The 56,256-nt window shown below is 59.2% G+C and carries 51 protein-coding genes, 1 tRNA gene and 4 pseudogenes (2 of these 56 running past the window's edge); 23 read left to right on the plus strand and 33 right to left on the minus strand.

Annotated elements, in window-relative coordinates:
* A protein-coding gene (gene can / locus RGV59_RS09195; RefSeq protein WP_017844507.1) for a carbonate dehydratase crosses the window boundary here: on the plus strand, window positions 1-495 show its 3' portion. It extends 150 nt beyond the left edge of the window; the window shows 495 of its 645 coding nt (coding positions 151-645); its start codon lies beyond the left edge, outside the window; the stop codon is at window positions 493-495.
* Here the strand turns inward: can and RGV59_RS09200 are convergent.
* The 4 genes from RGV59_RS09200 to RGV59_RS09215 all read right to left on the minus strand — a co-directional run bounded on the left by RGV59_RS09200 (window position 492) and on the right by RGV59_RS09215 (window position 5,715).
* Entirely contained in the window at window positions 492-1,016 is a 525-nt protein-coding gene (locus RGV59_RS09200; RefSeq protein WP_046384823.1) for an SET domain containing protein, read from the minus strand. The genes can and RGV59_RS09200 overlap by 4 nt on opposite strands.
* A 146-nt stretch (window positions 1,017-1,162) precedes the next feature.
* On the minus strand, window positions 1,163-2,332 hold the full coding sequence (locus RGV59_RS09205; protein WP_104904012.1) for a hypothetical protein: 1,170 nt from the start codon (window positions 2,330-2,332) through the stop codon (window positions 1,163-1,165).
* A gap of 122 nt (window positions 2,333-2,454) precedes the next feature.
* The gene (gene acpA, locus RGV59_RS09210) at window positions 2,455-4,155 is read right to left on the minus strand and encodes an acid phosphatase (protein WP_017844504.1); all 1,701 of its coding nucleotides are present in this window, start codon (window positions 4,153-4,155) and stop codon (window positions 2,455-2,457) included.
* Window positions 4,156-4,296: 141 nt separating this feature from the next.
* Entirely contained in the window at window positions 4,297-5,715 is a 1,419-nt protein-coding gene (locus RGV59_RS09215) for a short-chain fatty acid transporter (protein WP_017844502.1), read from the minus strand.
* A gap of 185 nt (window positions 5,716-5,900) precedes the next feature.
* Between RGV59_RS09215 and RGV59_RS09220 the strand changes: the two genes are divergently transcribed.
* The 5 genes from RGV59_RS09220 to RGV59_RS09240 all read left to right on the plus strand — a co-directional run bounded on the left by RGV59_RS09220 (window position 5,901) and on the right by RGV59_RS09240 (window position 13,793).
* Complete coding sequence (locus RGV59_RS09220) at window positions 5,901-7,190, plus strand: MFS transporter (RefSeq protein WP_046487479.1); 1,290 nt, start codon at window positions 5,901-5,903, stop codon at window positions 7,188-7,190.
* Window positions 7,191-7,264: 74 nt separating this feature from the next.
* Complete coding sequence (locus RGV59_RS09225) at window positions 7,265-8,170, plus strand: cation diffusion facilitator family transporter (protein WP_126587078.1); 906 nt, start codon at window positions 7,265-7,267, stop codon at window positions 8,168-8,170.
* Between the two features lie 109 nt (window positions 8,171-8,279).
* Entirely contained in the window at window positions 8,280-9,503 is a 1,224-nt protein-coding gene (locus RGV59_RS09230; RefSeq protein ID WP_148106875.1) for a TolC family protein, read from the plus strand.
* 18 nt (window positions 9,504-9,521) lie between these two features.
* Window positions 9,522-10,628: an efflux RND transporter periplasmic adaptor subunit gene (locus RGV59_RS09235; RefSeq protein WP_046384817.1), complete on the plus strand. Its 1,107-nt coding sequence runs from the start codon at window positions 9,522-9,524 to the stop codon at window positions 10,626-10,628.
* Window positions 10,629-10,646: 18 nt separating this feature from the next.
* Window positions 10,647-13,793, plus strand: coding sequence for a CusA/CzcA family heavy metal efflux RND transporter (locus tag RGV59_RS09240; protein ID WP_126587080.1), 3,147 nt, complete (start codon window positions 10,647-10,649; stop codon window positions 13,791-13,793).
* Here RGV59_RS09240 and RGV59_RS09245 read toward each other — a convergent pair.
* The 3 genes from RGV59_RS09245 to RGV59_RS09255 form a co-directional block, all read right to left on the minus strand.
* Complete coding sequence (locus RGV59_RS09245) at window positions 13,717-15,153, minus strand: heavy metal sensor histidine kinase (RefSeq protein ID WP_046487473.1); 1,437 nt, start codon at window positions 15,151-15,153, stop codon at window positions 13,717-13,719. The genes RGV59_RS09240 and RGV59_RS09245 overlap by 77 nt on opposite strands.
* The gene (locus RGV59_RS09250; protein ID WP_126587082.1) at window positions 15,150-15,824 is read right to left on the minus strand and encodes a heavy metal response regulator transcription factor; all 675 of its coding nucleotides are present in this window, start codon (window positions 15,822-15,824) and stop codon (window positions 15,150-15,152) included. Before RGV59_RS09250 ends, RGV59_RS09245 begins: the two co-directional genes overlap by 4 nt.
* Before the next feature lie 344 nt (window positions 15,825-16,168).
* A complete protein-coding gene (locus tag RGV59_RS09255; RefSeq protein WP_126587084.1) occupies window positions 16,169-17,488 on the minus strand; it encodes an OprD family porin in 1,320 nt (439 codons plus the stop codon).
* Window positions 17,489-17,713: 225 nt separating this feature from the next.
* On the opposite strand from RGV59_RS09255, the gene RGV59_RS09260 reads away from it, so the two are divergent.
* The 3 genes and pseudogenes from RGV59_RS09260 (at window position 17,714) to RGV59_RS09270 (ending at window position 18,988) form a co-directional block, all read left to right on the plus strand.
* Window positions 17,714-18,046, plus strand: a complete 333-nt coding sequence (locus RGV59_RS09260; RefSeq protein WP_126587086.1) for a DUF2790 domain-containing protein — start codon at window positions 17,714-17,716, stop codon at window positions 18,044-18,046.
* 156 nt (window positions 18,047-18,202) lie between these two features.
* Window positions 18,203-18,340 (plus strand): annotated as a pseudogene (locus RGV59_RS09265) (chemotaxis protein); the annotation flags it as partial.
* 60 nt (window positions 18,341-18,400) lie between these two features.
* The gene (locus tag RGV59_RS09270) at window positions 18,401-18,988 is read left to right on the plus strand and encodes a flavin reductase family protein (RefSeq protein WP_126587088.1); all 588 of its coding nucleotides are present in this window, start codon (window positions 18,401-18,403) and stop codon (window positions 18,986-18,988) included.
* A gap of 6 nt (window positions 18,989-18,994) precedes the next feature.
* On the opposite strand, the gene RGV59_RS09275 is transcribed toward RGV59_RS09270, so the two are convergent.
* Window positions 18,995-19,804 (minus strand): AraC family transcriptional regulator, encoded by an 810-nt coding sequence (locus tag RGV59_RS09275; protein WP_017844488.1) that lies wholly within the window; start codon window positions 19,802-19,804, stop codon window positions 18,995-18,997.
* Between the two features lie 140 nt (window positions 19,805-19,944).
* Here RGV59_RS09275 and RGV59_RS09280 point away from each other — a divergent pair, with 140 nt between their 5' ends.
* Complete coding sequence (locus RGV59_RS09280; RefSeq protein ID WP_017844487.1) at window positions 19,945-20,583, plus strand: LysE family transporter; 639 nt, start codon at window positions 19,945-19,947, stop codon at window positions 20,581-20,583.
* A gap of 44 nt (window positions 20,584-20,627) precedes the next feature.
* The gene (gene ddlA / locus RGV59_RS09285) at window positions 20,628-21,722 is read left to right on the plus strand and encodes a D-alanine--D-alanine ligase (protein WP_017844486.1); all 1,095 of its coding nucleotides are present in this window, start codon (window positions 20,628-20,630) and stop codon (window positions 21,720-21,722) included.
* A 27-nt stretch (window positions 21,723-21,749) separates the two neighbouring features.
* Here the strand turns inward: ddlA and RGV59_RS09290 are convergent, their stop codons facing one another.
* The 9 genes and pseudogenes from RGV59_RS09290 to RGV59_RS09325 all read right to left on the minus strand — a co-directional run bounded on the left by RGV59_RS09290 (window position 21,750) and on the right by RGV59_RS09325 (window position 30,186).
* Window positions 21,750-22,064 (minus strand): helix-turn-helix domain-containing protein, encoded by a 315-nt coding sequence (locus tag RGV59_RS09290; protein ID WP_017844485.1) that lies wholly within the window; start codon window positions 22,062-22,064, stop codon window positions 21,750-21,752.
* A gap of 124 nt (window positions 22,065-22,188) precedes the next feature.
* Window positions 22,189-22,911: a peptidoglycan editing factor PgeF gene (gene pgeF / locus RGV59_RS09295; protein WP_057005643.1), complete on the minus strand. Its 723-nt coding sequence runs from the start codon at window positions 22,909-22,911 to the stop codon at window positions 22,189-22,191.
* 25 nt (window positions 22,912-22,936) lie between these two features.
* Window positions 22,937-24,766 (minus strand): gamma-glutamyltransferase, encoded by a 1,830-nt coding sequence (gene ggt / locus RGV59_RS09300; protein WP_082118826.1) that lies wholly within the window; start codon window positions 24,764-24,766, stop codon window positions 22,937-22,939.
* A gap of 35 nt (window positions 24,767-24,801) precedes the next feature.
* On the minus strand, window positions 24,802-25,581 hold the full coding sequence (locus RGV59_RS09305; RefSeq protein ID WP_322246936.1) for a PhzF family phenazine biosynthesis protein: 780 nt from the start codon (window positions 25,579-25,581) through the stop codon (window positions 24,802-24,804).
* Between the two features lie 272 nt (window positions 25,582-25,853).
* Window positions 25,854-26,099: pseudogene (locus RGV59_RS09310) on the minus strand (monooxygenase); the annotation flags it as partial.
* A 3-nt stretch (window positions 26,100-26,102) separates the two neighbouring features.
* Window positions 26,103-26,897 (minus strand): methyl-accepting chemotaxis protein, encoded by a 795-nt coding sequence (locus tag RGV59_RS31670; protein WP_376741861.1) that lies wholly within the window; start codon window positions 26,895-26,897, stop codon window positions 26,103-26,105.
* A gap of 63 nt (window positions 26,898-26,960) precedes the next feature.
* Window positions 26,961-27,977, minus strand: a pseudogene (locus tag RGV59_RS31675) (cache domain-containing protein); the annotation flags it as partial.
* Window positions 27,978-28,206: 229 nt separating this feature from the next.
* Window positions 28,207-29,361: a Fic family protein gene (locus RGV59_RS09320; RefSeq protein ID WP_104904005.1), complete on the minus strand. Its 1,155-nt coding sequence runs from the start codon at window positions 29,359-29,361 to the stop codon at window positions 28,207-28,209.
* Between the two features lie 306 nt (window positions 29,362-29,667).
* Window positions 29,668-30,186 (minus strand): carboxymuconolactone decarboxylase family protein, encoded by a 519-nt coding sequence (locus RGV59_RS09325; protein WP_017844477.1) that lies wholly within the window; start codon window positions 30,184-30,186, stop codon window positions 29,668-29,670.
* Between the two features lie 129 nt (window positions 30,187-30,315).
* On the opposite strand from RGV59_RS09325, the gene RGV59_RS09330 reads away from it, so the two are divergent.
* Window positions 30,316-31,140 (plus strand): AraC family transcriptional regulator, encoded by an 825-nt coding sequence (locus RGV59_RS09330; protein WP_102618047.1) that lies wholly within the window; start codon window positions 30,316-30,318, stop codon window positions 31,138-31,140.
* A 64-nt stretch (window positions 31,141-31,204) separates the two neighbouring features.
* Here RGV59_RS09330 and RGV59_RS09335 read toward each other — a convergent pair whose 3' ends face one another.
* Window positions 31,205-32,083 (minus strand): LysR family transcriptional regulator, encoded by an 879-nt coding sequence (locus RGV59_RS09335; RefSeq protein ID WP_104904003.1) that lies wholly within the window; start codon window positions 32,081-32,083, stop codon window positions 31,205-31,207.
* 109 nt (window positions 32,084-32,192) lie between these two features.
* On the opposite strand from RGV59_RS09335, the gene RGV59_RS09340 reads away from it, so the two are divergent.
* Both RGV59_RS09340 and RGV59_RS09345 read left to right on the plus strand, forming a co-directional pair.
* On the plus strand, window positions 32,193-33,194 hold the full coding sequence (locus RGV59_RS09340; RefSeq protein ID WP_046384790.1) for a zinc-dependent alcohol dehydrogenase family protein: 1,002 nt from the start codon (window positions 32,193-32,195) through the stop codon (window positions 33,192-33,194).
* A gap of 431 nt (window positions 33,195-33,625) precedes the next feature.
* On the plus strand, window positions 33,626-34,567 hold the full coding sequence (locus tag RGV59_RS09345) for a DHH family phosphoesterase (RefSeq protein ID WP_126587092.1): 942 nt from the start codon (window positions 33,626-33,628) through the stop codon (window positions 34,565-34,567).
* 150 nt (window positions 34,568-34,717) lie between these two features.
* Here RGV59_RS09345 and RGV59_RS09350 read toward each other — a convergent pair whose 3' ends face one another.
* From RGV59_RS09350 to RGV59_RS09385, 8 genes are all read right to left on the minus strand, one after another.
* Entirely contained in the window at window positions 34,718-35,206 is a 489-nt protein-coding gene (locus RGV59_RS09350; RefSeq protein ID WP_017844471.1) for a hypothetical protein, read from the minus strand.
* Between the two features lie 15 nt (window positions 35,207-35,221).
* On the minus strand, window positions 35,222-35,638 hold the full coding sequence (locus tag RGV59_RS09355; protein ID WP_017844470.1) for a hypothetical protein: 417 nt from the start codon (window positions 35,636-35,638) through the stop codon (window positions 35,222-35,224).
* Window positions 35,639-36,615: 977 nt separating this feature from the next.
* Window positions 36,616-36,963 (minus strand): hypothetical protein, encoded by a 348-nt coding sequence (locus RGV59_RS09360; RefSeq protein WP_017844468.1) that lies wholly within the window; start codon window positions 36,961-36,963, stop codon window positions 36,616-36,618.
* A gap of 132 nt (window positions 36,964-37,095) precedes the next feature.
* Complete coding sequence (locus RGV59_RS09365) at window positions 37,096-37,728, minus strand: outer membrane beta-barrel protein (protein WP_185833610.1); 633 nt, start codon at window positions 37,726-37,728, stop codon at window positions 37,096-37,098.
* A gap of 324 nt (window positions 37,729-38,052) precedes the next feature.
* Window positions 38,053-38,673, minus strand: coding sequence for a tyrosine-type recombinase/integrase (locus RGV59_RS09370; protein ID WP_126587096.1), 621 nt, complete (start codon window positions 38,671-38,673; stop codon window positions 38,053-38,055).
* A gap of 100 nt (window positions 38,674-38,773) precedes the next feature.
* Window positions 38,774-39,235, minus strand: coding sequence for an NUDIX hydrolase (locus tag RGV59_RS09375; RefSeq protein ID WP_126587098.1), 462 nt, complete (start codon window positions 39,233-39,235; stop codon window positions 38,774-38,776).
* A gap of 228 nt (window positions 39,236-39,463) precedes the next feature.
* Window positions 39,464-39,931, minus strand: a complete 468-nt coding sequence (locus RGV59_RS09380) for a DUF1203 domain-containing protein (protein ID WP_057005668.1) — start codon at window positions 39,929-39,931, stop codon at window positions 39,464-39,466.
* 252 nt (window positions 39,932-40,183) lie between these two features.
* Window positions 40,184-40,813 carry a LysE family translocator gene (locus RGV59_RS09385; protein WP_079442797.1) on the minus strand — a complete coding sequence of 210 codons (630 nt, stop codon included), beginning with the start codon at window positions 40,811-40,813 and terminating at the stop codon, window positions 40,184-40,186.
* Window positions 40,814-41,025: 212 nt separating this feature from the next.
* Here RGV59_RS09385 and RGV59_RS09390 point away from each other — a divergent pair, with 212 nt between their 5' ends.
* Entirely contained in the window at window positions 41,026-41,544 is a 519-nt protein-coding gene (locus RGV59_RS09390) for a hypothetical protein (protein WP_102618056.1), read from the plus strand.
* 169 nt (window positions 41,545-41,713) lie between these two features.
* Here RGV59_RS09390 and RGV59_RS09395 read toward each other — a convergent pair whose 3' ends face one another.
* The gene (locus RGV59_RS09395; protein WP_256580889.1) at window positions 41,714-42,187 is read right to left on the minus strand and encodes a hypothetical protein; all 474 of its coding nucleotides are present in this window, start codon (window positions 42,185-42,187) and stop codon (window positions 41,714-41,716) included.
* A gap of 553 nt (window positions 42,188-42,740) precedes the next feature.
* On the opposite strand from RGV59_RS09395, the gene sseB reads away from it, so the two are divergent.
* The 3 genes from sseB (at window position 42,741) to RGV59_RS09410 (ending at window position 44,510) form a co-directional block, all read left to right on the plus strand.
* Window positions 42,741-43,562: an enhanced serine sensitivity protein SseB gene (gene sseB, locus RGV59_RS09400; protein WP_102618057.1), complete on the plus strand. Its 822-nt coding sequence runs from the start codon at window positions 42,741-42,743 to the stop codon at window positions 43,560-43,562.
* On the plus strand, window positions 43,556-44,146 hold the full coding sequence (locus RGV59_RS09405) for a hypothetical protein (protein WP_256580890.1): 591 nt from the start codon (window positions 43,556-43,558) through the stop codon (window positions 44,144-44,146). Before sseB ends, RGV59_RS09405 begins: the two co-directional genes overlap by 7 nt.
* Before the next feature lie 64 nt (window positions 44,147-44,210).
* Window positions 44,211-44,510, plus strand: a complete 300-nt coding sequence (locus tag RGV59_RS09410; protein ID WP_079442801.1) for a hypothetical protein — start codon at window positions 44,211-44,213, stop codon at window positions 44,508-44,510.
* A gap of 449 nt (window positions 44,511-44,959) precedes the next feature.
* Here RGV59_RS09410 and RGV59_RS09415 read toward each other — a convergent pair whose 3' ends face one another.
* Both RGV59_RS09415 and RGV59_RS09420 read right to left on the minus strand, forming a co-directional pair.
* Window positions 44,960-45,250, minus strand: a complete 291-nt coding sequence (locus tag RGV59_RS09415) for a hypothetical protein (protein WP_079442802.1) — start codon at window positions 45,248-45,250, stop codon at window positions 44,960-44,962.
* Window positions 45,231-47,255, minus strand: a complete 2,025-nt coding sequence (locus RGV59_RS09420) for a phosphotransferase (protein ID WP_322246937.1) — start codon at window positions 47,253-47,255, stop codon at window positions 45,231-45,233. Before RGV59_RS09420 ends, RGV59_RS09415 begins: the two co-directional genes overlap by 20 nt.
* 613 nt (window positions 47,256-47,868) lie before the next feature.
* On the opposite strand from RGV59_RS09420, the gene RGV59_RS09425 reads away from it, so the two are divergent.
* The gene (locus RGV59_RS09425; RefSeq protein ID WP_102617297.1) at window positions 47,869-49,242 is read left to right on the plus strand and encodes a transposase; all 1,374 of its coding nucleotides are present in this window, start codon (window positions 47,869-47,871) and stop codon (window positions 49,240-49,242) included.
* 406 nt (window positions 49,243-49,648) lie between these two features.
* Here the strand turns inward: RGV59_RS09425 and RGV59_RS09430 are convergent.
* Both RGV59_RS09430 and RGV59_RS09435 read right to left on the minus strand, forming a co-directional pair.
* A tRNA-Met gene (locus RGV59_RS09430) sits at window positions 49,649-49,725 on the minus strand.
* A 172-nt stretch (window positions 49,726-49,897) separates the two neighbouring features.
* A pseudogene (locus RGV59_RS09435) lies at window positions 49,898-50,136 on the minus strand (hypothetical protein).
* Between the two features lie 417 nt (window positions 50,137-50,553).
* On the opposite strand from RGV59_RS09435, the gene RGV59_RS09440 reads away from it, so the two are divergent.
* On the plus strand, window positions 50,554-51,750 hold the full coding sequence (locus tag RGV59_RS09440) for an MFS transporter (protein ID WP_046384781.1): 1,197 nt from the start codon (window positions 50,554-50,556) through the stop codon (window positions 51,748-51,750).
* Between the two features lie 51 nt (window positions 51,751-51,801).
* Here the strand turns inward: RGV59_RS09440 and RGV59_RS09445 are convergent, their stop codons facing one another.
* Window positions 51,802-52,353 (minus strand): RNA polymerase sigma factor, encoded by a 552-nt coding sequence (locus tag RGV59_RS09445; RefSeq protein ID WP_026139726.1) that lies wholly within the window; start codon window positions 52,351-52,353, stop codon window positions 51,802-51,804.
* Window positions 52,329-52,838 (minus strand): hypothetical protein, encoded by a 510-nt coding sequence (locus RGV59_RS09450; protein ID WP_260473911.1) that lies wholly within the window; start codon window positions 52,836-52,838, stop codon window positions 52,329-52,331. The genes RGV59_RS09445 and RGV59_RS09450 overlap by 25 nt, the downstream gene beginning before the upstream one ends.
* On the opposite strand from RGV59_RS09450, the gene RGV59_RS09455 reads away from it, so the two are divergent.
* The 3 genes in view from RGV59_RS09455 to RGV59_RS09465 are tightly spaced (at most 37 nt apart) and all read left to right on the plus strand, a layout consistent with a single transcriptional unit that may run on beyond the window.
* Window positions 52,812-53,675, plus strand: a complete 864-nt coding sequence (locus RGV59_RS09455; protein ID WP_232591228.1) for a TyeA family type III secretion system gatekeeper subunit — start codon at window positions 52,812-52,814, stop codon at window positions 53,673-53,675. The genes RGV59_RS09450 and RGV59_RS09455 overlap by 27 nt on opposite strands.
* Window positions 53,672-55,765, plus strand: coding sequence for a type III secretion system export apparatus subunit SctV (gene sctV / locus RGV59_RS09460; protein ID WP_017844429.1), 2,094 nt, complete (start codon window positions 53,672-53,674; stop codon window positions 55,763-55,765). Before RGV59_RS09455 ends, sctV begins: the two co-directional genes overlap by 4 nt.
* 37 nt (window positions 55,766-55,802) lie before the next feature.
* Window positions 55,803-56,256 carry the 5' portion of an FHA domain-containing protein gene (locus tag RGV59_RS09465; RefSeq protein ID WP_126587237.1) on the plus strand. Its footprint extends 449 nt past the window's final position, so only the first 454 of its 903 coding nucleotides appear in the window; the start codon lies at window positions 55,803-55,805; its stop codon lies off the right edge, out of view.

Below are 56,256 nucleotides of genomic sequence, written 5' to 3' on the forward strand. Positions count from 1 at the left end.
GAAATCGTCGGCATGCTGCCGGGTGATCTGTTCGTACACCGTAATGTGGCCAACGTGGTGCTGCACACCGACCTCAACTGCCTGTCGGTGATTCAGTACGCCGTCGATGTGCTCAAGGTCAAACATATCCTGGTCACCGGCCACTATGGCTGCGGCGGTGTGCGGGCGTCGATGCAGGACCGTCAGTTCGGCCTGATCGACGGCTGGCTGCGCACTATTCGCGACCTCTACTACGAAAACCGCGATCTGCTGGCCAAGCTGCCGACTGAGGAAGAGCGCGTCGACCGCCTCTGCGAATTGAACGTGGTTCAGCAGGTGGCCAACGTCGGTCATACCAGCATTGTGCAAAACGCCTGGCACCGGGGGCAGAGCCTGTCGATCCACGGTTGCATCTACGGCATCAAGGATGGCCGCTGGAAGAGCTTGAACACCACCATCACTGGTTTTGAGCAGTTGCCGCCGCAGTATCGCTTGCGCCCGCTGGGTGAAGCCTAAGGGCGCTTGCGCTCGCGCCACAGGGTCATGAACGTCTGCCCTTCGGCGTTCAGCGGCTCCTGGCTGCCGGTGATCCAGCCCCGGCAGTTCAGCTCGCCGCATTGGCACGCGAACTGCCGGAACAGCGCGTCCTCGGTGCAGGCGTAATCCAGGGTCAACAGGGCGCCGGCCGCGATGGGCTGCACGGTCCAGAGCTCCAGGTAGGTGGTGTCCAAAAATACATTCGGGTTGCAGGAGTGGCGCAGCAGGCCGCAGAACCAACAGTCGTACAAGTGGATGCGCGGCGACAGTTGCAAGGTGTGCGGGCGTCGCTCGTTCACCGCGTAGCCGGAGACCTTGGCAATGCGTATGCGACTCTCAAAGGCGATGCGTGCCTTGACCCTGGCCCCGGCGCCGTCCCTGGCGTGGCTGACCTGGAAGTGTTTGGACGAAGGGTAGCCCTGCCCGACGAACAGTGTCTTGAACGGGTAAAGGCAGTCATTCACAGGGTTTACAGCCTTATCCATGGCGCGAGTTTTCATAACTCTCCTGGGTTGGGCTGCATCGACTTGCGGGTGATGTCTGACTGCCAGTCTTGCAGCGGAAGGGCCCGGATCAAGACTCGCTGAACATAACGCCGATTTCTACTGTCAACTTTGACAGTAGAAATCGGCGTTTTTTTGCGCTTTTACAGCGCCGGGGCGCTGATCGTCGGGGTGGGCGCGGCGTCTTTCAGCTGTTTGAGCTGGGCTTTGATCGCGGACGTGGCGCATTTGGCGTTGGCCTGTTCCGGGGTCAGGTTGCGCACCGAGGTGTAGAACAATTCGCAGGTCTGTTCTTTACGCGTGACCTGCCAAGTGTTCATGCACGCCTTGAGCAGCACATTCGCATCGCTCGCCGGTTTCTGGCCCATTCCGGCTTGCCAGCAGGCGGCGCTCAAATCCTGGCCCATCACTTTCAAACCGGCCTCGTCGGCCTTCTGCTCGTTACCGTCATACGTGTCGGGGCTTGCCGCATACCAGATGTAACTGGGGTGGTTGGCGCCCAGGACCGAGACGGTTTTGCCGGGGATCGGGCTGATTTGCGCCAGGCCCAGCACACCCACGGTTTGCCCGTATTGTTGCTTGATCCAACTGCGCACCGGTGCGCCGAACGCGACCATCGGCAACGCACCTTTGGGCGGCAGGCTCAGTTCCTTGACCATGCGTGTCTGGTAGTCGGTGAAGTAGCTGTAGACGTTTTCCAGGTCTTTACCGGCGTTGGACGGCGCGGCGATCGGGGCGATGTCGATGATGGTCTGGTAGGCCGGGGTTTCGCTGGCCGGAATGCCATTGTCGACGAGCAGGGCGGCCCAGCGGTCGGTGGTGGCCGATTCCAGGTAATCCTGGGCCTGGGTCAGTGAGTAATCCGGCGGAAAGTGCAGCAGCTCGATGCTTTTGCGGTTTTCCAGGGCCATGCCCAGCGGCAGGAACAAGTACCAGTTGTAAGCCCACTTGCCATCGCTATTGAGCCGGCTCGCGCCCTGGTAGGCCAGGTCGGCGGTAGCGAGCAAGCTCGTCAGCGGCTGGCCATAGTTGTCGGGCACGCCGCTGAAGGTCGCCGCGACCTGGCCGTCATGCTTTCTGACGCTGACCTTGGCGCGGCTGTAACCGTCGCGCTGCAGGCTCTGGTTGAGGTAGTGCTCGACGGTCTGCTCCAGCGTCCACGGCCGGAAGCAGATCACGTTGCAGTTATTGGGGTAAGCGAACAACTGGGTAACCCGTTGCGTGCTGCCCAGCGGTACTTCGATGTCGGCCTGTACGACCGCACTCGCGATCAGTGCGGCCAAGGTGAAGGACAACCTGGTCGGTTTAAACATAGATGATTCCTTGTCAGCGAGAGCCCGTCTGCGCGGGGTGAAAGCCCACCTCCACACAGTAGCGGCTGACCAGGAAAACCGCGTGCAAAATCGCCGGGCGTGTCGCTATTGGATAAGCCGTCCTACACCTCGAACTGCAACGCATTGCTCAAGTCGCCCATCGGTTTCTGGCCGCGGGCGATCATGGCGTCGTCGCGCCGCTTGAGCCCGTCCAGTGTCTCCAACTGGAAGACGCGGGTGATCAGGCGCAGGATCGACGCGGTGTCGTACACCGTATGGTCCACCGTGCCTTTGCGCGCGAACGGCGACACCACCAGGGTCGGAACCCGTGTGCCAGGGCCCCAGCGGTCGCCCTTGGGCGGTGCCACGTGGTCCCACCAGCCGCCGTTTTCATCGACGGTCACCACCACCACCATGTTTTTCCACTGCGGGCTTTCCTGCAGCACCTTCAGGGCGCGGGTGATATGGCGGTCACCCGAGGCCACGTCGGCATAACCGGCGTGCATGTTGAGGTTGCCCTGGGGTTTGTAGAAGGTCACGGCGGGCAGCTTGCCCGCCTGCGCGTCGGCAAAGAACTTGTTGGTGCTCGACTCATCGCCCAGGCCCGCGTCGCGCAGGCGCTTGTCACGCTCCGCGCGGTTTTCCGGGCCCTGTTGCTTGAAGTAGTTGAACGGCTGGTGGTGATACTGGAAGTTGGGGATCTTCGGAATGCCGCCCGAGTCCTTGAACTGTTCCAGCGTCGCTTGCCAGGCCCCGGCGTACCAGGCCCAGTCGATGTTCTTTTTCGACAGCTTGTCACCGATGTGTTCGTGGGTCTGCGGCACCAGCACGTTGGGCAGGTCGGGCTTGGCGTAGTCCGGGTTTTGCGGGTCGCGAATCCAGGTCGGCCAGTAGGGCGGGGCCAGGGTGTTCACGGCGTAACCGTCCGGGGTCAGCGCGCTCGGGCCGAACTGCGGCGGGCCGCTCATGGCGCTGGCCGGGGATTTGTCCAGGGGCTTGAGGCGTGGGTCGGTGGGATCGTCGCTTTGCAGCGTGGCGATCTGCGCCTTGGCCACCGACTGCGCGGCGTTCGGATAAACCGGCGCGGTCGCGCTGATCAGGTATTGGTGGTTGAGGAACGAGCCGCCAAATGCGCCCTGGAAGAAGTTATCGCAGAGCACAAACTCCTTGGCCACGTCCCACAGGCGCAGGGAATAACGGCTCTGGGCGTAATGCCCCATCACCAGGCCGCCGGAATCGGCCCAGGCGACGAAATTGTCGTTCTTGCCGCCGTTGATCTGCATCTGGTTCTGGTAGAACACGTGCCACAAATCCCGGGTGACCAGGCTCAAGGGCAGGTCTTCGGCGTTCGGGCCCTTGAGGGCGAACGGGGCGTTGGGCAGGTTTTCCTGGAATTGCACTTCGCTGGGGTAGGTCACCCCGTCGACGCTTTGCGAGCCGACTTGCAACACACCACCCCACACCGGGGGCAGGGTGGTCAATACGCTGGCGTCGCGGTCGCGCTGCTGATAGTCGGCAGGAGACAACGCCGACAGCGGTTTCTCCAGCCCGGGGAAATCGGCAAACAGGTTGTTGAAGCTGCGGTTTTCGGCGTAGATCACCACGACGGTTTTCACTTGGTCGTGTAATGCCTTATCCAACTCTTGCGGCGTGAGCGGCCGAGGCAGCGGTTTGCCCGGCGCGTCGCCGGGATTGCCGCAGGCACTCAAGGTCGCGCCCACCCCCAGCACCGCTGCGCCGCCGAGGAAGCGCCGCCGGCTGGTGTCTACCGGCGGTTGATCGATGGAATCGGGGGCCGGGCGGTCTTCGTGCTCGTCACTCATTGCGGGAGTCCTTGCTGGCGGTTTGTTGCAAGATATTTCGCCAGGACGGTAGCAGTGGAATGTGACGCAGGGAAGACAGCTTGAAGTTACACGCGTTAAGCGGAAAGCCTGGAGCTACAAACCTCAAGCTTGCCGCTGCGTTTAAGGCATCACCGGCGGCAAATACTTCAACGTCGTCCCCAACGCCCACAACAAAAACAACACCAACGGCGCGTGTACCAGCAACTGCACGAACGAAAACCCGATCAGATCCCGCGCCTTCAGCCCCAACACGCCCAGCAACGGCAGCATATAAAACGGGTTGATCAAATTCGGCAGCGCCTCGGCCGCGTTGTAGATCTGCACGGCCCAGCCCAGGTGGTATTGCAGGTCAGTGGCCACTTGCATCACGTAGGGCGCTTCGATGATCCACTTGCCGCCGCCCGACGGGATGAAGAAACCCAGCACCGCCGAGTACACGCCCATCAACAGGGCATAGGTGTCGTGGGAGGCGATGGAGGTGAAGAAGGTCGAGATATGGTGAGCCAGGGTCTGGCCGTCGCCGCCCTTGACCACCGTCATCAGCGCGGCAATCGAGCCGTACAGCGGGAACTGGATCAGCACGCCGGTGGTGGTCGGCACCGCGCGGGCGACCGCGTCCAGAAAACTGCGCGGGCGCCAGTGCAGCAGCGCACCGACCATGATGAACAGGAAGTTATAGGTGTTCAGCCCGGAAATCGCGCTGATCGCCGGTTTGGTCGAGAACTCGTGGAACAACCAACCTGCCGCCAGCACCGCCAGCAGGATCGTCAGCACCGGGCTGTGTTCCAGCCATTCGCCCGGGCGTGTCGGGGCCTGCGGCGTGGGCAGGTTGAAGGCCGGGTCGACCCCGCAGGCCTTGGCGTCACGGGCGCTGTTCGGGCCGGGCGCGGTGGCGTAGGCGATGATCAGCGAGACCACGATCAGCGCCAGCAGCAGTACGCCGGATTGCCACAGGAAGATGGTGTCGGTGAACGGGATCACCCCGGTGATCGACAGGATCGACGGCGGCAGACTGGCCGGGTTGGCCTGCAACTGCGCGGCGGACGACGACAGCCCCAACGCCCATACCGCGCCGAGCCCCAGGTAGGCCGCGGCACCGGCAGCGCGGTAGTCCATGCGCAAGTCCGTGCGCCGCGCCAATGCGCGCACCAGCAAACCGCCGAACACCAGGGACAGGCCCCAGTTGAGCAACGAGGCAACCATGGAAATCAACGCCACCCAGGCCACGGCCGAGCGGCCGTTCTTCGGGATGCGCGCCAGGCGGTCGATCAGTTTCACCGCTGGTGGCGAACTGGCGACCACGTAACCGCCGATCACCACGAAGGCCATCTGCATGGTGAACGGGATCAGGCTCCAGAACCCATCGCCAAACGCCTTGGCGGCTTCGGTCGGCGCGGCGCCCATGCCCAGGGTCGCCACGGCGACAATGATCACGGCGAGGGCGGCAAACACCCAGGAGTCGGGAAACCAGCGTTCGGCGAAATTGGAGCAGCGCAGGGCAAATCGGGCATAGCGGCTTTCTTCGATAGCATCGGCCACGAGTCATTCCTCTTGTAATTGTTATGGTTTTGGCAGTTTTACGGCATGTTCCGCTACGGCCATTGATATGGGAATGCAGTTATCTTCATCGATCATTGAGGAAAACAAATATATCCGCCGCGATTGCCATCATCCGGCGCAGCTCATAACCTGCACGCCATTTTGTTTGTCTGCCGAGCCTCAACATGACTGCCACCTCGCTTGCCCAGGCGCAGCGTTTTTCCCGCTCCGACTACAAAACCCTGGGCCTGGCCGCCCTCGGCGGCGCCCTGGAAATCTACGACTTCATCATTTTCGTGTTTTTCGCGCTGACCCTCAGCCAACTGTTCTTCCCGCCGGAAATGCCCGAGTGGCTGCGCCTGCTGCAAAGTTTCGGGATCTTCGTCACCGGTTACCTCGCGCGCCCGCTGGGCGGCATCCTGATGGCGCACTTCGCCGATCACCTGGGGCGCAAGCGCGTGTTCAGCCTGAGCATCCTGATGATGGCCTTGCCCTGCCTGCTGATCGGGATCATGCCGACCTACGCGCAAATCGGCTATTTCGCACCGCTGATCCTGCTGGTGCTGCGCGTGCTGCAAGGTGCGGCGGTGGGCGGTGAAGTGCCCAGCGCCTGGACCTTTGTCGCTGAGCACGCGCCGCCCCATCACCGCGGTTACGCCTTGGGCTTTTTGCAAGCCGGCCTGACCTTCGGCTACCTGCTCGGCGCACTGACCGCCACGCTGCTGGCGCAAATCTTCACCCCGGCGGAGATCCTCGACTACGCCTGGCGCTTCCCCTTCCTGCTCGGCGGCGTTTTCGGCGTGATCGGCGTGTGGCTGCGCCGCTGGCTCAACGAAACCCCGGTATTCCTCGACATGCAGGCGCGCCGCCAAGCCGCCGCCGAACTGCCGCTGCGCACCGTATTGCGCGACCATCGCCGCGTGTTGCTGCCGGCGATGATCCTCACCTGCGTGCTCACCTCCGCCGTGGTGGTGCTGGTGGTCATCACCCCGACCATGATGCAGAAAACCTTCGGCATGACGCCCAGCCACACCTTCGCCCTGAGCGCGCTGGGCATTGTGTTCCTGAACATCGGTTGCGTACTCGCCGGCCTGCTGGTGGACCGCATCGGCGCCTGGCGCGCGGTGCTGGTCTACAGCCTGTTGCTACCACTGGGGATCGCCGTGTTATACGCCAGCCTGATCGCCGGTGGCGTCTGGCTCGGCGCGGCATATGCCGTGGCAGGCTTGAGCTGCGGCGTGGTCGGCGCAGTGCCGTCGGTGATGGTCGGACTGTTCCCGGCGCCGGTGCGGGTGTCAGGCATTTCCTTCACCTACAACATTGCCTACGCGCTGTGGGCGAGCACCACGCCCTTGATGCTGATCGCACTGATGCCGACCAGCCCGTGGATTTGCGTGGGTTATTGCGTGGTGATGGGCGCGGTGGGGGTGGTGAGCGTGGTGCTGTTCAGCAAGCGCCATACGTTGGCGGCCTGAGGAAGTGCCGACCCCATCCGAATCTTCTGCTAGGGCGCTATGATTCATCCAACCACACCCCACGAGGATGTTTCATGAGCGCAGGACACAACCACGCCCAGGTACGCGCCGGCCACGAACGGCAGTTGTGGATGGCCCTCGGGCTGACCAGCAGTTTCATGATTGCCGAGGTGATCGGTGCCTTTATCACCGGCAGCCTGGCGCTGTTGTCCGACGCCGCGCACATGATGACCGACGCCCTGGCCATGGCGATTTCCCTGGTGGCGATCCAGATCGCCAAGCGCCCCGCCGACCGCAAGCGCACGTTCGGCTATGCCCGCTTTGAAATCCTGGCGGCGGCGTTCAATGCCTTGCTGCTGTTTGCGGTGGCGTTCTACATCCTTTATGAGGCCTATCAACGCCTGCAGGCACCCGCCGAAATCCAGTCGACCGGCATGCTGGTGATCGCCGTGCTGGGGCTGCTCGTCAACCTGATCTCCATGCGCCTGCTCAGCGCCGGCAGCGGCGAAAGCCTGAATGTCAAAGGCGCGTACCTGGAGGTCTGGAGCGACATGCTCGGCTCTATCGGCGTGATCATCGCGGCCGTCGTGATCATGTTGACCGGCTGGGGCTGGGTCGACTCCGTGGTGGCGGCGGCGATTGGTTTCTGGGTGTTGCCGCGCACCTGGGTGCTGCTCAAGGACAGCATGAATGTGCTGCTGCAAGGCGTGCCCGACGGCGTCGATATCGACAGCGTGGAGCAGGCCATGCGTGGCGTGCCCGGCGTGAAGGACGTACACGACCTGCATATCTGGGCGCTCACCAGTGGCAAGAACGTGCTGAGCAGCCATCTGGTGGCGGATGCGATGCCGGGCACCGAGCAGCAGGTCCTCGCTCAAGTGACGCAATTGCTGCATGAACAATTCGATATTTCCCACGTCACGCTGCAGGTCGAGGGCGAGGGTTTTCATCGTGACGGGCCCGAAGACGCCCATGCTTGAGCCTTGCTAACGGATTTGTAATGTTCGCCCCACCGCCCTGATAAGTACCGAAAGTTACAGTGCCCCGGCTTGGATTTATCCGCCATTTCATGGGCCTGGAACTCTCGTTATGCCAACTCGTGCAAGAACTCTACTGTGCTCGATCATCGTGCTGCTGGCGACGGCGCAAGGGGTCGGCGCCCAAACCCTGACCCTCGACGCCGCCCTGCAAACCGCCTTCGCCAACAACCCCGACCTGGCCGCCGCGCAATGGGAGATCGACATCGCCAGCGGCGGCCGCCAGCAGGCGGGGCTGATCCCCAACCCGGTGGCCTCGTGGGATGCCGAAGACACCCGCCGCGACACCCGCACCACCACGCTCAAGTTAAGCCAGACCCTGGAACTGGGCGACAAGCGCGGCGCGCGCATCGAGCTGGCCACGCGCGGCCAGGACGTCGCGGCGCTGACCCTCGAACAGCGCCGCAACGGCTTGCGCGCCGAGGTGATCGACAGTTATTACGGCGCCCTTCGCGCCCAGGAGCGCCTCGACCTGGCGCAACGCTCCCTGGCGTTGGCCGAGCGCGGCCTGGTGATCGCCAACGGCCGCGTCAACGCCGGTAAATCGTCGCCAGTGGAAGCCACCCGCGCCCAGGTGCAGTTGTCGGAAATCCGCCTGGAACTCAACCGCGCCCAGATGGGTGTCAGCGATGCCTATCGCGGCCTGGCTGCCAGCACCGGCAGCGCCGCGCCCGACTTCGCCGCCGTCGCCACGCCAAGCAGCGTCCCGGCGACGTTGCCGCCCGCCGCGCAACTGCTGGCGCGTCTTGAGCAGACCGCCGAGCTGCGCCTGGCCGAACTGCAAATCCTGCAGAACGAAGCCAGCGTGGGCCTGGAAAAAGCCCAGCGCATCCCCGACCTCGATGTGTCGATTGGCAGCCAGTACGACGCCAGCGTGCGCGAGCGCGTGAACCTGGTGGGCGTGTCGATGCCGATCCCGTTGTTCAACCGCAACCAGGGCAACGTGCTCGCCGCCACCCGCCGCGCCGACCAGGCCCGTGACCTGCGCAACGCCGCCGAACTGCGCCTGCGCACCGAAACCCGCCAGGCCCTGGACCTGTGGCAAACCGCGAACACCGAAGTGCGCGCGTTCAACCAGCAGATCCTGCCCGCCGCCCAGAGCGCGGTGGACAGCGCCACCCGAGGCTTCGAAATGGGCAAGTTCAACTTCCTCGACGTCCTCGACGCCCAGCGCACCTTGATCGCGGCCCGCACCCAATACCTCACGGCGACCGCCCAGGCCACCGACGCCTGGGTACGCATCGAACGGATCTACGGCGACCTCGCCCGTTTCTGATTTTTTTTGGAGTCCTCTATGCAGACTAAACATGGCGTGGCGCTAGCCCTTGTCCTGGGCCTGATGCTGTCCGGCCTGGCAAACGCCGAGGAAGAAGAAGGCACACTCGAACTCACCGAGCAGCAGATCGAGGCCGCCGGTATTCAACTGGCCCAGGCCCAGCCGCGGCCGATCAGCACGGTGCTGTCGTTGCCGGGTGAAGTGCGCTTCGATGAAGACCGCACGTCGCACATCGTGCCGCGTGCGGCGGGGGTGGTGGAGGCAGTGAAGGTCAACCTCGGCCAGGCGGTCAAGCAAGGCGAGTTGCTGGCGGTGATCGCCAGCCAGCAGATTTCCGATCAGCGCAGCGAGCTGGCCGCCAGCCAGCGCCGCCTCGAACTGGCGCGCACCACCTTCCAGCGCGAGCGCCAACTGTGGCAGGACAAGATCTCCGCCGAGCAGGATTACCTGCTGGCGCGCCAGGCCTTGCAGGAAGCCGAAATCGCCCTGAACAACGCCCGCCAGAAGATGACCGCCCTCAGCGGCAGCGCCGTGCCGGCCGGCGGCAATCGCTATGAATTGCGCGCACCGTTCGCTGGCGTGGTGGTGGAGAAACACCTGGGCGTCGGCGAGGTGGTCAGCGAGACCAGCAACGCCTTCACCTTGTCGGACCTGTCGCAGGTGTGGGTCACGTTCGGCGTCTTTCCCAAGGACTTGAACAAGGTCCGCGTCGGCAAGCCGGTGAAAGTCAGCTCCACCGAAATGGGCACCGAAGTACTCGGTACCGTGGCCTATGTGGGCAACTTGCTGGGCGAGCAGACGCGCACCGCCACCGTGCGCGTGACCGTGCCCAACCCCGATGACGCCTGGCGCCCGGGGTTGTTCGTCGCCGTACAGATCGCCACCGACACCTACCAGGCCAAGGTCACCGTGCCCGAGGCCGCGATCCAGACCGTCGAGGACAAGCCCTCGGTGTTCGTTCGCACGGCGGACGGGTTCGTCACCCGCCATCTGGAACTGGGCGTCAGCGAAAACGGCTACGTCGAAGTGCGCCGGGGCCTCGACGCCGGGGCACAGGTGGCCACGGTTGGCAGCTTCATCCTCAAGTCCGAACTGGGCAAAGGCTCGGCCGAACACGCCCATTGATCCTGCGAGTGATTTCCCATGTTTGAGCGCCTTATCCAATTCGCCATCGAGCAGCGCATCATCGTGCTGTTGGCGGTGCTGTTGATGGCCGGTGTCGGCGTCGCCAGCTATCAGAAACTGCCCATCGACGCGGTGCCCGACATCACCAATGTGCAGGTGCAGATCAACTCGGCGGCGCCCGGTTTTTCGCCGCTGGAAACCGAACAGCGCATCACCTTTCCCATTGAAACCGCGATGGCCGGGTTGCCGGGGTTGCAGCAGACCCGTTCGCTGTCGCGCTCCGGTTTGTCCCAGGTCACGGTGATCTTCAAGGACGGCACCGACCTGTTCTTTGCCCGCCAATTGGTCAACGAACGCCTGCAAGTCGCCCGTGAACAATTGCCCGTCGGCATCGAAACGGCGATGGGGCCGATTTCCACCGGTCTTGGGGAAATTTTCCTATGGACCGTGGAAGCCGAAGAGGGCGCGCGCAAGGACGACGGCACGCCCTACACGCCGACCGACCTGCGCGTGATCCAGGACTGGATCATCAAGCCGCAACTGCGCAACGTGCCCGGCGTGGCCGAGATCAACACCATCGGTGGTTATGCCAAGGAATACCAGATCGCCCCCGACCCCAAGCGCCTGGCGGCCTACAACCTGACCTTGAGCGATCTGGTCACCGCCCTGGAACGCAACAACGCCAACGTCGGTGCTGGCTACATCGAGCGCAGCGGCGAGCAGTTGCTGATCCGCGCACCAGGGCAAGTGGCGTCGATCGACGATATCGCCAACATCGTCATCACCACCTCGGACGGCACGCCGATCCGCGTGCGCAATGTGGCCCAGGTCGAGATCGGCCGTGAGCTGCGTACCGGCGCCGCCACCGAAAACGGCCGTGAAGTGGTGCTGGGCACAGTGTTCATGTTGATCGGCGAAAACAGCCGCACCGTGTCCCAGGCCGTGGCTGCGCGACTCGAACAGATCAACCGCTCGCTGCCCGAGGGCGTGGTCGCCGTGACCGTCTACGACCGCACCAACCTTGTCGAAAAAGCCATCGCCACCGTGAAGAAAAACCTCTTCGAAGGCGCGTTGCTGGTGGTCGCGGTGTTGTTCCTGTTCCTCGGCAACATCCGCGCGGCGCTGATCACCGCGATGGTGATCCCGCTGGCGATGCTGTTCACCTTTACCGGCATGTTCACCAACAAAGTCAGCGCCAACCTGATGAGCCTCGGCGCGCTGGACTTCGGCATCATCGTCGACGGCGCGGTGGTGATCGTCGAGAACGCGATCCGTCGCCTGGCCCATGCGCAACAGCGACACGGTCGCCTGTTGACCCGCAGCGAGCGCCTGCACGAAGTGTTCGCGGCGGCCAAGGAGGCGCGGCGCGCGCTGATCTTCGGGCAACTGATCATCATGGTGGTGTACCTGCCGATCTTCGCCCTCACCGGCGTGGCCGGGAAAATGTTCCACCCCATGGCCTTCACCGTGGTGATCGCCCTGTTCGGCGCGATGATCCTCTCGGTGACCTTTGTGCCGGCGGCGATTGCGCTGTTTGTCACCGGCAAGGTCAAGGAAGAAGAAAACCTGGTGATGCGCAGTGCGCGCCGGGTCTATGCGCCGGTGCTCGATGGGGTGATGGCGCGGCGCCCGCTGGTGTTCGGTTTGGCGCTGTTGACCATCGTCGCCTCGGGGCTGGTGGCCAGCCGCATGGGCAGCGAATTCATCCCCAGCCTCAGCGAAGGTGACTTCGCCCAGCAAGCCCTGCGCGTGCCCGGCACCAGCCTGACGCAGTCGGTGCAGATGCAACAGCAGTTGGAAAAAACCTTGATGGCCCAGGTGCCGGAAATCGAACGGGTCTTCGCCCGCACCGGCACCGCGGAGATTGCCTCCGACCCGATGCCACCGAACATTTCCGACAGCTACGTGATGCTCAAGCCCAAGGATCAGTGGCCTGATCCGCAGAAGTCCCGCGAAACGCTGATCGCCGATATCCAGCGCGCCAGTGCGATTGTGCCGGGCAGTGCGTATGAACTGTCGCAACCGATCCAACTGCGCTTCAACGAGCTGATTTCCGGGGTGCGCAGCGACGTGGCGGTGAAGGTATTCGGCGACGACATGGCGGTGCTCAACGCCACCGCCGGGGAAATCGCCGAGACCTTGCAAGGCCTGAACGGCGCCTCGGAAGTGAAGGTCGAACAGACCTCCGGCCTGCCGGTACTGACCATCAATATCGACCGCGACAAGGCCGCGCGGTTTGGCCTGAACGTCGGCGATGTGCAGGACACGATTGCCGTCGCAGTCGGTGGGCGCCAGGCCGGAACGTTGTACGAAGGTGACCGACGTTTCGACATGGTTGTGCGTTTGTCCGACGCATTGCGCACCGATATCGACGGCTTGTCGCGGCTGCTGATCCCGGTGCCGGCGCTGACCGGTAACGCCTCCGGGCAACTGGGTTTTATCGCCTTGTCCCAGGTCGCCAGCCTCGACCTGGTGCTGGGCCCGAACCAGATCAGCCGCGAGAACGGCAAGCGCCTGGTGATTGTCAGCGCCAACGTGCGGGGGCGCGATATCGGCTCGTTTGTCCAAGAGGCCGAAGCCGCCATCGGCGCCCAGGTCAAAGTGCCGGTTGGCTACTGGACCACCTGGGGCGGGCAGTTCGAACAGTTGAAGGAGGCCTCCGACCGCCTGCGCATCGTGGTGCCGGTGGCGCTGCTGCTGGTGTTCGGGCTGTTGTTCATGATGTTCAACAACCTCAAGGACGGGCTGTTGGTGTTCACCGGGATTCCGTTCGCCTTGACCGGTGGGATCATGGCGCTGTGGCTGCGCGATATTCCGCTGTCGATCTCGGCCGGGGTGGGCTTTATCGCCTTGTCCGGCGTGGCGGTGCTCAACGGCCTGGTGATGATCGCGTTTATCCGCAACCTGCGCGAGGAAGGGCGCTCGCTGTCGATGGCCATCAACGAGGGCGCGCTGACCCGGCTGCGCCCGGTGTTGATGACGGCGCTGGTGGCCTCCCTCGGGTTTATCCCCATGGCCCTGGCCACCGGCACCGGCGCCGAGGTGCAGCGGCCGCTGGCGACGGTGGTGATCGGCGGGATCATTTCCTCTACGTTGCTGACCTTGCTGGTGCTGCCGGCGTTGTATCACTGGGCGCATCGCAAGGACGAGGAAACACCAGGCTGAAGCGCGTAAAACGCCCCGGCTGGCTGCTGACATCGGCGTGACCCTGATGCAGGTGCATGATCGACTGCACGATGGCCAGCCCCAGGCCGGTGCCGCCCTCGGCGCGGGTACGGCTGCTGTCGGCGCGGTAGAAGCGTTCGAACAAGTGCGGCAGGTGGTGCGCTTCGATGCCGCGCCCGGGGTTGCCGACCGACAGCGATACACGCTGGCCGTAGGTTTCCACCAGTAACAACACGGTAGACGCGGCTGGCGTGTGGCGGATGGCATTGGACAGCAAGTTGGAGATGGCCCGCTGGATCATCAGGCGATCGCCCATCACCCAGGCGTCGCCGCGCAGGTTCAGGGTCACCTGCTTGTCCTCGGCGCTCAAGGCAAACAGCTCCATCACCCGCTGCGCTTCGTCACCCAACGACACCTGGGCAAACCCGGCCCGCGCCGCTGGATGGCTGACCTGGGCCAGAAACAGCATGTCGGAGACGATGCGCGACAGGCGTTCCATTTCCTCGACGCAGGATTCCAGGCCCGCTTGGTATTCCTGCGAAGGCCGCTCGCGGGACAACGTCACCTGCGCCTTGCCCATCAGGTTGGTCAACGGCGCGCGCAGTTCGTGGGCCAGGTCATCGGAGAACTGCGACAGTTGCCGCACACCGTCGTCCAGGCGGTGCAGCATGAAGTTGATGCCCTGGGCCAACTCGCCCAGCTCCTTGGGCAGGTTGTCCAGCGCCAGGCGATGGGTCAGGTCCTGGGTGCTGACCTGCGCCGCCACACGGCTGAACTGCTGCAACGGCGCCAGCCCGCGCTGCACCAGCCACCAGGCGCCCATGCCGATCAGGATCAGCAGCAGCGGCAGGGCGATCACCGTGGAGCGCAGGTAGGCACTGAGCAACGCTTCATCGTCGGAGCGGTCCAGCGACAGCAGCACGCGCACGTTCTCGCCATTGCGCAGCGCCACCATGCGCGAGGCGCTGAGGATGCGGTTGCCGTGCCCGTCCACCCAGTTCAGGTAGGCCAGGGTCTTGCCGGCCGGTACGTCGAGCAACAACGGCTGCTGGGGTTTTGCGCCCACGCTGAGGAGCACCGGCGTATCGGCCTGGGTGCTCATGATGGTCAGGTAGATATTGTCGTGGCCCATCACCAGGTCCAGCAGCGAGTGGGGGCGGCTGCTGATGTCGCGGGGGGCGAGGCTCTGGCTCAGGCTGTGTTCCAACTGCTCCAGCTTGTTTTCCAGGCCCTTGCGCGCGAGTTTGTCCAGCTCGTGGGTCAAGGCCAGGTAAGCCAGGGTCGCCAGCAGCACGACCAGTCCGGCGCCCATCAGGCTGACCGTCAGGCCCAGGCGCATCGACAGGCTGCTGGTCCTCATTGACGCGCCTCCAGCACGTAACCGACGCCGCGAATGGTGTGGATCAGCTTGACCTCGCTCTGGTCGTCGACCTTGCCGCGCAGGCGGCTGATGGAGACTTCGACGACGTTGGTGTCGCAGTCGAAGTTCATGTCCCACACCAGCGAGATGATTTGCGTGCGGGTCATCACCTCGCCGGCCTGGCGCATTAATACGTGCAGCAGGGCGAACTCCTTGGTGGTCAGGTCGATGCGTCGTGTGCCGCGGTAGGCGCGGTGGCGGCGCGGGTCCAGCTCCAGGTCGGCGACGCGCAACACGTCCGGCAACGGAATGTGCTCGCTGCGCCGCAACAGCGTGCGCACGCGAGCCAGCAGTTCGGGGAATTCGAAGGGTTTGACCAGGTAATCATCGGCGCCCATGTCCAGGCCCTTGATCTTGTCGGTCAGCCGGCCGCGGGCGGTCAGCATCATCACCCGCTGGTTGCCGTCGCGGCGCAGGTGTTCCAGCACTTCCCAACCGTCGGTGTTGGACAGGTTCACATCGAGGATCACCAGTTCATAGGTGTGTTGCCGGGCCAGGTGCAGGCCGTCGACGCCACTGGCGGCGCAATCGACGACATAGCCGCTTTCGGTCAGGCCCTGCTGCAAGTAGTCGGCGGTTTTCTGCTCGTCCTCAACCACAAGGATACGCATGGGGATTTACCTTCAAAGGAAACGGAGAGGGGGCATGGCCTCATAGAGGCGCTGAATTTGGCTGTAGGAAAACTCTGAGCCGTGAAGTCGCTATAGGGTCAAGCCACGTCAGGTAGCTGCGACGATTCGCCGCTGTGCGAGTGAACAAAAAAAACGCCCCAAACGGGGCGTAAAAAGTTCATCTCCGTTCCAAAGGAGCCACACAAAAGCTGCAGAGATGAATAGTGCTCGATGCGCAGTATAAAAACTGCAACTTAACGCGAAGGTGAGGCCGATATTACAGTTCTGACAGATTTGAACCTGTGAAGAGATGTACTTCATCGGCAAGTTAATGTAAGCGTTGCTTAGAGCACCGCCAGTGGATATTCGATAATGACCCTTACTTCTTCCAGGTCCGACTCAAATGCACTTGAGCGCACGCTCGCCTGGCGCAGGCGCAGGGATAAGTCCTTCAGCGTGCCGGCCTGCACCACGTACTTGGCTTCGATATCGCGTTCCCAGCGGCGCTGATCGGTGAGCGGATTACCGGCGGCATCGCGGCGCATATACACCGCGTTGGCGTTGCTGTAGTCGGCACCGCTGCCTTTGGCGTAGCGGGTCATGAACGTCAGGCCGGGAATGCCGAAGGCCTGCATGTCCAGGTCGTAGCGCACCATCCATGAGCGTTCCTTGGGCGAGTTGAAGTCGCTGTACTGGATCGAATTGTTGAGGAAGATCGAGTCCGACTGGCGCAGGTAATCGAAGTCGTCGTCGCCATTGTTGCGCTGGTGCGACACGGCAACGCTGTGGGCGCCGACTTTCACCCCGAGCCGGGCGCTCCAGATGTTGTTGTCGAATGTGCCCAGGCGCTTTTTGCCCTCGTCCACGGCCTTGTAGTAATTGACGTCGCCGAACAGCGAAACGTCGTCGGTGAGCGGGTAACTGGCGGTGCTGCCAACGTAGTATTGGTCCCAGGCGTCTTTCAGGCGGCTGCTGTACAGGCTGAAACCGAGGTGCTTGTTGAGTTGATAGTCTCCGCCGAAATAGCCGATCCAGGGCGAGTCGACCGGGCCCGCATAAAACGTCGCGAAACCTTTGTTCATGCCGCTTTCATTGGGCTGGCTCATGCCGCTCAGGCGTCCGCCCTGCAGGCTCAGGCCGGCGAGGCTGGTGTTTTGCACGGTGACGCCACGGAAACTTTCCGGCAATACACGGGAGTCGCCGTAGGCCACCACCGGCGTCAGCGGGAACACGTCGCCGGCCTTGATCACTGTGTCCAGCACGCGCAATTTTGCGGCGCCGCCGACCTTGCTGTAGCTGTCTTCGGGGCGGTTGTCGCGGTCCACCGGCAACATGCCGAACGAGCCCTTGCCGCCGCTGCGGCCGGTGCCCGAATCGAGTTTCACGCCGACCATGGCAAACGCATCCAGGCCAAAACCCACGGTGCCTTGGGTGAAGCCGGACTCGAACTTGCCGATCAGCCCCTGCGCCCAGGCTTCTGAATAGCCGTTGCCGGTCGGGCTGGATTGGCCTTTGCGATCATCGCGGTTGAAGTAAAAATTACGTGCCAGCACGTTCAGGCGGCTGCCTTCGATAAAACCGTCGGGCTGGTCTTCCACGGCCAGCGCTGCCAGCGGCAGGGCGGCGACAAGTGAGAGGGGAAGGGTGTAATAACGGATATGCATGTTTCGCTCCTCGGTATTGGCAGTGATCAGCTTCTTATGGAAGCGGGCGTTCTTATTGATTTGGCCCGGGCTGATAGTTGCAAACCGTGGATAACGGCTGTGTTGCGCGAACATTACAATTCTGGAACCTTAGTGCCACCTAACAAATACGTAATCTTCTGGTGAACATCGCGTCAGGGTTGTTTGGTTAGTCTCGACACTGAACTTTCAGTCGAGGAGTGAACAATGAACTTTTATAAAACCAGCATAGGTATATTGACGGCCATCCTGTCCTTCGGCGCATTGGCCGAAGGCGGCGGCGATCGCACGTTTGCGCTGATGATGGAGCGCAATGAACAAGCCATGACCGAGTACGCGGCCAGAGAGGGCAAAGCGGCCCCGGTGGTGCAGACCTATCGCTATGGCATGACCCTGGACATCGCCAAGGTGGTCAACGTGACACCACCGATCCGCTCATGCAGCCCCGTGCCCTCGCGCATGACCTACGAAGACACCAGCGGCAAGCTCAATACCCTGGAATATCAAGTGATGGGTATCTGCCGGAACAATGGCAGCTGACCGCTGCAAAAAGAGTGACGCCGGGCATTGAAGCGCTCTTCAGAAAACGCCGGCCACACCGATGAAGGCCGGGTGGAATGGGCGAATGCCTACTTCCTGCAGGAACTGGTTTACTCGATGTCGCAACTGCAGGCGCGCGGCGAACACGTTGCCGGTGCGGTGCGCCTGATGAGCGACGGCCGCTAGCAAGCCGAGCAGGGCCTGGCCCTGGCCGCCGAAGTCGTGGACATCCAGGACGGCGCACAAAAGGTCGTCAGTGCAGTCGGGCAGTTCGCCAACCAGCTTTCGAACTGACCCGTAGGGCTTGTGCTTGAGGTATCGTAGGTTTTTTCACGATTGAAGAGCCGATCCTCCATGAACCCCGACCACTGCCGCGCCGTTCCGCTGTCCAAGGCCTACCGCTTGCTCAACCACGGCCCGACCGTGCTGGTCAGCGCCGCGCATGACGGTCAGCGCAATATCATGGCTGCCGCCTGGGCCATGCCGTTGGATTTCGAACCGCCGAAAGTCGCCGTCGTGCTGGACAAGGCCACCTGGACCCGGCAACTGCTGGAACGCGCCGGCACCTTCGTGCTGCAGGTGCCCTGCGCGGCCCAGGCCGATCTCGTACAGACGGTGGGCACTACCAGCGGCGCGGAACTCGACAAATTCGCCGCCTATGGCCTGCGCACCTTCAACGGTGAACACACTGAGGCGCCTTTGCTCGAAGGCTGCGTCGCCTGGTTGGAATGCCGCCTGTTGCCCGAACCGCACATCCAGCAGACCTACGACCTGTTCCTCGGCGAAGTGGTCGCGGCGTATGCCGACGAGCGCGTGTTCAGCGAAGGGCACTGGCACTTTGAAGGCTTTGATCAACTGCGCACCTTGCACCATGTGGCGGGCGGGCATTTCCTCACGATCGGCCAGCCGATTGACGGGCAGCAGCTGACGCCCGCCGGTTGAGCGTGTTCAGCGCCCGAGCATCTTCACCCAGCGCGCCGGCGGCATGCCGTAGGTGCTGTGAAATTGCCGGGTCATGTGGCTCTGGTCGGTGAAGCCGGCGATCATCGCTGCGTCCACCAGCGTTTTGCCCTGGGCCAGCAGGCTGCGTACCAGATCCAGCCGGCGCATGGTCAGGTAGCGGTAAGGGCTGGTGCCGAACAACAAACGAAAATCCCGCGACAAGGCCCAGCGGTCGCGGCCGGCGTGTTCGGCCATTTCATCTAGGGTGATGCTGCGGCCCAGGGCGCTGTGGATAAATTCCCGGGCGCGTTCGGCGGCGACGTAATCGAAGGTCTTGCGGGTGGTGATCGCTCCCGAGGCGTTGTTCAAGGCTTGGGCCAGGTCGAACAGGGCGTCCTGCTCCTGCAGCCGGTCGATCGGGCAGTCCAGGCTTTGCAGCAACACTTCGCTGGCGCGAAACAGCCACGGGTCGGTGGACACCCCGCCGGGGATAAACGGCAACGGCTTGCCGCCGAGGATCTGTTGGACCAGCGCCGGCTCCACATAGATCATGCGGTACTTGAAGCCTTCCTCGCTGCCGGCGCGGCCGTCATGGGTCTCGTCGGGATGAATCACCATGGTGGTGCCGGGCAGGCCATGGGTCATGCCGCCGCGATAATGAAAACTCTGCACGCCGAACAAGGTGCGACCGATGGCATAGGTGTCATGGCGATGCAGGTCGAACGCGATGCCGGCGAAGTACGCCTCGATACGGTCCAGGCCACTGGCATGCGGCGCGCGGTGGACCCAGTCGAGGGTGGGGGTGGGTTTACCCATGGTGACTTGTCACAAGAAGAGGTGGAAACACGTTAACCGAGTCTGAGGCCCTTGTCTGCCGGGGTCTTGTACGATTGTGCAGGGGGGCAGGCGAGGCCTATGATCGCTGTTCGTGCCCTGTGCTGATGGAGTTGCCCGCCATGGATTTGCTCAACCCCGCCTACGTGACGCCCCTGATCTCGCTGGCCCTGCTGTGGACGGTGGCGGTGGTCACGCCCGGGCCAAATTTCTTCAACACCGCGCAATTGGCCGCCAGCTGTTCGCGCCGCCATGGCGTGGTGGCCTCGGCGGGTGTCGCGACTGGGACGATCCTGTGGGGGCTGGCCGGTGGGCTGGGCATAAAGTCGCTGTTTACCGCCGCACCCATGCTGTACCTGGCGTTCAAGATCATCGGTGGCTGCTACCTGATCTACCTGGGGTTGAAGCTGTTCAAACGCTCGGCGCCGGCGATGGGGCAGAGCCGCTTGCCGGACGGGGCTCGGCGCTCGTTGTTTTCCGCCTGGCGCCTGGGGTTGCTGGGCAATCTGTCCAATCCCAAGGCCGCGCTGTTCGTCGCCACCATCTTCGCGTCCACCATGCCGCCGTCGCCATCGCCGATGCTGTTGACCCTGGCGGTGATCATCATGGCCACCTTGTCGTTCAGCTGGTATTCCAGCGTGGCCCTGGTGTTTTCCAGTGCGCGCATGGCCGACCTCTACAGCCGCTCGCGTAAGTGGCTCGACCGTTTTGCCGGGAGTTGCTACATGCTGTTCGGTGTACATCTGGTAGCGAATCGCTGACCGCTCATGGTAAGAAGCCTTACTTTCAACAGTGAGGTCGGGTCATGAGCAAGGTGCGCGTAGGGATTATTTTTGGTGGCCGTTCGGCCGAGCACGAAGTCTCGCTGCAATCGGCGCGCAATATTGTCGATGCCCTCGACCGCTCGCGCTTCGAGCCGGTGCTGATCGGCATCGACAAGGCCGGTCACTGGCACCTTAACGACACCTCGAACTTCCTGATCAACCAGGAAAACCCGGCGCTGATCGCCCTCAACCAGTCCAACCGCGAACTGGCGGTGGTGCCGGGCAAGGCCAGCCAGCAAGTGGTGGAAACCGCTGGCAGCGGCCTGCTCGCGCACATCGATGTGATCTTCCCCATCGTCCACGGCACCCTCGGCGAGGACGGTTGCCTGCAAGGCCTGCTGCGCATGGCCGACCTGCCTTTCGTCGGCTCCGACGTGCTCGGCTCGGCGGTGTGCATGGACAAAGACATCAGCAAACGCCTGCTGCGCGACGCCGGCATTGCCGTCACGCCGTTTATCACCCTCAACCGCAACAACGCGGCGCGCACGTCGTTCGACATGGCGGTGGGCAAGCTCGGCCTGCCGATGTTCGTCAAACCCGCCAACCAAGGCTCTTCGGTGGGCGTGAGCAAAGTGAACGACGAGGCCGAATACCACGCCGCCGTCGAACTGGCCCTGGGCTTTGACGAGAAAGTGCTGGTGGAGTCCGCCGTCCACGGCCGCGAAATCGAATGCGCCGTGCTGGGCAACGAACATCCCATCGCCAGCGGTTGCGGCGAGATCGTGGTGAGCAGCGGCTTCTATTCCTACGACAGCAAGTACATCGACGACCAGGCGGCCCAAGTGGTGGTGCCGGCCGATATCAGCGTGCAAGCCAGCGAGCGGATTCGCCGCCTGGCCGTCGAAGCGTTCGAGGTGTTGGGGTGCGCAGGGCTGGCGCGGGTCGATGTGTTCCTCACCGAGGACGGCGAAGTGCTGATCAACGAAATCAACTCGTTGCCGGGTTTTACCCGGATCAGCATGTACCCCAAGCTGTGGCAGGCGGCGGGGATGAGCTACAGCGAGTTGGTCAGCCGCTTGATTGAACTGGCGTTGGAGCGGCATGCGGGGCGCAAGGGGTTGAAGATCAGCCGGTAGTCATCGCCCGGCGCGTCAGTAACGCCATCAGGCGTTACTGAGGACTTCCCGGAAAACGTCCGGTCTTATAGCCGCAATATGCAGCAGCGAACGTGCTGCGCCGGAGGGGGAGCGACGCCCTTGTTCCCACTCTTGAAAGGTTCTTATCGACACCCCCAACAGCTCGGCAAATTTGGCTTGCGACAACCCAGTCTTACTTCTTGCGTCCGCGGCTTGAGTGATTTCAACCTGGTGGACTGCGCCGTAAAGCCCCGCTTTGACATCCTGAATGGCTGCCAGTAATTCTTCGCCGATAGTGCGCTTGGCGTCACGTTCCTTCAGCTGTTTCTCAGTGAGTGGCATGGTTCATGTCCTTCGCGATTTTGTACAGGATATGCGCTGGAATAGGCTCGGTAGCGCCCTTGCCGTAAATCAGCAGGGCTACTACTGCTCCACACGACAATTGTGTGGTGTAGGCCTTTGTTAATCAGCTTGTACGAGCAATCCACGAATACAACAACGTCTTCGCCTCTTGCGGTTGATGCGTGCGTCGGCGGTAGCTGGCAAACGTCGGTGATGTGCAATAGGTACACACCTCACTCACTTCAATCTGCTCGCGCCGAATGCCCGCCGCTTGCAGCAGCATCAGCCCATACCCGCTCAAGTCAAACCATGCGCTGCCCGCTTGTCTCGCCTGGGGCGGTGCAATTTCCGGCGTCAGCAGCGGTGCCGGTTGCTCAGCGCTCCATGGCGCCTGGCGGTGTGGCCACAGGTGCCCTTGGTCCGACTGGAACTCGGCAATAAACGCCGCGCTCACCTCATAACAACAGGGCTTGATCGACGGCCCGATTGCCACCTGCAATTGATCGACAGCCACTCCTTCAGCGGCAAAGCGCTGCACGGCGCTGGCGATGATCCCGCGTTGCAGGCCCTTCCAGCCACCATGCACAGCGGCCACCCAGTCACCGTTGTTCGAGGCGAACAGAATGGGCAGGCAGTCGGCGGTGATCACCGCGATCGGGTGGTGATGGCGCGTCAACACGCCATCGGCTTCGACCGTATTGGCCACCCGATCTGCCTGCCATTCCATCACCGACGCACTGTGTATCTGCTTGCAGATGAATACCTCTTCCGGCCGCTGCGGGTCATTGATCGAACAAAAACCGTGGTCGACACCAGGAACGGAACCGAGATTGTTTGCCTTGCGCACTGTGCTGTTCTCCGTGCATTAACGATCAATCGCCCAACGCCTCCCCCTCCCGCCGAGGGTCGGCACCGCCGCTCAGCAGCACCTTGCCCTGCGCATCCCGCGTGCGAACGATGGCCTGGACGCCACTGGTCATCTCGATCTCGCTGAGTGCATGGCCCTTGTCCCTGAGCGCCTGTTTCAACGCCGGGCTGAACAGGCCGGTTTCCAGTTCGGTAGCGCCATTGCGGCTGCCGAAGTTGGGCAGGTTGATTGCGGCTTGCGGGTCGAGTTGCCAGTCGAGCATCGCCACCAGGGACTTGCTCACGTATTCGATGATCTGCGAGCCGCCCGGCGAACCCAGGGCGGCCAGCAACTCACCGCTGTGGCGGTCGAACACCAGGGTCGGCGCCATGGCCGAGCGCGGGCGTTTGCCGGGTTGCACGCGGTTGGCCACCGGCTGGCCGTTTTCTTCGGGAATGAACGAGAAGTCGGTCATCTGGTTGTTGAGCACAAAGCCCTGGACCATCAGGTGCGAGCCAAATGCGGACTCCACCGTGGTGGTCATCGACACGGCGCCACCCTGGTCATCCACCGCCACCACTTGTGAGGTGGAGATGCGCAGCGGCGAGCGGTCCGGGGCATACGCCACTTGAATGCCCGCCGGTTGGCCCGGCTGCGCGATGCCCAGGCTGCGTTCACCGATCAAGGCGGCGCGCTGGGCCAGGTAGTCGGGGGCGACCAGGCCGGCGACCGGCACCGGCACAAAGTCGGCATCGGCTACATACAGGGCGCGGTCGGCAAAGGCCAGGCGCCCGGCTTCGGCGATCAGGTGAACCGCCTCGGGCGTGGGCTCAAGGCCGGCGGGGGAGGCGCTCTTGAGCGGCGTCATGGGCGCGATGGCCAGGCGTGGGTCGCGGGCTTGCAGGGCCTGCAACGTGCCGAGGATCTGCGCGATGGCAATCCCGCCCGACGACGGCGGCGGCATGCCACAGATTTTCCAGCGCTTGTAATCGGTACACAGCGGCGCGCGTTCCTTGGCCGCGTAGCCTGCAAGGTCGGCCTCGGACAGGCTGCCCGCGTTGCGGTGGCCCTGCACCTTGCGCGCAATCTCGTCGGCGATCGGGCCGTGGTACAGCGCGTCCGGGCCTTCCTCGGCGATGCGCTTGAACACGGCGGCCAGCGCCGGGTTTTTCAATAGGGTGCCGGTGGCTTTGGGCGTGCCATCGGCGTTCAGAAAGTAGGCCGCCATCTCCGGCGACTGTGGGATAAAACGGTCAGCGGCAATCAGGCTGTGCAAGCGCGGCGAGATGGCGAAGCCGTGTTCCGACAGCCGGATCGCCGGCTCGAACAACCGGGCCCAGGGCAGATGCCCGGTCTTTTTGTGCGCCAGCTCCAGCGCTCGCAACACCCCCGGCGTGCCCACCGAACGCCCGCCGATCTGCGCTGCGGTGAACGCCATCGGCTGCCCGTCGGGCTTGAGGAACAAGCGCTCGGTCGCCCCGGCCGGTGCGGTTTCCCGGCCGTCATACGCCTGCACGCGGTTCCCGTCCCACAGCATGATGAACGCGCCGCCGCCAATCCCCGACGACTGCGGCTCCACCAGCGTCAACACCGCCTGCATGGCGATCGCCGCGTCGATTGCCGAACCGCCCTGGCGCAACATCTCGCGCCCGGCTTCGGCCGCCAGCGGGTTGGCCGCCGCCGCCATATGCTGCGCGGCATGGCGCGGGCTGAGGTCGGTGCGATAGCCCGAGCCCAACTCCGGCGCCGCTGGCGGTTCGTTGACCGGGGAGTGGCAGGCCACCAGGGCCAGGGCTGCGGCAATGACCGTCAGGTGACGGCGGGCAATCGAAAACACGCGTTGAACTCCGTTCATTTTGCGAATGATCTGTCGTTCTTGGGGAGTGCGTTTTACAGGTAGATCGAGTCCTGCATATACAGCACAGCCTTGCCGGAAATAATCACCCGGTCGCCCTTGAGGGCACAGCGCAACTGGCCCTTGCGCGTGCCGCCCTGCTCGGCGCTCAGGCTTGTCTTGCCCAGGCGCTCGGCCCAGAACGGCGCCAGCGAGGTATGCGCCGAACCGGTGACCGGGTCTTCATTGACCCCCACATTCGGGCCGAACCAACGGGAAATGAAATCGAACCGCGCACTCTTGGCCGTCACCGCAATCCCGCGTTTGGGCAGGCCCTTGAGCCGGGCGAAATCCGGGGTGAGCGCGGCGACCTGGGCTTCGTCGTCGAGCAACACGATGTAGTCATCGGTGCCGAACACCTCGGCGCGTTCAATCCCCAGCGCGCTCAACATTCCGGCAGGCGGCTCGCACGCTTGTGGCGCTTTCGCCGGGAAATCCATCGCCAGTTCATCGCCCTCGCGGGTTACCCGGAGCTCGCCGCTGCGCGTTGCAAACCGCAGCACGTCAGGCGCATCCGCCAACGCATTGATCAACACCCACGCCGCTGCAAGCGTGGCATGGCCGCACAGGTCGACTTCGACGGTCGGGGTGAACCAGCGCAACTCATAAAAATCGTCACGCGGTACGAAGTAGGCGGTTTCGGACAGGTTGTTTTCGGCGGCGATGTTTTGCAGTTGCGCGTCGCTCAGCCACTCGGTCAGCGGGCACACCGCAGCGGGGTTGCCGCCGAAAGGGTGTTGGCTGAAGGCGTCGACTTGGTAGATGTCCAGTTTCACCGTGGTGTACTCCATGTGCGAGGGGGAGGCTGGACACTAACAGTGGGCTGCGGGGAGCGTCAAAATACAGATGGGCTGTTTTTTTGCGCGCATGCAGGATGCCGCGAGGGACGCGGCAGGGCTTTTTCGATGTTGCGGAAAAAAATGCCCCGGCAGGCTGGGGCATTTTCAGCTCGCGGTGTTACATGCTCCGAGGTTATTTCTCCGCGCGGTTTTGCTGGCCGTCTGCCCCGCCCCGACCAGGACGGCCAGCAGGGTCAGCTGGTAAAACGCACGTCGGCACCGGTGTCGTCCTGTTGGGCGTACAGGTCGATCCAGCCGGCGAACAGGCTGCCGGTGCTGTAGTACTTGGTGCCGTTGGTGACCCATTGCTCGCCCAGGAGGCTGATGCGGGTAATCACCTGGCCGATCTTCACGTCAGCGACTTCGGTCCAGGTATTACCGACCAGTTCCCCGGCCACAAACCGCTCGAACCAGGCATTCTGTGGGCTGAATGCCTGGGCGTTGAGGCGGTGTTCGGGTCAGATACGGAAACTGCCCACCAGATGCTTCAAGCGTGCCGCCTGCTGTTCCAGGTCGGCGCAGGCGCGCAGGGTCGACTGCAGGTTTTCCACGCCTTCTTGATTGAGCGTGTTGATTTCGGTGATGTCCATGTTGATCGACTCCACCACCGAGGTCTGCTCCTCGGTGGCGGTGGCGACCGACTGGTTCATCCCATCGATCTCGCCGATGCGCTGGGTCACGCTGTTCAAGCGTTCGCCGACCTGGTTGGCGATCTCTACGCTGTCGAGGCTGTGGCGCTGGCTTTCGCCCATGGTGTTGACCGAATCCCGGGCGCCGACTTGCAGCTCCTCGATCATCGTTTGCACCTGTTGCGCCGACTCCTGGGTGCGGTGCGCCAGGTTGCGCACTTCATCGGCCACCACGGCAAACCCACGCCCGGCATCACCCGCCCGGGCGGCTTCGATGGCTGCGTTGAGCGCCAGCAGGTTGGTTTGCTGGGAGATGCTGGTGATTACTTCGAGAATCTGCCCGATATTCACCGTTTTGCTGTTCAGCAACTCGATATTCGTACTCGATGCGCTGAGCATTTCCGACAGCTGATTCATTGCACCGATGTTGCGTTCCACCACTTGCTGACCCTGCTCGGCCATCCCGCGCGCGTCGCTGGCCTGGTGCGAGGCCTCAGCCGCATTACGGGCTATTTCCTGAGCCGCGGCCCCCAGTTCGTTGATGGCGGCGGCCACACTGTTGGTTCGGCTAGCCTGTTCGTCGGAGTTGAGCATGGATGAGTTGGAGGCGCTGACCACGCGCATTGCCACTTCGTTGACGTGCTCGGTCGCCGACGAGACCTCTCGGATCGAGGTGTGGATGCGTTCGACAAAACGGTTGAACGCATTGCCCAGCATGCCGAACTCGTCATGCGTGTGGATGACCAGGCGTTTGGTGAGGTCACCTTCGCCTTGGGCAATGTCCTCCATGGCGCGGGTCATCGCGTGCAGCGGTTGGAGCAATACGCGGATCAGCAGGCTCAGCAGGACGATGATGATGACCACCGCAACGATGGTGGCAATCACCGCCGAATAGCGGAACTTACTCAGCGTCGCGTAAGCCTTGTCTTTATCGATAGACAGGCCGATGTACCAGTTGGCCGAAGGGAGACCTTTGATCGGTGCGAAGGTCAGCAAGCGGGCTTGCCCGTTGACCTGGACCTCGGTCAGCTCGCCGGAAAGTTTCGGGGTGTGTGTAGGGTACAAATCCGAAAGCGACTTCATGACCAGCGCTTTGTCCGGATGGACCAGGATCTTGCCCTGATCGTTGACCAGGAACGCATACCCCATGCCGCCAAAGTTCAACGAGTTGATGATTTCCACCAGGCCATCCAGCGCCAGATCGCCGCCGACCACACCGATGTTGCTGGAAACCTTGCTGATGACACCAATGACCATCTTGTTGGTGGCCATATCGATATAAGGCTCAGTCAGCATGGCGCCGCTGGCGCTCATACCGTCCTTGTACCAAGCCCGGGAGCGCGGGTCATAGCCATCGGGCATCTTGGTGTCCGGACGAATACTGAAGCTGCCGTCGACCTTGCCTAGGTAGTCGGTAAGAAAACTTGAGGTCAGGACGCTTTCATCCATCAGCGTCTCGGCATTGGCAGGCTCCCTGGCAATGTTCTGCGCCAGGTTCGTCACCAGATTGATCCGCCCCTCCAGCAGGTTGCGAATATTGGTGGAGGTCGACTCACCCATTTCAGCCAAATAGTTTTCCAGGCTGGTGCGGGTGGCATTGCGCTGTAGATAGTCGTTGTACAGCGTGAACAGGGTGAAGGCGAGCATCACTATCAGCGACACGGCCAAAAGAATTTTATGACTGAAACGAAGGCTTTTATTCATGGCGTATTGAGTTCGCTAGGTCTTTTGCGGGGACTGTGGAAGCGTATCGGCTGGAGCCTGGTAAACCTTGAGATGCGAAGAGCCTGTTTACTGCGACGGAGGAAGGTAAAGGGGGCAAGGAGCGACCGCCAGAAACAACAAAGCCCGCAGGAGGCGGGCTTCTTGAGGGGCGTCATAGACTGCTGCACAGCGGCGGACGATTTCCGCTCATTCGGTCTTTAATCGATGCTCAGGGTCTTTCCAGCGGCTCAGGTATGAAGCCTTGCTCCCTGAGGGACTTGATTACACCTCGAATGAGATAGTTGTTGGAAAAACCGATCGTGTACTGCCTCGCGCCGGCGTTCAGCGGTAGAAGCATCCCTTGGTCCACCAGCTTTTTGATCAGGTAAGTCCGTTGATTGCTCGACTGCTGTGGGAGTACGGCTGCTACATCTGCCGATTTTACGACCTTCAGTTTTATTGCGGCCAACAGCACCGCTTCCTCTACCTCCGTGATCCATTTTCGTTCCCGTGCGAAGGCCACGGCAGGCACGAGTATGCATTTGGTCAGGTATGCGTAGTCTGTGAGGCGATCGACTTTCTCCAGCTCCTCACGAACCCCTTCCAGCACGTAGGTACACCACGCCTCCAGTCCGTCCTTTGTTCCTTTGTCGGCGGTGGCAAGCATTGCGTAATAGCGCTCACGATCGTTGCAGAATACCGCCGTAGGATTCAGGACACGGCCGCCGGCGTTGACGTTGAAACCATACTTGATCAGGAGTGCGTAGGTTAGCAGCCTGACCACGCGGCCATTGCCATTGCCGAATGGATGTATCCATCCAAATCTATGGTGAGCGAGCGCAACCTTCATGAGGTCGTATTTCGGGGGTGCTTCGTGATTCACGAATGCGACAAGTTCCTGCATATACGCTTGAACGTGGATGAAGTCAGGAGGCTGGTGATCAGACTGAGATATTCTGACCCCTCCACTGCGATAGGCTCCGGGCGTTTTGTCGCCCTCACGCACCAGATCGTCGACGGTCATCGCGTGCAGCTCTCGAATCATCTGCTCGGTCAGCGCTGCGCCGGGCGCCATGATCCGCTCAATGTAGTCCATCGCCTTTTCAATATTGGCCACCTCGCGCAACGGGTCCGTGTCCTGGGCCTTACCTTCGACCTTGCTGTCTATATAGTCCGCCAGCGTCGTGTGGTTGCCTTCTATGCGGGCAGAACCGAGGCTTTCCAGTGCATGGAAAAGCGATTTGAGTTGGTAGAACACCTGCGGCGGCGTATCACCTTCAAGCCTTAGGCGACGCAGATGCTCCAGTTCGCTCAGTACATCGACAAGGTCCGAGTCAAAGGATGGATTGAGAAGCTCAAGGTCGTGATGGATAAATGTAGGCATATGGAAAGATATCTCAAACCGGCCGAAAGGTTATCTTGAAAAAAATCAGGGAAGCTACCGTAATTAAGGGTGTTTGCTTGGAGTGCGCTAAACATTATCTTGAATTCAGGCTTAAGCTAACTCAAAAATGAGCAATGATTAAGTGAGAAATCTCGATGGTTAGCGGAGGGCATGGCGAGGATGTGCTTTCGGCAGGTCTGAATGATGGGGCCTTTGAGCGTCATGAATCGCCGCCAGGCCTTCAAGGTCAGCAACAAGGGCTGACCTTGGTATTGCAGGTGCTGGAAACTGCTACGGAAATAGCCGTTAGTTTGACGATGGCGGGAAGTCGATATCGGTAGCGGCGATGTTGTTCAAATAGTTGGTCAGGGTTAACAGCGTGATCTGTGCCACCACCTCCACGATCTTGCTATCGGTAAGACCGGCGTTGTGCGCTGCGGTGATCTGGGCATCACTCAATTGTCCGCGGCTTTCGGTGATTTGATGCGCCAGAGCCGCGACCGCGCTGAGTGTGCCCATGCGTGCTTTGCCAACGGCCTCCTCGCTCAAGCCAGCCTTGGCCCCAAAGAATGCATGTGCGGCCACGCAGTAGTCGCAACCGTTGACCTCTGACGCAGCGAGGGCAACGACCTCACGCTCAACGGCACTCAGTGAGGTTTTACCCAAGGCCTGAGCGAGGCTCTGGTAACCACTCAATGCGGCCGGGGAGTGAGCCAGGGTTTTAAATACGTTGGGAATAAACCCAAGACCTTTTTGGATACCTTCAAGAGCAGCGCGCGAGCCAGCAGGGGCTTGGTCCAGCGAGAGAGCAGCGATACGAGTCATGGTAATTCTCCAGTAGATTGATTAGCCGGCTTGTCGATCAAGCCTGGTGTCAATATTAGGGAGGCAGACTTTCCTTTCGGATTCAGATCGTCGAACTTATGCAACAGATCGTCTAAATTTGAGCGAGCCATGGACCGATTATCGACACTGCTTAAACACTTCAATCTGCACGCGTCCACGTTTCACCAGGGTGGTTTTTGCGGAACAACCAACCTCTATGGGCAGGGTAGTTTCGGACACGCACATTTACTGCGTTCGGGACGCCTGGCCCTAAGGGACAAGCGCGGCCAGCTCATTGAGTTGACGGAACCCAGCCTGATTCTGGCGGTGCGCCCGCAGGAGCATCAGTTGCTGGCGATCGAAGCAGATGAAGCGGAGTTGGTCTGTGCAACCTTGCAATTTGATGGCGGGGCGAACAATCCCCTGACTCTGGCTTTACCGGATTTCATCATCAAGCCACTTCGTGAATTGCAGGGGCTGAGTGGCACCCTCGACTGGCTATTTGAAGAAGCCTTCGGCGACGAGTGTGGCCGTGATGTCATCCTCAACCGTCTGTTCGAGCTGATGGTGATTCAGCTGCTTCGCCACCTCATCGCCAGTCGTAGCATTGCGTCAGGGATGATGGCCGGATTGGCTAATGCTCAGCTGTCCCGCGCGCTTGTAGGCATCCACAACGAACCACAGCGCAATTGGTCCGTGGCGGAGTTGGCGGATCGCTCAGGTATGTCACGCGCCAGCTTTGCTGCGCACTTTCGCGAGACGGTGGGTAGTACCCCTGCAGATTATCTGGCGAACTGGCGAATCAGCTTGACGCAGAAGCGCCTGCGTGAAGGGCGCCCCATCGCGTTGATTGCCGATGAGGTTGGCTATGAAAGTCCGTCTGCGTTAGCCCGTACTTTTCGGCGCAAAGTTGGTGCAAGCCCGAAGGAATGGCTCCAGCACACTAGGGGATGACGTCTAACCGATTGGTGGCGCAATCGCAGGAATGATCACGGTCCTGGGCTCAGTGTGGAAACCCTCACAGGTGTGCCCGGAGAAAATCGATGAACGCCATCGTCCGCGCTGAATGTCGCCGCTCACGACTGAACACGGCACTTACAGGCAGCGCGGTGTTCTGATAATCGTTGAGCACGCTACGAACGTTGCCTTGTTCGACGTCAGCTGCGAACAGCCATTCTGGAGAAAGAGAAATGCCCAGGCCGCAGAGGACCATTTCACGGATGGCATCGCTGCTGTTGCTGGTGACGTTGCCTTTGATAGCCACATCGAACTCTCCTGCACCGTGCTTGAAGTGCCAGGTGTCATAGTGCTCCAGCAACGTGAAACCGATGCAGTTGTGGCCTGTCAGGTCATCGGGCTCGCGTGGCAGACCGTGTAGATCCAGATAGGCGGGCGCGGCATAGACCCGCCGCGTGCTGGTACCCAGAGACATTGCCACCAATCCCTCGCTCTTGACCGTCCCGATCCGGATCGCAAGGTCGATGTTTTCCTTGAGCAGGTCTTCATTGTAATCGCTCAGCCGCAGGTCAATCCGGACCTCGGGATAGCGCTGCAGAAAAGGCCCTACCAGCGGCGCTATGCACAACCTCCCGTAACTGACCGGTGCCGTTACTCTCAGGGGACCTGCGATCTGCTCCTGGCCGCAGGCAAAGCTAAGCGTGGCGGTTTCGAGGTGGCCGAGAATTTCTTGGCAGTGGCTGTAGAAGCGTTGGCCCTGGTCGGTCAGGGCCAGGTGCCGGGTGCTGCGGGCGAACAATGGCCCGCCCAGATACTGCTCCAGCGCGCGGACCTGCTTGCTCACTGCCGGCTGCCCCATGTTCAGCTCTCGAGCTACCGCAGAAAACGACCCGCGCTCCACGACGCGTACAAAGATGTGCATGTTGTCGAACAGGTCCATCGGCAATTAGGCCTCTTTGTGGAATAAGTCATATGCAAATTCAGTTTCTTATCGGAACAATGAAAGCGCGGCAACCTGTAAGCGTCCATTCAATCATAGGGTTTGCGTCATGAATCACACCATGCTTGCCGCTATCGCCGAATCTGCCCAGGTCCCTCTGACCGTCCGCCACATCGCTCGCCCTGTTCCAGGTAAAGGGCAGGTCCTGATCAGGGTTCACGCCGCGGGGGTCAATCCTCTCGATACCAAGATCGCGATCGGCGCAGGCGCCCACGCCCGTCAGGCGCTGCCGGCAGTACTCGGCCTGGACCTCGCCGGAACGGTCATCGGACTGGGCGAGGCGGTTGAAGGCTTCACCCCTGGCCAGGAAGTCTTCGGTATGGCCGGCGGGATCGGCGGCGCCCAGGGCACTATGGCCGAGTACATTGCCGTGGATGCGCGTCTGATCGCGTTAAAGCCGCACAGACTCGACATGCGTGAGGCGGCCGCATTGCCTTTGGTATTCATCACAGCGTGGGAAGGGTTGGTGGATCGCGCCAATGTCCGTGCAGGTCAACGTGTGCTGATTCATGGCGGCGCAGGCGGGGTCGGCCAAGTGGCTGTGCAACTGGCAAAGGCTCGCGGTGCCGAAGTCTATGCCACCGGTTCGGCGGCGAGTCTCGACTTCATTCGCTCACTGGGTGCAACGGCTATTGACTACCGTGCGCAGCGCGTAGATGACTATGTCGAGCAGCATACGGCGGGGGAAGGTTTCGACATCGTCTACGACACGGTGGGAGGCAGCACCCTGGATGCGGCGTTCAAGGCAGTGAAGCCTTATACCGGGCACGTACTGAGCTGCCTGGGTTGGGGGCAGCACAGCCTCGCGCCGCTGTCGTTTAAAAGCGCAACCTACTCGGGCGTATTTACTCTGACGCCGTTGCTCACAGGCAAGGGGCGCGAAAACCACGGAGCTATCCTGCGCGAGGCCGCCGCGCTGGCAAATGCCGGGCAACTGACGATCCGGATAGATCAGCAGCCATTTGGACTGAATGAAGTCAACGAAGCGTTTCGCCAGGTCGCGGAAGGTCGCGGCAAGGGCAAGACGGTAATCCATTTGGTGAGCGAATAGTCCCCAACGACTTCAACGGTGTGCAGCCCTCCGTGAATGGTTCATACCGCATTACGCACTCACATTCGCCGGTCTTCAAAATGCCTTTATTTTGTCATGTTCCTGCAATGAACCCATGCGAGTTTGGTCGCCGGAAAATAGGACGCAACCGAGTGTTTCAGTGCGCTAATACGCTGTTTTAAATATGGAAAATTGATTTTAATGTCGATGTTTTGTCAGCGCATGGATAAGTCTGAGAGTGGTGGGGGCGGGTGCAAAATCCCATCCAATGTATTGACGAAGATTCTGTCGCAAACAGCCGCGGCCACGCTGCGCATTTCCATCGACGAAGAACCGTGTCAATTGGCGTATGAGCGGTTTCTGGAGGGGATCGCCCAAGCGCTGAAGCGGCCTTCGACTGTCTCGACAACTCACGCTGTGGCCCACGTGTCATGAAGGTGGTGACCTCAGGCTCGGCCTACCTGGACATCGACGCGTATGCCTGTTGCATTGCGTACGCCGAGCTGTTGAATCTCCAGGGCGTTGATGCTCGGGCCGTCAGTAGCGCCCCGCTCAATGCCAGCATCTCCAAGACCGTGCTCGGATGGCAATCATCTCTGGACGATTATCTGCCGAGGGCGGGTGATGAGTTCGTGTTGGTGGATGTCTCCGACTACCAACATTTCGACCCGGCGGTGGTGCTTGAACAGGTGGTGGAGGTCATTGACCATCACCCAGGCTTTGAAAACTATTGGGCGCAGAAGCTCGGATCTGCGGCGGACATCCTGCCGATCGGCGCAGCGGCGACTCTGATTTTTCAGCGTTGGGAGTCGGCAGAGCTGTTGCCGCAGATCAGCAAAAAAAGTGCGGTGTTGCTGGCCACGGCGATTCTGGACAACACCCTGAATTTCACCGGGCAGTTGACCACCCAATCGGATATTCGGGCTTATGAAGTCCTCGCACAGCAGGCGAAACTGGAAGCGGACTGGCCTGAGCGGTATTTCGCCGAGTGCCAAGCCACTATCGAGTCAGACCTGATTGGCGCATTGGCGGTGGATATGAAGCGGCTGAAAGCCGATAGCAACCTGCCGCAGGTTTTTGCGCAGATGGCGGTGTGGGATGCCAGTGCGCTGATCCGAACGCATCGTTCAACGATCGGTCACTGGTTGGCGGCGCAGGGGGGCGACTGGCTGTTGAACGTCATCAGCATCCGCGAGTGCAGAAGCTACTTTCTGGCTGAGCCCTTGGTCAGTCAACAAAAGTTGAGCCAATTGCTGTCGATCGAATGGCATGCCGGAATGGCTGTGCTTGAGCGCGCGCTGCTACGTAAGGAACTGTTGAAGTTGGGGTTGGAGCGCATCTCGGTTATGAGTAAACCCCCTCTGGTTTTGTAGCCATGTCGAAGGGTTGTTTCTGGCTGTTTTCTGCCTGTCGTAACTGGTTGAGTCCACAGTCAAAAGACGTCACTCAAAGGTGTCTGGGAACTAGGGGCTATTAGGGGTAGGGGACGGAAGGAGCCACGCTCCTTCCGCGGGTTCAGCTAATCAGTTCGTACCAATGTAGGGGTCCCATTGGATGAAACGTGTCGATGGCCGAAGCCCTCCAGAGGTCACCTTGACCTGGATCTGGTAGGTGGTCTGAGACGATGCGTTGCGAGCCAGGCCCACCCAATAGTTACCCGCGGCACCGACTTGCATCGGGTAGCCATCGCTGCCGAACACACTGCCCTGGGAAATTTGGAAGCCGGTGATGGACACCGTGTCGCCAGCGTTCGGATCGATCGGAACCACCTCGAAGCCGAGGTAGTCCCCGATGTTGCAGTGGGTGCGCAGTTCCAGCGTTCCTTCGCCGCTGCTGTCATTGCTCAGACGATTGTCGAACATGTACACACCGGTGGAAATGTTCCCGCCACCAGTGCCGAGTACATATGCGGTATCGATGGCAATGGTGATTGCGGTTTGCGGATTGGCGATGCCGGCTAGCACCTGCGAATCAGCCGTCCACACCTGGGCAGTACTTTTTTGGCCACTCATTGTCGTGCTCCTTCCTTAGGCAGAGACAGTCACGCTGGGGTTGAGCTTCACGGTGATACCGGAGCCGCCCGCCACCTGTACGTTGAGGGATACCGGGTAGGACGCGGTACCTGCGTTCTGCACGGTGCCGGTGTACGCGCTCGCGTTATCCGAAGCGGTTTGCGGCTGGCCACTGAAGCCCCAGGCGCTCGAGTTACCGAAGGCGGCAATGGAGACCTGCGAGGTCGACTTGGGATTGATCAGGAACACTTGCCAGCAGACATTACTGCCTTTGGACGCAGCAGTATTCAGGTTGGCGGTGCCTTCGTGGGTGGTGCCAGCAGAGATACGGTTATCGACCAGATAGACCCCAGCGGTGGAGCCATTGGTCACTGCATTGTCGTCGACCCAGATTTGCACCTGGACGTCACAACTGGTGGTAGGAATTGCCATGAGAGAACTCCTTGTAAGGTTTCGACGCAAGCGTCGGGCGTGCCCTATGTCGACCCCACACGCTTACCTGCAGGCGTGGTGCCGAACCACCTTGAGCCTTGTGGTCGCGAGGACCTTGGCAAAGCATCTCGGTCAGGCGAGTGGGAGGATAGACAAAGCAAATAAAGGCAACTTGCCATTACGCTATTGGCAGTAGAGCCATTCGAAATAACTGCCGCGACAGCAGCCTCAAATCGCCTTGGGACGGCTTGGCGAAACCGCGGAATACAAGGTTCTCGAGATTGCAGGCATGGCAACCTCAATGCCGAAACGGCTGGCGATGACCTTGCGCCCGCTCCTCGGCAGGTCAGTGCATGGCTGTCTAGGTTCTGGGTTAGTCACTGGGGATTGATGGCTAACTTCTGTCGGTCGCGACAGGTAGAAATCGGCCGATTGTGTTGAAAAAGACGGTTTTCCCAAAACACTCGAATATTGATGGATGAAACACCTCTGTTGCACGCTGCTACGCGAAATTCGAGTCCTGAACCTTCTGCCAAAAGTTCAGATTTCAATCTCAGGCGCGTACCTTTCTGGCGTGGAATTCGAAGCCGTCTTTTTCAACAGAATCGGTCGAAAGCGGTCACTTGCAAGCGTTCGCTTCTGGCCCAGAGTGTGTAAAAACGCTTCGTCAAAATTGAAGTGTGCGCGTCTACGTTAAATCTGAAATTTATCGGCACGTCAGCAGATGTGGATTTCGCGTAGAAACGCGATTTTTAGTCCGGTTTTGAGCCCTGACGCGCTCAAAACCGTTTTTACACAGCCTCGGCCAGAAGCAGACGCTGAAAGGCGCTGCGTTCGACCAGTACTGCCTTTACTTCGAGCTGCAAATTGGGCGTCGCTTTGCGAGCACGGGCGTAGCGCGGTGAAACTAGAACCCACGGACCGCCCGTAATAAAGCGCCCGTAAGTGGCTCAGCGCGCCCAACTTCGTAAGTCGATTCAGCTTCCCCCTTTACCCATGCCGCCACCCATACCACCGCCTGCGCCGCCGCCCATGCCGCCGCCCATGCCGCGCGCGGGTGGATCTTCCGGCAACGTCACACCCCGTTCTTTGGCTCGCTCACGCATCTGTTCATGGTGCTGGACGCGAATCTGCTCGCGCTCTTGTTGAGTGGTGGCTTGCCGCATGCGGTTGCGGTATTCCAGGCGTTCTTGCTGGGTCATGATCTGCGAGCCGAAGACCTGCTCGCTGTTACCGGCCGCGCCCTGGACGTCGGAGGACTGCGCCAACGCTGCACCGGATAGTAGGGCCATTGAAAGGCCGATGGCGAATTTGATGCTTTTCATGGGTATCTCCTCGTCTGAATATTACCGGCGACGCATCAACGCTCGTGCTCTTCGTCGTCGGGGTGGTGCGATGATTCCTCATCGCTGGGCTGGTCGCCCATGTACTTCGGTCCCTTACCGCAGCTAGCGAACTCAGGTTGTGCTTGCGATCGGCATTGTCGATGCGACCGCCGGCGAGGGTGCGAGCGTTGTAGTAGTCGTCGCTGTCGTAGGACGCAGGCGACCGATCTCGCTGGCACCCCCCAGGTATGCTTCATCGTGCTCGTAGCGGGTGGGCTCGCGTTGCAACTCCGGCCCGGCAGCGCCGGGGACATAGCGATCCTCATGATCGCGGGTGTGGCGTACGCCCCCGAATACTTGCGTTTGCTCGGTCAACTCGCGGGCACCGTCGAGGCCCAACCAGAAGTCCTCCACGTCTTCGGAATCGGCGTCCTGATAGCGGTCGAGGTCGGCGCCGAGATCCACGCTCAGTTCGTGCCGTTCCCAGTCCGATTGCAGTAGCAGCGACGGTGACAGGGTGAAGATGGTGTCTTCGGTTTCATCGGTACGCTGGGCGTAGATGTTGTCGTCGCGGGTCGCTGAAAGCACGACCTGAGGAAGTGCGACGAAAGTGCCGATAGGCAGGCCAGGAAATTCGCGCGTGTCGGCCCTCTTCAGCGTGGCGCTGATAGGAGCCGCACTGGGCGCCGGTTCTGGTGCCGCGCTGGCTGGCGTGATCGAACCTAAGCCGAGCACAACCATCGCAAGTACAAGTTCACGGTCCATCGAGCACGCTCCCAATCCATACGACAAATAGATGGTTTCGCACGATGAGCAACCATCGCCGACGCTCCACAGGAGCTGGTACATCGCTTAACGTCGATTACCGTTATCTGCAACGTACTCGTAATTGCTGTAATAAGATTGATGTACATCATGCGCGACACACTGCCTGGGTCAGCTGTTGGTCAGCGCAGCGACTAATAGCGTCCGCCTAGTGGTGGCAGTGCGGTTGGATTTGGTTCCTCTACGGGGCGGAAACCGTTGCGTCCGCCGCGTCCGCACATGGCCGGTTAGCGACGGCTTGGCTTCGACCGTCGCTATGCATGGTCAAACCTCGGTCTGTTCCGCCATCTCCAGAGCGTCATCAACCTCAATCCCTAGATATCGAGCGGTGCTCTCCTGCTTCGTATGGCCGAGCAACAGATGAACCGCCCGCAGGTTCTTCGTCCTGCGATAGATCAGTGATGCCTTCGTACGTCTCATTGTGTGAGTGCCATACATGGCTGGATCAAGGCCTACGGCTTTTACCCAGCCTTTGACGATACGAGCGTATTGACGAGTGCATAGATGGTCGGAGGCATGCAACCGGCTCGGAAAAAGGCAGTCCTCGTTACGGAGCTGGGCTTGATGTATCCAGGCCGCGAGAGCAGACAGTGTTTGCTCAGTGATCTCAAACTGCACTGGCCGCTGCGTTTTCTGCTGCATCACCATGGCTCGTGATGACACGTGCTCGCCATGTGTAACGTCGCGCACACGGAGCTTGGTTAAGTCGCAGGCTCGAAGCTTGCTGTCGATAGCCAGATCGACGAGAGCCAGATCCCGGGTTCTTTCTGCAATTTGAAGTCTTACTCGGATGGCCCAGATATCTCTGAGTCGGAGCGGGGTTTTCTGTCCTACCAATTTTCCTTTGTTCCAGGGTTTACGGCTGCAGGTAGCGATGGTGTTCATGGCAAGTCCTCCGCGTGTGGGAGGATAAGGATGGCTAGCCAGAGCAGTGGTCGCTAACGACCGAGAGTGAGTAAAAACGCATACGGACTCGCGGTGACGGTTATGCATCCGGTTCGAAGACACCTGCATCCACGAGCATCTCAACTAACGCCTCTGGCCATACCGTTTCTCCAGTAGATCTCAGCTCGGGAGCGGACCACCAGTTATGATCTGCCATGACCTGAGTCTCGTGTAAGGTCCATTCGGAGCTAGAAAGTATCTGGCTTTCCGCGTGCACAACGAAATACTGCTCAACTGCGAATACTGTCTCGCCGCTGGGCAGGAGCATTGAAAACCTCCGATCTGCCACAGGCCCCACAACGGTGTTGATCTGAATGCCGGTCTCCTCACGCAGTTCACGTATTGCAGCGGCGTGGAATGTTTCTCCGTCCTCAAGACCACCGCCAGGGGTGGCCCAGTAATTTCTACCGGCTAAGACACCGTCTTTATGGAGAAACTTGAAAAGTAGGACATCTCGGGAGGGGCTAATAACTAGTAATCGAGCTGCCTTTCGCTCACGCATTTGACGTATATCTTCCCTGAAATTTTGAGATGTGGAGTGCAGCCCTGATTAGTCGGAGGTCATCCACATGGCTCGTAGCGTTACGATGGGGTAATGATACTTCAGCAGGGCGGCCCATGAAGCGCTGCATCCAAGGTGAGCAATTGGTTCCCGAGAGCCTCGACCAATACCGGCCAGTCGGTTACCGGCAGAGTCGACAGAAGGACGAGCCACCAAGACCTGTGTTGACTACGCCCGATCTATTCGCCCGGAGTAGCAACCCTGCTTGGCATTGTGAACGTGAATGTAACTAACCTCTGGATTGGCAAACATCCGAGTGACTACAGGTTCTATTGCTATTCCATCCGCTACGTCGGCGTCGAGCATCATCCCATCATCAGTGAACGCGCGAAGTGATAGCAGGCGGATTCGCATAGACTCAGGTACCTGATCGACTGCGTCATAAGCTTGCGTCGCCCATTCCCGTATGAAGATCGCGTGTGAGGCGCGGTATGGCGTTTTGGCTGGCTGACAGACATGGTTGAGTAAAAGCACGCTCTGACCTAGCTCCGCATCTTTCATTTCGATACGGTCAGGAAACCCTGGGTTGCTGTCGACGATGTAACGCTTCATCCCAAGAGATGCCAGCTCTTGGTCGGGCAATCCAAACAGTGACTGGAATGGCTCGGGGGAAAGGCCAGTTATACGGAACGCCATGGTCGAACTCCTATTGGTTTGGAGTCGTATCAGACTGGAAGTCGTACAGTACTTACTATCCGATTCTTGCTGCTTTATTCAAGCTGCCGCGACCGGCTGCTTCGGGCAGATTTCTGCTTTTTGGCAGCGCTAGCGACCGGTCAAAACCTGTCATCGAGCGCGCACCAGAACCTCACAAAACCTGACATCTGATCGATGTGCGCGGGCCTGGCGCGATGTTGAAACATTTGACGTCGGACGGACTTGGGGTCTTTAAACCGGTCGGTTTAGAAAGACCAAGCGTGCTGCCAGAGCAGCCATTACCGCAGCGAAGCCATAAGCGCCCAGGCGTTTGGAGACCAAGCCTTTGCGCAGGCGCGCATGAAGCCGTCCGGCGCAAAATCCGAGCAGGGAATGAAACACCAAAGCGATCAGCGCAAGCAGCACACCTAAGAACATCAATTGCAACGTGACGCTGCTGCTGCCTACGGTGACGAATTGCGGTAGGAATACCATGAAGAACAACAGCGCTTTTGGGTTTAACAGGCTATTGAGCGTGGCTCGGGTAAAGATTTTCCGCAATGAAGCCTGCGTAGGTTGAGTGTCAGTATCCGAAGGGGGAGCCTTCAATGCTTGCCAAGCCAGCCACATCAGATAGCAAGCACCTGCCCACCGCAGCAAGTCGAACGCCGGTGCCCAACTCATCACCAGCGCCCCTAGACCCGCGCTAACCAGGACGGTCATCAGCAAATCGGCCAGGGTTATTCCGAGTGCTGCCGCGAGGCCAGCTCGCCAGCCGTGGGCAACTGCGTGGCTGGTGACGATTGCCATGTTAGGGCCCGGCACAATAAGCAGCAGCAAGGCGGCAACAATGAACAGGTAGAGATTAGTAGCGTCTGGCATCGCGTAATACCTCCTTGGATGAGGAGCCATGCTAACCGGCAATGTTCAGGTAGAAGCAGATACAGCGGGGGGGGTATTTGGGCGCTACAGTCTGGTGCACTACGCCCTGAATACTGATTGATACATCACCGAATACATTATCATCAGCCCGCTGTTTGGCAGCCCCAAGCCCCGGAATGGTCAGGGTACCTAATGAAATCAGGGAGAGATGGATGTACCTCAATCAAAAGTCCAGTCGCTGTATCTTACTGGCGGGCGCGTTGGTAATTAGCGGTTGCACTTCGTTTTTGCAGGGCAAGCAGTATGTCGTTCCCGGCCCCGATGAGCCCTCCGCAACGGTTCGCCTCAAGGCTGGAAATGGTGCGAGACTGGATGCCATGACGTTCAGCGACAATGGATGCTATGCGGGTTACACCATCTTGCCCTCTAACGGCGGCTACATCGAATCTCGGGTCGCCGTGAATAAGGAGCTGATCCTGACCTATGCGCAGTTCGCAGGAAGCAGCGTTTGTCAGATACCGTTCTCCTTCACGCCACAGAACGGTGCCAGCTATACCTTAATCCAAGGCTCCTGGAGTAAGCCCAAGTCAGGCATTCTTCCGATCTTCAACCACGACGAACATTTCTGCGGCGTAGGCGTCATCAAGAAAGTCGGCGACCAGGAGAGCATCGAACCCATTCAACAGCTGAAAATCAAGACTGGGTTCGCATGCCTGAAGTTCGTTAAGTAGAGATACCGCACGGCATCCGCTGCGAGTTGGTTGAACCATGTCGAGCGGATACCGCCCTTCCCGGACAACGATACCGATGACCGACTACTGTGCTGAAAGGTCAGCTTTCGGCCAAAAGCTGCCCGTGATGATCGGTAGCTTTCTACGAAAAAGGTCCGATCGAATCAAATCACTTTTTAACCGCTGTATCCCAGCATTCGGGATTAAGCGAGCATACGTTGTATTGCCGATCCATCAACGCCATGCGGTTGAGATGGGCATCAGTGGCGGCGTTCAGTGATTGCTCACTGGTGACCATGTAGCGCGCGGCTCTATCGCTCATGCGTGCACTCCATTGGCGCCGAATCTTTTCATCCAAGGCTTTTGGTGACGTGGTCATGGCTTGAAGTGTACCGTCGTCTACTCGGCTCAACTCGTCGCGGTAGGTTTCGATGTACTGGGTTCGTGCAGCGTCGTGCTGGTGATTTAGGTCGTACTGGAGCGCTTCCAAGTTTTGCTTGTAGAGGGTCCAGTAACCGTCAGGTAGCACGCCACCGTCTTTCTTTCGTAGCGCGGCAATACGCCCATCGTTGTCGTTATTGGCTCTGAGTACCGGCTTGAGCGACGAAATGATAACGGGGTCATTGCTGATAATTTGGTTCATCAACACAGTGCGTAAACTAGTCTGAGGCAGACTCTGGCCCAGGGGCTCCACGTGGATCGGCTCCGCAGGTTTCAGGGGAACAGGTTGGCTCACGCAACCTGTAACCAACAAGGCCAAAAAGAGGATCGACGAGAGAGGATGACGTAAAAACATAAGCTACCCATGAGCATGGCTGGTTAGAAAATCGAGCATAACACCCGCCAACCGATAGTGTCATTTTGACATCCATTGAGCCCTGTCAACACTTCCTGTTACCGGAGTGCGAGCCCGACTCCACTTATACTGCCTGCCGCCGCAAAGTCAGGATGTCAGCCCGGGTCGGCTTCTGCCCGTCATGATAGACGTCTGTCGGCCAGAAGCTGCCCTTGGAGGCGAACCGCATTTGGCTCTTCATCCACCACTGATATGGAGGAACTATCCTTGGAAAACCGTTCAGGGTGACTCTCCGTATGCTCCAGATTTATTAGCCTGCTGTTCTTCCTGTTTTCACCGTCGCGTGAAAAACTGCGCGCTCTTTGCCGCTCACTTTTTGTCTGTTTTGATGGAACTGCCGATGGACATCATGGATACCAAGCAAGAAAACACCCTTGAAAAATCACTCAGGCTGGCGGCGGATGAACCGGCCCATCGACCTGACTTTTTCAAGACGCTGTTGAATTCCACTATCTACGTCCTTGGCACTGCCGGCACTGGCGAAGGGCAAGTCAACCTCGATGCTGGTAGCAACATCAGCATCGCGCATTGGCAAAAGCCTGACGGCTCCGCTGTCATCCCGTTTTTTTCTTCGTTGCAAACACTACAAATTTCCATAGATAGCGAAGAGTCCTACGTAGAGATCCCGGCCAGATCGCTGTTTGAAATCACACTGGGTACCCCTCTTTTCCTCAATCCAAAGTCTCCTTACGGGAAAGAGTTTTTCCCGGAGGAAGTGCGCCATCTGCTCTCCGACGAGATCGGCCAAAAGCCGATGCAGCGCACGGTCGAAAAAGACACCAAAGTGCTGCTCGGACAGCCGTCGCAATATCCGTCGAAGATGGTCAACTCGCTCACACAATTACTCGCCAAACATCGCAACGTAAAACGTGCATTTCTGGCGTTGATGCATGACGCATCGTCTGATCAAAAGCCTCATCTGATCATTGGTATCGAAGCGGACGGAGATATTGAACTGGTCATGCGCGAAGCCGGTAACGTTGCCGGGGATACCGCTCCGGATGGCGACCCCGTTGACCTCTATCGCGTTCACGAAGGGGAATCAGGCCTTAACGATTACTTCCTCAAACAAACCACACCCTTCTATGAACGAAAGTCGGCAGGCTGGCTGCGTTCATTGTTCGGCTTGGGCAAAGCGCGACAGAGATCAACGCCGTGCTAACCGCCGAGCAGGCCTGCGAAATCGTGCTTGGCCTGTTTGACGGCGTCATGAGAGATGGCAGACCTGAGCGTTTTGTCATTCAGTCATGTGAGCTTTCCGCCAACGGTGATTACTGGGTTATTCGCAGCAACAGTGAGGATTACGTCGTCCACGGAATGACGGAGTTCTGCTACGTCGGTGTTAACGCGCACTTGATCAACGTCATGACGGGCGAGCGTGAGACAGTCGTCAGTTGTATGAGTGTCGATGAGTATCTGCAAGACAAATACGATCTGGAGGCAGTGTCGGGCAACCAGTATGTACTGACCCCGGCAATTGACCGAGGCGACAAACCGGCGCTGGTCAATTTGCGTCGAAAACTGCAGTGCACCTATCCGCAAACCCTTGCGTTGCTGACGGGCAAACAACGACTTTGGCTCACAGGTAAACGCAGGCTTCTTGAAGACGCGCAGCGACTGCTTCTCGAACAAGGCATAACCACCCAAATCGAGTTAGTGCTTGATGCCGGCGAAGCAGTCGCCATCGGCGTCGAAACCTGGCACATCGAAGCGGTGTTGAGGGCTGTGCGCGAGAGGTTGTGCTGAGCCGACGCCAAGGAGCAGTCATATAAAATGCAGTAACCCACCATCAATAGATACGGCCGACGCCATGCCCCAGCACACAAATCACCTATTTGCTTATGTAAGGAAAATCAGCAATTTCCGACCTGACGTTACCGCTATCGTGCTTTTCGGCCTGAAGGCCGAAGACGATGACCTGGTGTATCTGGAGATACGCTTTAAGGACTACGGAGAACTCCAAATTGAAGGCGACCACTTGATGCTTGGATTGGATGAGGCACTGGAAAGCGCCGAGTTCGAGTACGGTATTTTGCCAAATGATTGGCGAGTAATGAGCGAGGCGGAAACTCAGCGAATCCCATTCTTTGTCGGTGGAACATGCGTTTAGTGAGTTGACTGCTTTGGGTCGATGTCGGTCAATCATAACCGGCACAAATCGGCCAGAAGCGGACGACAACCTCATAAATAAACAAGGTAATCCCCCGGCTAGGCCGGTGCACTTCTTGAGATTTGATCGTGTGATGCTGTCATCGGGAACCTTCTGTCTCTACTAAGAGATAGGGTAAACCCAATCGAGCCTTGCTCACACGAAGTGGGACAATAAGTGTCACGTCGTCTTCATTCCGAAGAGGCGCAATAAGGCGAGTTGGCGAGGCAACGGGAATGGTCAAGATATAGGCGGAGAACTGAAATAAGTCCTAAATATGGAGCTTGTTTTTATAGCCAGAAGATACAAATCTTTAATTTTTACTTCAATGCCTCTGTTGGAATGGCGGCGCATCGCGCCGCGCTTTGTAACAAACCAGCTAACTTTGCGACAAGACAAATGTAGTGCCGTCAAGCCTTGTATTTTTCGTACTCTTCTAGATATAGCCGATCGGACTCGTCGCGAAATTGATTTCGCCTCCGATGCAAATCCATTAACTTGCTGCTAATGCTTCTGTAAATTATCTGGTGAGCTTGGTTTTTTAGATATTCTTCATTGTACTCATCAATTTCAAAATCGTCGGTAAGAGCTAGGTTGACGAGTGCTAATAAGACAGCTTTATCAATTTTATCAATGGTTTCGTAATTTCCTTCGATGTCTCGATAGTATCCTTGGCTTTTTTCAATTTTTAATATTTTCATATCCTGTCTTCCTTTCCATGTAGGCGGATTCGCCTGCTTCCAGAGAGTCCATGGTGACTTTAAAATTATTAATTTTTTTACCGTCGGTTGAGATTAATTCTCTGCTTGAAGGATGTCCAGAATATCTTCTGTATGTTATCTTTTCTTCTTCAAGTTCTTTGGCAGTATAAATTATGTAGTCGGCTTTGATGGACGCGCCTACGACGCTATTGTGCGTTACAATAACTACTGGCATGCTTTTGGATATTTCTTTGAGCATTTGATTGACTTCACTCTTTAGGAAGAGATTGTCAAATGAAGACTCTGGCTCGTCTATAAGCAGATAGTCAAAGTTTTGAGCATCCTTGATTTCTTGCAATAGTCTAAATTCAGAACGCTCTCCGCCAGAAACCTTGAAGCCATCCTTGTTCAAAATTTCATACTCAATGCATGCAAAGTATTTATAAAATTCTGAAGGAGTGAATGCTTCGTTTGCTTTCAGGCTGGAAAGGTATTTGGCCGGATGTGCGTAATCTCTGAATGCATCACTAAAAGCAACCTTTTGGCCGCTAACATTTTTGATTTCACCTGCACCTTGAAACGCACGTTGTTTACAGACGATCTTAAACCCTTGAAAGCTTTCTTGGTATATTGTTTTCTCTTCCTGAAGCAGCTTGGTGATTTCGTTAAACTTCAGAAGTTTCTTGTGCTCGAACATGACTCGATAAAGGTCAACATCTTTGATCTGAGTTGCTGAGGTCTTTAGTTGGAGCTTGCTTTTAACCTCGCGAACAATGTCATTTACCAAGCTTTTCTTTTTTCTCTCGTAGGCTTTGGACCACAAGATGACTATTAATTCGCAGGCGAGTGCCTTTAGGGCGCTTGTATCGATATACTTGTCTATGACGTCTCTAAATTCAATATTTTCTATCAGCTGCCTTACTGAGCCGACAAGTTCGGTGAGCGATGCGTGCTCATCTAAGTCGAATAAGGTTTCATTGAATAATGAAGCCCTGGAAAATGAATCAAATTTCTGTGCCTCTTCAGCCGACTTCATTAGAGTATCTAAGTAATCTGCGACTCGTCGTTTATTGGCTTCAGTGTCGATACTCAATACATCGTCTAATACGGTTTTGAAGGGAGCTAGGTGCTTGTCTGAAAAAATACTTTTCTTGCGCGTTACATCTGCATTGAATTCTTTTTCGTAGTTGGCATCGTCTCTTTGTACAAGAGAGAATTGAGGGATGTATTTTACATTTTCGCAGCTATTGTTTATCTGGGTTAAGGTTTCGGTTTTTCCCGAAGATCTAGCGCCAAGAATTACATTTAGGCCAGTTGAGAGGCATTGCTCATCCTCAAATACTTGGAAAATTGAATTTCCATCAAGCTCGGAAAGAGACACTTTGTTCCTGTCGCGCAAGGCAAACTTCAACGACTTTAATGATGTATCTCCGCAATCTATGTAAGTCTGCCTTGTTGGAAATTTAGTCATCCCCACGTAAAATCGCATGTCGCTGAAGATTACTGGTGTAAGTTCGGTCTCATCTTTTGACATGCGAACAAATTTTTTAGGACTGTCGACCTCACCTGCAGAAATAACATCCTTAAGTCTTTTAATAGTTTCTGCGTGAAGGCTTGGCTTCTTTTCGTAATGGGGGATTAGCAAATAATTGTTAAGATCACCAAAAATTCGCATCAAATCATCGACATTGATTGAGTCGCCGATTGCTACCACTTTCTTAGCTACTTCATTCGCCTTAAGTTGAAAGCCTTCAAGGTCATGGTTTTCTGAAATTAGAAGGAGGTGCCCGGCGTCTAAGTTTATCTCAATGCCGGGAAAGACAACGCAGTTTAGTGCCTCACAAATTTCATTAAACTGAGCAAGGTCAAAAATGTCATGATTCGTTATGGCGATAGCATCTAACTCTGCTAGCTCAACATATTCTTTAAGTTTCTCTAGTGAGAATTCGAAGTGTGAGTCGCTGATTGTGGAGATGGTATGCATATGGAGGTCAATTTTCTTCAATCTTCGCTCCTTAAATACAAAAAAATAAGCCAGCTTGGTTGAAATGCCTCAACCATCTAAAATTGAGGCACTTAATTCGATTGATTAAATAGCCTTGCAGCAAGTTTTGTTTTTTTTGGCAAAAAGCCACTACCTAGAAGCTAGGTGGGTGAGTGCTGGTTGTCTAGTAAAATTTTGAAAAAACGAATAATGCGTGAAGGGTGCGAATTCACTTTTGCCATGGATAAGGTGATTGGATGAAGCCAGATCTAAGTGACAGGCCTTCGAGAGTTCATTGCAAGGCTAGGAATATCGTTACCTGGGGAGGGGCGATGCTCGTCGGGGCAGGAATAACCGTCGGTGGCTACATCACGTAGCTGAGCAGATGGAGTCAAATCAATGCGTCGATGCCCGGACGGCTAAGCTCGATACCGAGGCGCTGCGTAAACACGACGAGCAGGTGCGACTAGGCAGTTTGCTAACCGTTCGAGCGTCGATGTCGAAACAGCGATAAGGGCACAGATTTATTTAATGTGTTCGCAAAGTCCGCTTCTGGCCGATTCTGTTGAAAAAGTAGCTCTCCTGTTTGGCCTGGGGCAAAATCACTCCATCGGCCAGCGGGAGAATACGCAGCATGATGGGACAGTTATCGAGTGGGCAGGAGCGGCTGTTTTACTCGTTCAACATTGAAGATCACATCCCAGCCAATCACCTCCTGCGCAGCATTGATCGATGCCTTGATCTCAGCGATCTGCGCCATTATCTCGCCGATTTTTATAGCCCAATCGGGCGCCCATCGATTGATCCCGAACTGATGATTCGCCTGTTGGTGGTGGGCTACTGCTACGGTATTCGCTCCGAACGTCGGTTGTGCGAAGAGGCTCATTTGAACCTGGCATATCGCTGGTTCTGCCGCTTAAGCCTCGAAGACGAAATCCCCAATCACTCTACGTTTTCCAAGAATCGGCACGGTCGCTTTCGTGACAGCTCGCTGTTTCGCTGGCTGTTCAACGAGGTGCTGCGTCGCTGCATGGACGCAGGTCTGGTCAAGGGCGAAGGGTTTGCGGTCGACGCCAGCGTCATCAAGGCAGATGCCAGTCGGCAACATGGCGTACCTGGCGATGATGAAATCAACTGGCGCGATCCGGCGCTGAGTACTCGCGCCGTGCGTGAGTACCTTGAAGCGCTGGATGAAGAGGCGTTAGGCGAAGCACTGCCTAAGCGCCTGTCATTGACTGATCCACTTTCTCGTTGGACCGCAGCGCCAGGAGGCCCGGCGTTTTTCGCCTACTCGACGAACTATCTGATTGATGTCGAGCATGGCGTGATCATGGATGTGGAGCCGACCCCAGCGCATCGAACCGCCGAGGTCGAGAGCACCAAGACCATGATCGAGCGGGTCGAAGAACAGTTCGACATCAAGCCGGATCGGCTCATCGGCGATACCGCTTACGGCACCGCACCGATGCTGGCCTGGATGGTGAACGAAAAAGACATCGAGCCGCATGTGCCGGTTTGGGACAAAACCGAGCGTAAGAACGAGAGCCTCTCGATCAGTGATTTTCAATGGAATGAAGAAGCGCAGGAATATCGTTGCCCCACGGGGCACGCCCTGCGCAGTGAGTGGCGGGCCTTCAAGAACCAGCGATCACATGTCACGAAAGCCGACACCATCATCTTTCGATCCCGGCAAACAGACTGCTCTGAATGCTCAATGAAAGAGCGCTGCTGCCCAAACACCTCGTTCCGAAAAATCGCCCGTAGCGTCCATGAGGCGGCACGCAATGTTGCTCGGCGAATTGCCGCAACACCACAATACGTGCGCTCTCGCCATGAGCGCAAAAAGGTCGAAATGTTGTTCGCTCATCTCAAACGAATCCTGAAACTGGATCGATTAAGGCTACGAGGAATGACCGGTGCAAACGACGAATTTACCTTGGCCGCTGCGGTACAGAATTTAAGACGACTGGCGAAACTGACCTCACAAGGGCCGCCGACCACGGGATAGGTACGCCCGGAATCAGCAAAAACCCTCAAATTAACCTATTAACCAAGCTGCAACGGTCAACGCAGAACTGGAAAGCCACGCAACGTGGTGACCAGGTTCTGAAGCGAGGGCCAACGTCGCCTTCTTCCAGCCTGAAATTCCGACTTTTTCAACAGAATCGGCCGATTTCTGCCGGTCATGCCCACGAGTCGTGCTGGTCAAATCCGATGCAAATGACTGGTCCGGTCGAATGCAAATGGGTGGGCAAGTCCGTGCAATTACCCAACTCAGCAATGATCGCAGTTATTTTTGCAGCATGGCCGGATAGGCATAGACAGAGCTGAACAGCCAGAAACAAGAAAGCCCGCACGAGGCGGGCTTCTTGAGGTGATTCATAGACTGCTGTAGACGTCTATGGATCGGTACTTGGTGGCTACACAGGGACTTGAACCCCGGACCCCAGCATTATGAATGCTATGCTCTAACCAACTGAGCTATGTAGCCAAGTGGCGCGCATTATTCGCGGAGAACGACAAAGCGTCAAGCGTTTTTATTGAATTTTTATCTACGCTTTCAATTGTTTAACGAAAAGCCCTGGCTGGGCCGACGGGTGGCAGGGGGATTTGCAGGTCTTTATGGCACGCCCCGGTCTCCCACATTTGATCGGCGTTGGCTGTCAGGACGTGCGGGGCATGCAGTCGATGGAGCGGTCGACCACGGTCTTGGCCATTTCCAGCAGGTGCCACACGGCGTGGATCTTGGCGCGGTCGTGGGGGGCAGGTGGTCGCCGCAGTCCAGCACGGTGGCCGAGGCGCTGTGGATCAGGTGGGCGATGTAGAGCTGGGCGTCTTCGAAGCTGAGGTGTTCGTTGACGGCGAGGCAGTCGCTAGGCGGATCGGGGAGTGCTTTGGTCATGGTGTAACTCCTGATTAAGTCAGAAGCCGGCCCCGTCGCGACTAAACGAATGGGTGGCGGCTGTACGCAGGTTAGTCGACCGGCTAATCAGGAAAATCCGGCGCACCCGAAGGTGCCCTGCGCACAACCACCATAAAACTCATGGAGGTGCATGCGCCTGATTAAGAATCCGGGCGACTAAACCCGATCACTGATTCCAGTGACGGATCGAAGACTAGCCAGCGGTTTCCACAGGCACAAGGCGCCGGGGATTGTCTAGGAAACATCCTTCAAATTAAAGCGATCCACCCTGCTGGCCTTTTACAAAGCGTGACCGCTACAGTCGTTAGCTCCCTAACGGGATAGCCTTGCCATGGGCAAAAGTGGCACATTGTCGCACCTGCACCTGTGCATTCCCCCGCTGTACGGAACCCTCTTATGGCTCTTAGCAATTCCCCCGCCGCCGGGCAGACCAGCCCGCTGGTCATGCGGATCATCGGCGCGGTGGCGCTGGCGCATTTGATCAATGACTTGATCCAGTCGGTGCTGCCCTCGATCTACCCGATGCTCAAGGCCAGCTATGGCCTGACGTTCACCCAGGTCGGGCTGATTACCCTGACGTTCCAGCTCACCGCCTCGCTGTTGCAGCCGTGGGTGGGTTATTACACCGATCGGCATCCCCAGCCGTTTCTGTTGCCGTGCGGGATGGTCTGCACCCTGGTGGGGATTGTGATGATGTCCCAGGTCGGCAGCTTCCCGCTGATTTTGCTGGCGGCGGCGTTGATCGGGATCGGTTCGTCGACTTTTCACCCCGAGGCGTCCCGCGTGGCGCGGCTGGCGTCGGGTGGGCGCTATGGCCTGGCGCAGTCGACGTTCCAGGTCGGCGGCAACGCGGGCTCGGCGTTCGGCCCGTTGTTGGCGGCGGCGATCATCATTCCGTTCGGCCAGGGCAATGTGGCCTGGTTCGGCCTGTTCGCGGTTTTTGCGTTGGTGCTGCTGTATGCGATCAGCCGCTGGTATCGCACGCACTTGAACCTGTTCAAGCTCAAGGCCGGTCAGGCGGCGACGCATGGCTTGTCGAAACGGCGCGTGATGGCGGCGCTGGTGGTGCTCGGGCTGCTGGTGTTTTCCAAGTATTTCTACATGGCGAGCATCACCAGTTACTTCACGTTTTACCTGATAGAGAAGTTCGACCTGTCGGTGGCCAGCTCGCAGTTGCACCTGTTTCTGTTCCTCGGCGCGGTGGCGGCGGGTACGTTCTTTGGCGGGCCGATTGGCGACCGTATCGGGCGCAAGGCGGTGATCTGGTTTTCGATCCTCGGCGCGGCGCCGTTCACGTTGTTGATGCCCCATGTGGACCTGTTCTGGACCAGCGTGCTCAGCGTGATCATCGGCTTTGTACTGGCCTCGGCGTTCTCGGCGATTGTGGTGTACGCGCAGGAGTTGGTGCCGGGCAATGTGGGGATGATCGCCGGGGTGTTCTTCGGGCTGATGTTCGGGTTTGGCGGGATCGGGGCGGCGCTGCTGGGGCACCTGGCGGACAGTCACGGCATCGAGTACGTGTACCGCTTATGCGCGTTCTTGCCGTTGTTCGGGCTGCTGGCGATCTTGCTGCCGCGCACAAAAAAGGTCTGATACGGTTGGGCAGATATCCCTCTCGCCCAACGGTTGCCAGCTAGGGCTGGACTACGGTTGCAACGGGTTGCGGGTGGCGCGCTTGAGGTGTTCGCGGGCCCGGGACAGGCGTGAACGCACGGTGCCGATGGGGATGTCCAGGGCGTCGGCGGTGTCCTGATAGCTGCCGTCGGTTTCCAGCGAGGCGTACAGGGTTTTGCGCATCTCGGTGGGCAGGTCCTTGATGGCGACCAGGGTTTTTTCCAGGCGGCGGTTGACCTCGAACTCCCAATCCAGGTTCTGGCTGTCTTCCTGGCCGTGCCACAGCGCTTCATCGAATTCGCAATGCACCGGTTTGGCGTACATGCGCCGGAAGTGGTTGCGGATCAGGTTCTGCGCAATGCCGCACATCCAGGTGCTAAGGGTTGCCTGGCCGCTGAAACGCTCCCTGCTGCGCCAGGCCTCCAGGTACGTCAACTGCAGAATATCGTCCGCATCTTCCGGGTTGAGTACGCGCTTGTGGATGAAGCGCCGGAGTTTTTTTTGCTGGTCGTCCGTCAGGTGGAGCATGAATTGAGGCGAGTCGCCAACAAAGTGAGCTAAAGCACCAATAGGGATATCCATGATTTTTTCCTCAGGGTGGGCGCGATCGAAATGGTTTCGATGGGAACCCCTTTAGCACCGGCTGTGCCAAACAGAAAAAAATCGCAACTTGTTGATTTATATAAATAAATATTTTTTGTTCGGGAGGTTTTGTGCGGTTTCTTGCAAAAGCCCAGGCGGGTTTGTGCCGGTAATTTCAAAACACCGCAGAGGGGAAATTTGTTGGAACCGTAAAGCCAGCGTTTGCCACATAGGGACACAATCTCTTTGTCCTGGCCTGCCCCATGAAAGTCGAATCGATCAACGATGTGCAACCGCTCCAACGCGTGGACCCACCCCGCGTCAGCCCTGAAAAAACAGCGGCCGTGGCGACGGGCTTCGATGAGGTTGCGCAGGTTTTCAATCAGGAAGTCGCGCTCAACAATCAAGCGTTGAACCGGCGCTCGATGGGCCTGGCGGTGCCTGCCGTCGAGCAGCTCGTGCGTCTCTATGATCAGCTTGGCCATCCGGCCCAGGAGACCATCGCGTCCATGGCGCGCCGGGTGCGTTCGCAACTGGCGCACAACGTCAGCGCGGACAAGTGGCTGGCGCTGACCGGCGGCGACCCGGCGCGGGCGTTCGTGGTGCTCAAGTATGTGGCCGCGCAAGCCGAAGCCCGCGCCGCCGACGTGGCCTTGGCGCAAGAGGCGATCGATCGGTTGCAGGTGCGCTACAGGGGCGAGATCCAGGCCGGCCTGAACATTGCCGCCGTGCTGGAGCAGGCCGCCGGCGACCCGCAAGAGCGTCAGGCCGTGCGTGGGCTGTATTACGCCAGTGTGGTCACGCGCCAATCCCTGACCTCGATGATGCAATCGTTGTTGGGGCTGTTCGGCGGGGACCGCTTCGCAGACGGCCTCAACGTGATGCGCCGGGCCCTGGCCGATGACATCGCCGCCCACTCGCCTTCGGTGCCCACGGCGCAGTTGCGCACGCTGCTGTTGGGGTTGCAAAGCTGCGCTCAGTTGGGCGGGGCGTTAGCCAATTGCCAGGCATTGCTGCAGCGCCTGAGCACCGATCAGGACTCGGTGAGTCTGTTGCAGCGCCTGTTGGGGTATACCGCCACGGGTGTCGATTCGGGCGAGGTATTGCGCCTGGCCGAAGACCTCGGTGGCGAGCTGGCGAGCGGCCAACTGGTGTCCCTCAACGCCCTGTACCCGGTGATCCAGCGCCTGCCGCAGACCTTGTGGCGTGACAGCCGGGGGCGCCAGGAGGCGCTGCACAAATTCTTGTTGGTGATGGACGAGTTCGCGCGCGTGGAGCGGGGCAGCCCCCGCATTGCCGGCGAGTCAAGGGGGAACGCATGACGGTGCTGGCGACCATCAACGCTGCGCTGCTCAAGGTGGCGCGGCGTGCCGAAGTCTTGGGCGCGGTGGTGGTCATGGCCATTGTGTTCATCTTCATCGTGCCGTTGCCGACCTGGCTGGTGGATATTCTGATCGCGCTGAATATCTGTATTTCCTGCCTGTTGATCGTGCTGGCGCTGTACCTGCCCGGGCCGTTGGCGTTCTCTTCCTTTCCCTCGATTCTGCTGTTGACCACCATGTTTCGCCTGGCGCTGTCGATTGCCACCACGCGCTTGATCCTGTTGGAGCAGGACGCGGGCGATATCGTGGAAGCGTTCGGCAACTTTGTGGTGGGCGGCAACCTGGCGGTGGGGCTGGTGATTTTCATGATCCTCACGCTCGTCAACTTCCTGGTGATTACCAAGGGCTCGGAACGGGTGGCCGAAGTGGCGGCGCGCTTCAGCCTCGACGCGATGCCGGGCAAGCAGATGTCCATCGACAGCGATCTGCGCGCCGGCTTGATCGACGGCGGCCAGGCCCGCGACAAGCGTGAACAACTGGGCCGCGAGAGTCAGTTGTTCGGCGCAATGGACGGCGCCATGAAGTTCGTCAAGGGCGATGCGATTGCCGGGCTGGTCATCGTGGTGATCAACCTGTTGGGCGGGTTTTCCACCGGCATGTTCCAGCACGGCATGAGCGCCGGCGATTCGATGGCGCTGTATTCGGTGCTGACCATCGGTGACGGCCTGATTGCGCAGATCCCCGCGCTGCTGATCTCCCTGACCGCCGGCATGATCATCACCCGTGCGGCGCCGGATGGGCGCAAGGGTGCCAATAACATGGGCGCGGAAATTGCCCGGCAGATGACCAGCGAGCCCAAGAGCTGGATGATCGCGTCGGTGGGCATGCTGGCTTTCGCCGCCTTGCCTGGCATGCCGACCGTGGTGTTCATCCTCATTTCGCTGATGACCGGCGCCCTCGGTTACTACCTGATGCGCCAACGCCAACGCGAGGAACAGCCCGAAGCCGAAGCCACCGAGGCGGTGCGCCCCGAGGACAACGGCGACGAGGATTTGCGCGGGTTCGATCCGTCGCGGCCCTACCTGTTGCAGTTCTCCCCGGTTCTGCAAGGCTCGCCCGAGGTCACGGAACTGATTCACGGGATCCGCCAGGCGCGCAACGCGATGGTGGCCCATATCGGTCTGACGCTGCCGCCGTTCGAGGTCGAACTCGATGCCTCGCTGGCCGACGATGAGATGCGTTTTTGCGTTCACGAAGTGCCGATGATCAAGGCGTCGGTGGTCACGCTCGTGGCGGTGGAGCGCAAGGCGCTGGCGTCCGAGCCGGCCCACGCGGTGCCGGGGTTGCCCGAGCGCGACGAGCAGGACTGGCTCTGGCTGCCGCCCGACGATCCGCTGCTGGATGACCCGCAGTTGGAACGCTTCAGCGCCACCAGCCTGATCATCGACCGCATGAAGCAGGCCATGATGCTCAGCGGCCCTCAGTTTCTCGGGATTCAGGAGAGCAAGGCGATCCTCGGCTGGCTTGAGCACAACCAGCCGGAGCTGGTGCAGGAGCTGCAGCGGATCATGCCGCTGTCGCGCTTCTCGGCGGTGCTGCAGCGCCTCGCGGGGGAAGGCGTGCCGTTGCGTGCCGTGCGCCTGATCGTCGAGTCGCTGATCGAGTACGGCCAGCATGAACGTGAGCCGGACGCCTTGGCGGACTACGCGCGCATCGCCCTTAAATCGCAGATTTTCCACCAGTACAGCGAGGCGGACGGCTTGCATGCCTGGCTGTTGTCGCCGCAGACCGAAAACGTGCTGCGCGAGGCACTGCGCCAGACCCAGACCGGGGTGTTCTTCGCCCTCGATAACGACAGCAGCGCTTCGCTGATCAACCTGCTTAACCAAGCGTTTGCCGTGCGGCCCAAAAGCAAGCGCGTGATGTTGGTCGCCCAGGATCTGCGCAGCCCCTTGCGGACCTTGCTGCTGGAAGAGTTCAGCCATGTGCCGGTGCTGTCGTTTGCTGAGCTGGGAAGTGCCTCGAAGGTCAAGGTGCTGGGGCGCTTTGACCTGGGCCAGGACGAACTGATGCGAGGAGCGGCAGCATGAGTGCAACGTACATACCCACGCCAGGGAGGGCTTGCTGATGTTTGAACTGCGCGTGTTGGAGGGGTTGAACCAGGGCGCTGCGTTGCCGTTGTTTGGCGAGCAGTGGAGCCTGGGTTGTCACACGGACGCCGACCTGCTGCTGACCGACGCCGGCGTGGTCGAGCATCATGCGCGGCTGCGGTTGATCGACGGGTTCTGGTCGGTGCAGGCGGAAGCCGGGCTGTTGCAAAGCAGCACCGGGCAGGCGCTGGCACAGATCGCCGACCTGGCGCTCAATACGCCTTTTTCGCTGGGCAGCATTCGCCTGTGCGTCGCCTTGGCCGACCAGCCTTGGCCCCGGGCGGCGGTCGCGCAGGTCACGCCAGCCGCCGAGCCGCGCCAGGAGGCGCCGCCCGCGCTGGTGCTGTCGTCCATCCCGCCGTTTCAGCAGAAGCGCCTGATCAGCTTGGTGCTGGTGTGTGCGGTGATTATCGTGGCGGTCGGCATGGCGT

Origin of the sequence: Pseudomonas sp. FG1, assembly GCF_034313875.1 — a bacterium.
Taxonomy (GTDB): domain Bacteria; phylum Pseudomonadota; class Gammaproteobacteria; order Pseudomonadales; family Pseudomonadaceae; genus Aquipseudomonas; species Aquipseudomonas veronii.

Coding starts and splice junctions, on each gene's coding strand:
- RGV59_RS09385 (WP_079442797.1), bottom strand. CDS start 40,813: ATGCCAGACGCTACTAATCTCTACCTGTTCATTGTTGCCGCCTTGCTG.
- RGV59_RS09235 (WP_046384817.1), top strand. CDS start 9,522: ATGCAGACTAAACATGGCGTGGCGCTAGCCCTTGTCCTGGGCCTGATG.
- RGV59_RS09245 (WP_046487473.1), bottom strand. CDS start 15,153: ATGAGGACCAGCAGCCTGTCGATGCGCCTGGGCCTGACGGTCAGCCTG.
- RGV59_RS09375 (WP_126587098.1), bottom strand. CDS start 39,235: ATGCGTGAGCGAAAGGCAGCTCGATTACTAGTTATTAGCCCCTCCCGA.
- RGV59_RS09320 (WP_104904005.1), bottom strand. CDS start 29,361: ATGCCTACATTTATCCATCACGACCTTGAGCTTCTCAATCCATCCTTT.
- RGV59_RS09260 (WP_126587086.1), top strand. CDS start 17,714: ATGAACTTTTATAAAACCAGCATAGGTATATTGACGGCCATCCTGTCC.
- RGV59_RS09445 (WP_026139726.1), bottom strand. CDS start 52,353: ATGGATATCCCTATTGGTGCTTTAGCTCACTTTGTTGGCGACTCGCCT.
- RGV59_RS09325 (WP_017844477.1), bottom strand. CDS start 30,186: ATGACTCGTATCGCTGCTCTCTCGCTGGACCAAGCCCCTGCTGGCTCG.
- RGV59_RS09230 (WP_148106875.1), top strand. CDS start 8,280: ATGCCAACTCGTGCAAGAACTCTACTGTGCTCGATCATCGTGCTGCTG.
- RGV59_RS09390 (WP_102618056.1), top strand. CDS start 41,026: ATGTACCTCAATCAAAAGTCCAGTCGCTGTATCTTACTGGCGGGCGCG.
- RGV59_RS09280 (WP_017844487.1), top strand. CDS start 19,945: ATGGATTTGCTCAACCCCGCCTACGTGACGCCCCTGATCTCGCTGGCC.
- RGV59_RS09395 (WP_256580889.1), bottom strand. CDS start 42,187: ATGAACCAAATTATCAGCAATGACCCCGTTATCATTTCGTCGCTCAAG.
- ggt (WP_082118826.1), bottom strand. CDS start 24,766: ATGAACGGAGTTCAACGCGTGTTTTCGATTGCCCGCCGTCACCTGACG.
- RGV59_RS09350 (WP_017844471.1), bottom strand. CDS start 35,206: ATGAGTGGCCAAAAAAGTACTGCCCAGGTGTGGACGGCTGATTCGCAG.
- RGV59_RS09365 (WP_185833610.1), bottom strand. CDS start 37,728: ATGGACCGTGAACTTGTACTTGCGATGGTTGTGCTCGGCTTAGGTTCG.
- RGV59_RS09270 (WP_126587088.1), top strand. CDS start 18,401: ATGAACCCCGACCACTGCCGCGCCGTTCCGCTGTCCAAGGCCTACCGC.
- RGV59_RS09200 (WP_046384823.1), bottom strand. CDS start 1,016: ATGAAAACTCGCGCCATGGATAAGGCTGTAAACCCTGTGAATGACTGC.
- RGV59_RS31670 (WP_376741861.1), bottom strand. CDS start 26,897: ATGCGCGTGGTCAGCGCCTCCAACTCATCCATGCTCAACTCCGACGAA.
- RGV59_RS09240 (WP_126587080.1), top strand. CDS start 10,647: ATGTTTGAGCGCCTTATCCAATTCGCCATCGAGCAGCGCATCATCGTG.
- RGV59_RS09340 (WP_046384790.1), top strand. CDS start 32,193: ATGAATCACACCATGCTTGCCGCTATCGCCGAATCTGCCCAGGTCCCT.
- RGV59_RS09360 (WP_017844468.1), bottom strand. CDS start 36,963: ATGAAAAGCATCAAATTCGCCATCGGCCTTTCAATGGCCCTACTATCC.
- RGV59_RS09415 (WP_079442802.1), bottom strand. CDS start 45,250: ATGAAAATATTAAAAATTGAAAAAAGCCAAGGATACTATCGAGACATC.
- RGV59_RS09425 (WP_102617297.1), top strand. CDS start 47,869: ATGATGGGACAGTTATCGAGTGGGCAGGAGCGGCTGTTTTACTCGTTC.
- RGV59_RS09225 (WP_126587078.1), top strand. CDS start 7,265: ATGAGCGCAGGACACAACCACGCCCAGGTACGCGCCGGCCACGAACGG.
- RGV59_RS09335 (WP_104904003.1), bottom strand. CDS start 32,083: ATGGACCTGTTCGACAACATGCACATCTTTGTACGCGTCGTGGAGCGC.
- RGV59_RS09370 (WP_126587096.1), bottom strand. CDS start 38,673: ATGAACACCATCGCTACCTGCAGCCGTAAACCCTGGAACAAAGGAAAA.
- RGV59_RS09250 (WP_126587082.1), bottom strand. CDS start 15,824: ATGCGTATCCTTGTGGTTGAGGACGAGCAGAAAACCGCCGACTACTTG.
- sseB (WP_102618057.1), top strand. CDS start 42,741: ATGGACATCATGGATACCAAGCAAGAAAACACCCTTGAAAAATCACTC.
- RGV59_RS09450 (WP_260473911.1), bottom strand. CDS start 52,838: ATGGCCAAGCTGATCATAGAGACGCACGAGCTGCTCGACGGCAGGCAC.
- RGV59_RS09440 (WP_046384781.1), top strand. CDS start 50,554: ATGGCTCTTAGCAATTCCCCCGCCGCCGGGCAGACCAGCCCGCTGGTC.
- acpA (WP_017844504.1), bottom strand. CDS start 4,155: ATGAGTGACGAGCACGAAGACCGCCCGGCCCCCGATTCCATCGATCAA.
- RGV59_RS09345 (WP_126587092.1), top strand. CDS start 33,626: ATGAAGGTGGTGACCTCAGGCTCGGCCTACCTGGACATCGACGCGTAT.
- sctV (WP_017844429.1), top strand. CDS start 53,672: ATGACGGTGCTGGCGACCATCAACGCTGCGCTGCTCAAGGTGGCGCGG.
- RGV59_RS09205 (WP_104904012.1), bottom strand. CDS start 2,332: ATGTTTAAACCGACCAGGTTGTCCTTCACCTTGGCCGCACTGATCGCG.
- RGV59_RS09220 (WP_046487479.1), top strand. CDS start 5,901: ATGACTGCCACCTCGCTTGCCCAGGCGCAGCGTTTTTCCCGCTCCGAC.
- RGV59_RS09330 (WP_102618047.1), top strand. CDS start 30,316: ATGGACCGATTATCGACACTGCTTAAACACTTCAATCTGCACGCGTCC.
- RGV59_RS09255 (WP_126587084.1), bottom strand. CDS start 17,488: ATGCATATCCGTTATTACACCCTTCCCCTCTCACTTGTCGCCGCCCTG.
- RGV59_RS09275 (WP_017844488.1), bottom strand. CDS start 19,804: ATGGGTAAACCCACCCCCACCCTCGACTGGGTCCACCGCGCGCCGCAT.
- ddlA (WP_017844486.1), top strand. CDS start 20,628: ATGAGCAAGGTGCGCGTAGGGATTATTTTTGGTGGCCGTTCGGCCGAG.
- RGV59_RS09290 (WP_017844485.1), bottom strand. CDS start 22,064: ATGCCACTCACTGAGAAACAGCTGAAGGAACGTGACGCCAAGCGCACT.
- RGV59_RS09355 (WP_017844470.1), bottom strand. CDS start 35,638: ATGGCAATTCCTACCACCAGTTGTGACGTCCAGGTGCAAATCTGGGTC.
- RGV59_RS09380 (WP_057005668.1), bottom strand. CDS start 39,931: ATGGCGTTCCGTATAACTGGCCTTTCCCCCGAGCCATTCCAGTCACTG.
- RGV59_RS09410 (WP_079442801.1), top strand. CDS start 44,211: ATGCCCCAGCACACAAATCACCTATTTGCTTATGTAAGGAAAATCAGC.